Below are 46,818 nucleotides of genomic sequence, written 5' to 3' on the forward strand. Positions count from 1 at the left end.
GGACCACCGCAGGGACCTACCCCTACACCTACGAGATCTGCGAGATCCTGAACCCCGCCAACTGCGACACCGCCACCGCGACGGTCGTCGTGGGTGCCGCGGTGATCGACGCCGTCGATGACGCACCGGCAACGATCAGCGGGATCACCGGAGGCTCCACGGACACGGTGCTGGCCAACGACACGCTGAACGGCGTGGCGGTCGACCCCGCCGCGATCACCCTGACGCCGGGCCCTGCCCCGACCCCCGCCGCCGGGTCCATCACCATGAACCCCGATGGCACGATCACCGTCGCCGCCGGGACCACCGCAGGGACCTACCCCTACACCTACGAGATCTGCGAGATCCTGAACCCTGCCAACTGCGACACCGCCACTGCCACGGTCGTCGTGGGTGCCGCCGTGATCGACGCCGTCGATGACGCGACGGCAGCGGTCTCGGCCGCCCTGGGCGGGTCGACGGCCAGCGTGCTTGGCAACGACACGCTGAACGGGGCCCCGGTCGACGCGGCCGCGATCACCCTGACGCCCGGCTCTGCTCCGACACCTGCCACCGGGTCCATCACCATGAACCCGGACGGCACGATCACCGTGGCGGCCGGGACCACGCCGGGGACTTACAGCTACTCCTACACGATCTGCGAGGCCCTGAACCCCGCCAACTGCGACAGCGCCACCGCGACCGTCGTGGTGGAAAGCGTCGGGGTCACGGAACTGGTCGACGACATCTCGCGCGGCAACATCCCCGGCACGGCGGTGACCATCCGGGTGCTTGGCAACGACCGCGACCCGAACGGCGTCTTCGACCCGTCCACGCTGCAGATCCTGGGCACCTCCGCCCCCGGCGAGCCGCTTGTGGTCCCGGGCGAAGGGGTCTGGACCGTCGATCTGGTCAACGGGACGATCACCTTCACGCCCGAACCCGGGTTCCAGGGCGATCCGACCCCGATCCGCTACCAGATCGCCGACCTGTCGGGGGTCCTGCTCGAACCGGCCTTCGTGATCATTACCTACGACCTGACCCCGGCCTTCGTCTGCTCGGACGTGATCGGCAAGGTCTTCGACGACGCCGACCACGACGGCTACCAGGACGCCGGAGAAATGGGCATCCCGTCCGCGCGTCTGGCGACGGTCGACGGGCGGATCATCACGACCGACGAACACGGCCGCTTCAGCGTGCCCTGTGCGGCGATCCCGCAGGACATCGGCTCGACCTTCCTTCTGAAGCTCGACCCGCGCAGCCTGCCCACGGGCTACCGCGTGACGACCGAGAACCCGCGCACCGTCCGGCTGACGCAGGGGATGATGTCGAAAATGAACTTCGGCGTCTCCCTGACCAACCTGGTGCGCGTCGACCTGACGGCCGAGGCCTTCGACCCGCAGACCGGCGAGATCGGCAAGGATCTCGACAAGGGTCTGAAGGCGCTGGTGAAATCCGTCGCCCGCAAACCCTCGTTCGTCCGGCTGTCCTACTTCGTCGACGGCGAGACGACCGACCTGGCCGAGGACCGGCTGAAGCTGGTGGAAGACCGCCTGCGCGACCTGTGGCGTGACCGGGGCCGGGGCAAGCTTGGCCTCGAGACCACCGTGATCGAGAAGAACTGAGAGGAGTGGCTGAGATGAACCGTCAGATGAAGGTCTCTGGCCCGACCCGCACCCGTCTTGGGGGGCTGGTTTCGGTTCTGGCGCTTGCGGCGGCCTTTCCGGCCTTTGGGCAGGACGCCTGCGCCCCGGTCGACGGCCAGCTGCCGCCCGACTGCCGCGCCGATGGCGAGGTCGTGTCGAAGCCCGTCGCGGCCAACCTCGAACAGGGCGACGAGGGAGCCGCGCCGAAGGGCTTCTCGATCAGCCTCGACGGCGAGACCATCGCCGGAGAGGAGCGCGAGGTCATCGCCGGCGCGACCAGCCCCGCCGGCGACCAGCGCGGGACCGACCTCGCCCTGCAGGCCGCCGACGTCCAGGTCCGCTATGACGCCATCCGCGAAGAGCGCCGCCTGAACGTCCTGACCGACAACCTCGCCTCTGAATTCCGCGCGGGCGACACCGTGACCTTCCGCGCCTCGAACAACTACGACCGCTGGATCGATCGCGCCGAACTGCGGATCACCACGCGCGACCGCACCTCTGGCGCGGACCGGACCGTGGTTCTCCCGATGGATCCGGACGGCACGCTCGACTGGGTGATGCCCGACGGCGACGAGGCCGACTTCGCCTATGTGCTCCGGGTCTACGACAGCGCGGGCCGCTTCGACGAAACCGTCCCGGCCCGGATCAGCCGCCGCTCCAGCCCCGTCGCGCCCGACCTGAACGGCCCCGTCACTGCCGCGGGCGAGGCCGAGGACCGCACGGCGCTGCGCAACATCCCGCTGACCGGCGGCATGGTCACCGTCAGCGGCGAAAGCCTGCCCGCGGGCGCAAAGGTCATGGTCATGGGCCGCGCGATCCCCGTCGATCCGCAGGGGCGCTTCGTCACCGACCTGGTCCTGCCGCCCGGCGCGCAGAACGTCAGCGTCTCGCTGGCCGCGCCGGGACAGCAGGGCGTCACCCTCACCCGCCAGATCGACATCCCGCGCAGCGACTGGTTCGCCACCGGCCTCGCCGATGTGACCATCGGCAAGCGCGGCAGCTCGCTTTCGGACGCGCAGACCTATCGCTGGGGCCACCTCGCCTTCTACGCCAAGGGCGTGGTCGCCAGCGGCGCCCGCGTGACCGCCTCGTTCGACAGCGGCGAAGAGGACCTGGACGACATCTTCGACGATGTCCTGAACAAGAACCCGCGTTCCGTGCTGGACCGGATCGACCGCGACGATCTTTACCCGACCTACGGCGACGACTCGCGCATCGTCGAGGACGCGCCGACCTCGGGCAAGCTGTACCTGAAGGTCGAAAAGGACGGCAACCACCTGATGTGGGGCGACTTCAAGGCCGGGATCGACCATTCCGCCTTCCTCTCCGCCACGCGCAACCTCTACGGCGCGCAAGGTGTCTACCGGTCCCCAGACACCACCCTCGACGGCGAGCGCCGCGTCTCCGCCACGCTTTACGCCGCCCAGCCCGAAAGCCTGCCGCAGCGCGACGAGCTGCGCGGGACCGGCGGGTCGGTCTACGTGCTGAAACGCCGCGACCTGGTCTCGGGCAGCGAAACCCTGCGGGTCGAGATCGTCGATCCCGTCACCGGCCGCGTCGTCTCGACCCGGACGCTGGCCGCGGCCGAGGACTACCGGATCGACTACTTCCAGGGCACCGTCATCCTGACCGAGCCTTTGACCGCCAGCGCGGCCGCGGGCGGGCCGGTCACCGGGGGGCCGTCGGGCGACTACGTGGTCAACCTCGTGGCGCAATACGAATACATCCCCACGATCGCCGACCCCGACGGCGCGGCCTTTGGCGGGCGGGTGGAAACCTGGCTTCCCGGCGACCGCGTGCGCCTTGGGGTCACCGCGATGGACGAGACGACCGACACCGCCGACCTGCAGGCCCAGGCGATCGACCTCCGCTTCCAGATCAGCCCGGACAGCCACATCGACGCCGAGGTGGCGGAAAGCACCGGCACCGGCTTTGGCCGGTCGCTCTCGACCGACGGCGGCTTCACCTGGGTGGACGAACCCGCGACCACCGGCAGCGACCGCGCCCGCGCCCTGCGCTTCGGGGCCGAGATCAGCCATGCCGACCTTGCCCCCGGCGCCGACGGCACCCTGCGAGCTTGGTACGAGGACAAGGAAGCCGGCTTCCAGACCCTGTCCGAAGACGTCTCCGCCGACCAGACCGTCTGGGGCTTCGGCCTGCAGACCCGGGTCAGCGACCGCGTCGGCCTGTCGCTCGGCTACGAGGATTTCAAGTCCGACGACGGCACCCGCCGCACTCTGGGGGAGGCCAGCGTCACCGTCCAGACCTCGGGCGTGACCGAAGTCCAGGTCGGAGTGACCCACCGCGACGAGGTCCAGGTCGGCGATCCGGAAGACACCGGCAAGCGCACGGACCTGGGGCTGAAGATCACCCGCGACCTTGGCGCGGACCAAAGCCTCTACCTCTTCGGCCAGGCCACCGTCGCCCGCTCGGGCGGCATCCGCCGCAACGACCGCATCGGCTTCGGGTTGGACGTCAACCTGACCGACACCGTCGGCATCGAGACCGAGATCTCGGACGGCACCAACGGCATCGGCGCCCGCGCGCTGCTGGATTTCCGTCCGACGGCGGCCGACCGGTTCTACTTGGGCTACGAGCTGGACCCGAACCGCGACATCGCCGGCACCAGCCTCAACGGCGACCACAAGGGCCGCTTCCTTCTGGGGGCCGAGCGGGAAGTCGACCAGGGCCTCAGCTACTTTGTCGAGGACAGCTACGACCTCTTCGGCAACCGCCGGGCCCTGACCCAGGCCTATGGCGTGACCTACACGCCCTCGCAACTGTGGAGCTGGTCCGCCAACCTCGAGCGCGGGCGCATCGTCGACACCAACGACGCGGACAGCGACTATACCGCCATCGGTGTCGGCAGCCGCTACGACAACGGCGACGGCGTCCAGGGCAAGGCCCGGCTGGAATACCGTATCGAGGATCACGAGGACCCGGCCACCGCCGACCGCACGACCTGGGCTCTCCTCGCCAGCTACAGCAACCAGGTCAGCGAGGACTGGCGCTTCCTGGCCGACATCGACGCCCTGGTCTCGGACAGCGACCAGGAGGCGTTCCTGGACGGCCGCTATGTCGAGGCCAGCCTCGGCTATGCCTGGCGCCCGACAGACAACGACCGCTGGAACGTCTTGGCGCGCTATACCTACCTTTACGACCTGCCGGGGGCCGACCAGATCAGCGCCGACGGCAGCAATGCCGGCGACAAGCAGCGCAGCCACATCTTCAGCGTCGATGCGATCTTCGATCCCGACGCCGCTTGGGAGTTCGGCGGCAAGCTGGCCTACCGCATCGGCGAAACCGCGCCGCGCACCACCGATGTCTTCACCGACAACGACGCCGGTCTCCTTGCCCTGCGGGCCACCTATGCCTTTGAAAGCAACTGGGAGCTCAGCGGCGAGACCCGGCTTCTCTGGCTGCCGGACGCCGAGCAGACCAAGACCGGCACGCTTCTGACGGTCTACCGCAGCTTCGGGGACCACGCCAAGGTCGGGCTGGGCTACAACTTCGGCGAGTTCAGCGACGACCTGCGCGACACCACCCTGGACGACCGCGGGCTGTTCCTGAACCTGCAGGCGAAGTTCTGACGCCATATCGGCCCGCGCTTCGTCGCGGGCCGATGTCGTCCTTCGTGGCCCCCCTGCCCCGCTCTGGCGGCCCTCAGCCGATGATCCGCACGTCGCGCAGGCTGGGCTCCAGCCGCCACAACGCCGCGAGAAGGCGGTCCTTGAGGTTCGTCGCCACATAGGTCGCGTGAAACCGAGTGGGTGCCGCCAGGGTCAGGCAGTTGGCCTCGATCCCTGCCTCGGTTAGCGCGTGGAACCAGGCGCCATAGATCGCCGCGTCATCCTGGTGCAGCCAGGCCTGCGCCATCGCCCAGACCGAGCCATCCGGCACCGGCGCGGGCCCCGACAGACCCCGCAACGGCACCACGTTCGACGCCCCCTGCCCCTCCACCGCCGTGGCTTTGGGGTCAAGCCGGGCGATGAAGTCCTCGCCGATCAGCGGCCAGGCCGGGCGCGTGTCCTCCAGCATCCGGTTCAGGTCCATCCCATAGACGCTGACCCGCCCCCGCGCCCCCTGACGTTTCAGCACCAGCCAGCCCTGCGCCCGCAACCGCGCCATCTCGCGCTTGACCGTGCGGTCGTCCACCGACCACAGCCGCGCGATCTCGCCCTGCCCCATCGTCAGCTCGTCGCGCTGCCAGTTGTACCGCGTGGTGATCAGCGCCATGACCCGCAGCACCTGCCGCTGCACATGCTTGTCCTTCGCCAGGGCAAACGCCATCAGGGCGGACAGGATATCGTATTTCCGCGATGCGGCCTCGCGCCCGACGGGCCGGGGAAGCTGCATGTCTCTCTCCTGTCCTGACCCTGGGTCCGCCCGGACCTTGGCCTGCCTCTGTGGTGGGCCTTGTGCGGCCTCTTGGTGAAGGAAGCGTGATGTCAACGCTCTTTCCCATCTGTCGGCTATTTGCGTCCACCTTTCCGATTCTGTCAAGCGCCGTGGCGGCAGAGCGCTCTTCGACCCCAAATCCATTTCGAAGAAATCGGGTATCTCTGGTATTGGGGGACACCCTGACTGTCCCTAAATCGCGAGAAAATGTCCCCCAATATGCTGTGGCGGACGTCCTGATGTCCCCCTATATCTTAGCCGGCCCCATCCTCCGGCGCCCTGCCCTGCCTGCCTCCCCGATTCGGCCCCCCAGCCCTGTTCCGAAGGAGAATCTTCCCCGCGGGGAAGGTTTCTTCCGATGATAACTTCGGTTTTGCATTCCTGGCAAATCCGGCGTATTTCGGAAACCAGCAAGAATTTACGTTCCAACGAGGCGCGCATGTATACGCACGAAGATCTCGCCCGGTTGCAGGCCCAGTCGCTGAAGATGCAAAGCTGGATCCGCCAGCAGACCTTCAGCCCCGAAAGCCAGAAGACCCTCCGCCGCTTCTCGTCCTGGGAGGTGGCCGAGCTGATCTTCCGGATCAACCAGTCCACCTTCCGCGGCCGCCTCGCCGCCGAGCCCGACCTTCCCGGCGGGGAAGTCGAACCCGATGGCCGCCAGCGCTGGTTCTCCCTGGACGAGATCAACGCGCTCCGCCGGAAGATGAAGATCAACCGCAAGACCCTGATGCCCCCCCGGCCCCAGGGCAAGCGCGCCTTCCGGGCCGCGGTCGCCAACTTCAAGGGCGGGGCCGGCAAGTCGACCGTGGCACTCCACTTCGCCCATGCGGCTGCGCTGGACGGCTACCGCGTCCTCCTCGTCGACTTCGACCCGCAGGCCACCCTGTCGCACTCGATGGGCCTCAACGACGTGGCCGAGGATTACACCGTCTGGGGCATCATGGCCCGCGACCTGATCCGCGAGACCGATCGGCTCAACGCCGCCGCCACCGGCGCGGCCTCGGGCACCGCCCTGCCCCGCCGGACCATCCCGGCCTCCATCCGCGACCTTGGCCTGGGCGAGCTCCGCCACAACGACTTCATCAAGCCGACCGCCTGGTCCACAATCGACATCGTTCCCTCCTGCGCCAACGCCGCCTTTGTCGAGTTCGCCTCCGCCCAGTACCGCCACCTCAACCCCGAATGGTCCTTCTTCGCCGCCGTCTCGCGCTACCTCGACAGCTTGGGCGACGATGATTACGACCTCATCCTCTTCGACTGCCCGCCCGCCATCGGCTACCAGTCCATGAACGCGGTCTTCGCGGCCGACATGCTCTATATCCCTTCCGGCCCCGGCTACTGGGAGTATGACAGCACCACCAGCTTCATTGGGCAGCTGTCCGAGGCGCTCGCCGACCTCTCCGGTTTCGGCCCGACCTTCCCCGCGGGGAAGGTTTCGCTGCCCAAGGCCTTCGCCGACGTCCGCTTCCTGATGACGCGGTACGAGCCCGGCAATGACCTCCACCGCGCGATGTTCGAAGCCTTCCGCAAGGTTTTCGGGCCACATGTCGCCGAACATCCGATCGAGATGACCCGCGCCGTCGAACAGTCCGGCCGGTTTCTCTCCTCGGTATACGAAATCGACTATCGCGAGATGACGCGGGAAACCTGGCGCCGCGCCCGCGCCAGTTTCGACCGCGCCTACGAGGAATTCCGCGGCAGCGTGCTCGCCGCCTGGGACAAGATCTGAAGGGGGGAAGCCCATGACCAAGAAGCGTCGCATGTTCGATATCGAACTGCCCTCGGATGACGCGGCCGAAACCTTCCCCGCGGGGAAGATTTCCGGTCCGCCCGCGCGCCGCGGCCCGATGGCGGCGGCTATCAGCGAAACGGCCGATGCCACCCGCGAGCGGCAAGAGATCGAGGCGCAGATCCGCGCCGAGAACGATGCCCTCGCGCATGAGCATGTCCGGCTGAAGCGTTTGGGCCTGGTGGTCGACCTGGTCCCGCTTGAGCTTGTGGAGATGACCAAGCTGGTGCGGGACCGGAAGAAGGGTCCGGACTTCGAACTGGCCGAGCTCAAGGCATCGATCTCGGAGCTGGGCCTGTCGAACCCGATCCGGCTTGAGGCGCGTCCCGACGGCCGGTACGAGCTGATCCAGGGTTACCGCCGTCTCTCGGCCTACCGCGAGCTTCTGGACGAGACCGGCGATGCCGCCCGCTACGGCGCGATCCCCGCCGCTGTCACCCAGCCGGGCGAGGATCTCGAGGCGCTTTACCGCAAGATGGTCGATGAAAACCTGGTGCGGAAGGACATCTCCTTTGCCGAAATGGCGATGCTGGCGCTGGATTACGCCGCCGATCCGGGCACCTCGGTCACGGACCCCGACAAGGCGGTGGCCGTCCTCTTCAAGTCGGCCGGCTACCAGAAACGCAGCTACATCCGCACCTTCATGGCCGTTGTCGAGCGACTGGGCGGCGACCTCATGTATCCCCAGGACATCCCGCGCGCGCTGGGTCTGGCCTTGGCCCGCCGGCTGGACGAGGTCGACGGCCTGGCCCGGCTGATCCGGGCCGAACTGCAGGGCTGGGAGAACCGCTCGGTCGCGGACGAGCTTTCGGTCCTCCGCCGCTTTGCAGGCGATGAGGGTGAGGGCGAGGCCAGCGCACCCGCCCCGGACACGCCCCGGCCCGAAAAGCCCGCTAAGGCCAAGACCAGTTTCCAGTTCGATCGCAGCGAGGGGCGCGCCCGCTGTGTGGCGGCGGTGGGCAAGCTGGAAATCCAGCTCGACCGGGACTTCACCACCATCGACCGCCGCAGGCTGGAACAAGCCGTGCGGCAGATGCTGGACCAGCTTGACTGACGGAAGACTCTTCCCCGCGGGGAAGGTCCGGGGGTGGGGCAGGGGCGTCCTGCCCGTTTCCGGGGACAGGACGGGTCAGCCTCGCTCGCCCCGCAGCAGGCGGACCAGCATGTGGCGTTGGTGGTCCTGCCCGCCGAAGAAGATGGCCAGAACGCGGATCTGGCGGGTCCTTGGGTCGGGAAGGAACCAGTAGATCGCCGCGTCCAGCGCAAGGTGCCGCAGCCCCGGCAACAGGTCGTCCCGCGCCGCGCCACGGAAGGGGGCGGTGGCAAGCCGCTCGGCGGTTGCGATGATCGCTTCGATCCGCGCCTCGGCGTGCTGGCGGGCCTCGGCGGGGCTTTCGCCGAAGGTGAGGTAGGCTTGGCTCAGGTGGGCTTCGATCAGAGCCAGGTCCGAAACCGCGTCGGCGGCAAACAGGACCGTCCAGTCGGATGCCGTCATTCCGCCTTCGCGCCGCGCCGGGCCGCAAGGCGCTGGCGCAGATCATCGCCGGTCACGAAGGGGCCTGCGGACCGTTCCGCCAGCAGGCTGCGCAGGGCGGTGCGGTCAGCCTCGGCATCCGCGTCCTGCTGGCGCAGAAGGTCCAGGCCCTGCTGCACCACGGCGCTGACCGAGGGGAAGCGACCGCCATCGACCAGGGCCTTGGCGAAGGCGTGCTGGTCATCGCGCAGAGAGATGGAACTCTTGACCGTCATCGCGGACTCCTTTCGGAGAGTATGACCTGGTAGCACCGTCCTGGCAAGTCGGCTGTCTAGAGACCGGCGGCCTTGGTCAGGTTGACCCGGAAACGGTCGCGCCGCCTCTGGTAGCGCCGAGTCATTTCCGCGCTGGCGTGGCCAAGCTGCTTCTGGACGAAGCGCTCGTCGACCTCGGCGCTGCTGGCCAGTCCCGCGCGCAGCGAGTGGCCCGAGAACAGGCGGACGCGATCCGCCTCGGGCAGGTCGGGGCGCAGTCCGGCCTCGCGGACGCAGGTCTTGACCAGCCGGGCGACGTGCTTGTCCGACAGCCGGTCGGGGGTCGCCTGCAGCCCGTTCCGGCTGACCGCCACGAACAGCGGACCGAAGTCGATCCGGGCGTAATGCAGCCAGCGGGTCAGGGCGGTGACCGGGCAGGTCTGTTCGTTGGCGCCGCGCGCCACCTCCACCTCGCGCCAGCCGGTCTTGCCGCGAAGCCGGATCAGCACGCCCTCGTCCAGGATCTCGACCCAGCCGCCGCTGTCCGGCGTGTCGTCGCGGCCGAGGTCGAGGCTGACGATCTCGGACCGGCGGAGGCCCCCGGCGAAGCCGACCAGCAGGATCGCCCGGTCGCGCAGGCCGCGGAGGTCGTGGGGCAGGGTGGCCAGCATGTCGCGCAGGTCCTCGGGCAGGATGGCCTCTTTCTGCGCGGGAGGGCGGGCGTGCCTGCGGCGGATGCCGGCCAGCACGCTGGCGATGTGGCGGTCGCCGCGGTCCAGCCGCGCGCCGCGTTGCGCATAGCCCCAGGCGAGGCCGGAGAGGTGCCTCTCGATCGAGGAGACGGAAAGGGCGGGAAACCTTCCCCGCGGGGAAGCCAGGTCGGCGATGTAGAGGCCCACGAGTTCGGCAGAAGGGGGCAGGGGGTCCGCCCCGCGCAGGCGGCACCAGCGGGCAAAGCGGGCCCAGTCCCCGGCGTAGGCCCGAAGCGTGTTCTCCGAGACCGCCGCACGCGCATAGTCCCGCGCGGTCTCGGCCAGGCGGTCCAGCGTGCCTGAGCTGGCGATGTGGGGCGGCAGGGCAGGGGGAGCGAGCGCTGTGGGAACGTCTTCTTCACCGGTTTCGAGGACCGGTTTCCAGGGCGCCTTGCGGAGTGTTTCCGGCGGGATTTGAGCCATGGCTGAACCTATCCCCATCATGTCCGATAATGCAAGATTATTGGACGTCAAGGTATTGCACCAAGCGCGGCGCAAATCGCGCTTGTCGCTGGCCAAAAGCGCCGTCGCCAAATACACTGCCCGCATGAGGAAACCCCGTTCGCACAGCCCAGACGGTGTGCCGGACCTGCCCGCGATGCCGGGTTGGGTCGGCGGCGGCGCGGTGGAAGCCATTGAAACTGCGGCATTCCGGTCGGGTGCGGCGCTGGCGCATCTGCAGGTGCTGGCGGCCGATCCCGCCCTTCCCTTGGCCTTGTTGCGCGACCGGCTGGCGCTGGCGGCGGCCGAGGTCTGCGTCGGGGCTGCGGGACGCCGGGAAGGGCAGGCGGCCTTGCGCGATGCGCTGCACCTGACAAAGCCAGGCGACGATTCGGGTCCTGCGGGCCGGATCCTGCGGCTTTGGTCGCAGGCGGTGACGCGGCCGGTCTCGGTGGGCGGGCTTGCCAAGGTGCTGGAGGGCGTGCCGGCTGACCGGATCGCATCCAGCCTCGATGCCGGGGGGGCGACGCCCGTGGGGCGGGCGGCAGTGGCGCTGGAGTCGGTGCTGACCGATTCCCCCCGCGGCGAGACGGCAGCCTTGGTCCTGGCCGACGCTGTCCTGTCGCACTCGCTGGGCTGGGATCATCTCGTGCCGCTGATTTCGGTGGCGCTTCGGCCGCGCGCGCTGCGGCTGCGGGGTGACGAGCTGCGGCTCGCCTGTCACCGGGCCGTCGCCGAGGGGGCAGGGCAGGCGGTCGCGCTTGCCGCCGATCTGGCGCGGCGGGCGGTGCGGATGCGCGCGGCGGCCCCAAAGCTGCGGGCCAAGGGCGCGGCGCGGGCGGTCGAGCTGTTCCTGGCGCGCGATGCGGTGGCGCCTGCCGCGCTGGCCCGGGAAGTGCAGGGAAGCATGTCGGACCGGGCGGCACGGCGGTTGTGCGACCGTCTGGTGGACCTGGGCGCGCTGCGCGAACTGACGGGACGCGACACCTTCCGGCTTTACGGGCTTTGACCATGGCAGGGACCCGGCGAGGCACATCCGACCTGGACCGCGAACTGGCCGATCTGCCGCCCTCCTTACGCTGGCGGGAATGGATGCGGCGGATCGAGGCCGTGTTGTTCGCGAGCGCCGCGCCCGTCCCCCGTGAGGATCTGGCGCGGGTGGTGGGGCAGGCGGCCTCGGTCGACCTGCTGATCGAGGATCTGGCGGTGGACCTCGAAGGCCGGCCCTACGAGGTGGCGCGGGTCGGGACGGGCTGGATGCTGCGCACGCGGCCCGCCTATGGGCCCGTGATCCGGGCGGCGGCGGATGTCGGAGGCCAGGGCCTGGACCTGTCCGAATTCGACTTGGCCGTGCTGGCGGCGATCGCGTTCCATCAGCCGGTCAGCCGGGACGGGTTGAAAGACATCTTCGGCAAGGAGATCAGCCGCGACCTGATCGGACGCCTGGCCGAGCGAAACCTGATCGCGACCGGCCCGCGCGAACCGCGACGCGGCGCACCCTATACCTTCGTCACGACCGATACCTTTCTGGCCGCCTTCGGGATGCAATCCCTGCGCGACCTGCCCGACCCGGAGCAACTGGATGACGCCGGTGTCGCCGCGCCTTGAGGCATCCGCCAGCCGCTGAGCGCGGTTGGTTTTCCGGTTTCGCTCGATTACGCTGCACCTTGGCACTGTCACTTTGGGGACCCCTTTGCAGAAACCGAAGCCCGAGGCTTTGCGCCAGGAGCCCGTCTCGGGCCTGCTTTCCGAGCCGCGCCGGCGGCGGATCCTGGACTGGATCCAGGAGGAAGGCAGCGCCCGCGTGCGCGACCTTGCGGTGGCCTTCCAGGTTTCCGAGGCCACGATCCGGCAGGACCTGGAACGGCTGGAGCAGGATGGCCAGATCACCCGCGAACATGGCGGGGCCTTCCTGAACACGGTGCCCGCGCAGGTGGGCACGATGACGCTGCACCACCAGGAGAACATGGAGGAAAAGCGCCGGATCGGGGCGCTCGCAGCAGAGCTCGTCAAGGACGGCGAGACGATCATCCTGGACGCGGGCACTACCACGACGGAAATCGCGCAGCGGTTGGTCAGCCGAAAGAACCTGACGGTGATCACCAACGCACTGAACATCGCGATCATCCTGGGCGCGGTGCCGGGGAACGCGGTGCACATGCCGGGGGGCCAGTTCAAGGCGCCGACGCTCAGCCTCTCGGGCGACAAGTCGGTGGAATACTTCCGCAACATCTTTGCGGGAAAGCTGTTCCTGGCGACGGCCGGGGTCGCGCTGGACGCGGGGCTGACCTACCCGTCCTTCGCGGACCTGCAGCTGAAAGAGGCGATGATCCGCGCGGCCAGCCGGGTCTACCTGGTGGCGGATTCCTCGAAGATCAACAAGTCGAGCTTCACGCGGCTCGGCTCGCTTGAGATGATCCATTCCTTCATCACCGACGACGGCATCTCGGAGCCCGACGCCAACGCCTTCCGCGCCCGCGGGATCGAAGTGCTGATCGCCTGAACACGGCTGGCGACTATCCGGACGGGCATCCCCTACCTTATGGATCTGCGCAGACTGTCGATGGATAGCGCCGGAGACTGAAGATACGTAGCAGTGTCATGTTCCTGCCTGTTACCAAGAAAAGGCGCAGAAGCCCGGGCCCTGGTGCAGATTTCCAACCTTGACCCGCATTTGATCCAACACTTGGCGCATCGGTCTAGGAACAAGAGATGCCTGAACTTTACTCGACAACAACTGCCCCCAAGCCGGGTGTCATGGCCTCGACGATGGTGGCCGAACTGAGCCTTCTTGAGCGGATCCTGCCGCTTTGGACCAGCCGGGCACCCGAGGGTGGGATGCGGCCGTCCCTGGTCTTCGGCGAGGGGCAATCGGTCCTGCGGTCGACCACGGCCAACCTGTGCGACGGGGTGTGGCAGCTACACCTGTTCTCGTTTTCCTACGAGGCCCGGCAAGCGCAAGAGACGATGCGGCTCATGTACCCCGACCGGCATTGCGAGGTTGCGACGCGGCCCAATGGCGAGGGGATGTTCCTGGTCCGGGTCGGTGACGGCGCGTTCCAGTGCCGCATCCTGGACCGCCGCGCGGCAAAGTCGGCAGAACCGCTGATGGGGTCCTGGGAATGTTCGCAGGCGGTGGCGCGACAGGCCGCGCTGCATATTCCGGCCGCCGCGCCGGGGCGGGCGAGGCAGGCCGCCCGGCACATCGTCTCGGAGCTGCTGGACATGTCCGAAAAGGCCGAGCTTTGCGCGGTGATGGGCTGCAAGTTCCGGCTGAACGACCGCCCCTATGGGCAGGTGCGGCTGGACGAGGTGATGGGGGCAGCCAACGACCTTCTGGAGCAGGCCGGGCTGGAGGTCACCTGCTCGGACCGGCAGGTGCTGTCCTTCATCGACAGCTTTATCGCCAAGGCCCCGCCGGAGATGGGCGGCCTGGTCGACCGCATGGCGCACGAGCTGGTGGCCGAGCTGTCGGCGGCGGGGGGCGTTGGCTGATGCAGCCGGCCGCGACCTCAGGCGTCGAGCGTGATGTCGGGGTTGGCGCGCCACTGCCGGTAGGCGTCCCAGGCGTGCAGGTGCATGGTCAGGACGTCCCGCCGCGATCCGCGCTGTTCGCCTTCCAGATTGCGCAGGCGGCGGATCTTTTCCCGCAAGTGCAGGACCGGGTTGTCCCGGGTCAGGTTCTCGCCGGTGAAGAGGTCGCGGAAGTAGTCCTCGGCCACGGAACGGTCGATCTGGCGCAGGTGGTAAAGCAGGAAGGTCATCACGCCGGAGGACCCGAACTCGGCCACCTGACGCTTGCGCGATTCGGGGAACCATTCGGCGAGGCCGGGATGCTTTTCCAGGGTCTCCTTCAGCTCGGAAGCCGAGGGGATGGCGCGGTCGTTGGGGCGCAGGCCCTGGCTGACGCGCCACTGGAAGCGGGCGGCACCGGCAAGGACGCGAAGGTCGGCCTGGGGTGCGCCGGTCGAGAAGACGGCCCGGCGGGCGTGGGTGTCGTAGGTTGCGAAGGCGGTCTCGGCGATGCCGGTCGCAATGGGAACCTCGATCGGGGTGTCGGCCTCGACCACGCCGTGCAGGCGGTGCTGGCCGTTCAGGAGCCGGGTTGCACCGCGGCTGGCCGAGGGGGCGAAGGGGTCGCTGGTAAAGCAGATGGGCTGGGCGTTGACCATCCAGCGGCCGGCCTTGATGTCGCGGGCGATGGCGCTGACCTGGGTGGGCTGGACCTTGCGGTTGCCCTGGTTGAAGTCGCGCAGCCAGCGGCGCGCCAGGTCGGGAGTGACCTCGACCATCCGCACCGAGACGCCCTCGGCGCCCTGCCGGGCGGTTTCGCGAAGCTCTTCGACCAGCCGGGCTTCGACGGGGTCGCCGTGCATGGAGTCGGCGATGATGCCTTCGCGCAGGCCGGGATAGCCGGTCATCATCGGAAGCCCGAGGTTCGGCGCGGGTTTCTGGCGGGTGCGCGTCCCGGAAAGGAGCGGGAGGTCATCGGTCGCATCCGTGGCGCTGCGCCGCTCGGGCACCCATTTGTAGACCTTGCGGCGGCGGACATCCTCGAGCCAGTCGTTGAAGGCGAGGATGCCGAGGGCGATCATCTGGTCGACGCCGACTTCGCCCACGGCGCGCATCGCTTCCAGGGTGGACAGAAGGTTCGTCGCGCCGTTGAACCCGGTCTGGTCATCCTCGGTGTCCAGCGCGACCAGGAAATTGCGGAAAGCGGTCTGGTGACCCGCGCGGAGCGCCATGAAGGCAAGGACCGCGATGGGTTGGGAGTGGACCTTGAGCCCGCGGTAGCGGTCGGCCATGGCGGCGGCTTCCACAAGCTCGGGGTTGGCGTCGAGGACGCGGTCGTAGCGCGACCAGCTGATCGGCTGGACGGAAAGGCCAAGCGTGCCGTTTTCGATGCGGATGAGTTTTCCCATCAGCCGGACCAGAGAGGCCGGGCGCTGGTAGGTGCCCCGCGCTTCCAGCACGGCGACGTAGGACCGGGCGCGGTGCTGGTCGATGGTGTGAAGCGTGTCGGCATGGACGCCTCGGGCAACCAGGGTCTTGAACGGAACGTCCGCCTCGACGCAGGCCGAAAGGCGCTGCAGGCCGTCGACCAGCTTGCCATCGGTGTCGAAGATGATCGGCTGGCCGTTCACCACCCAGGCCCCGGCCTTCATGGCGGCGGCATAGGTGCCGACGACGCGCGCGTCCGGTTTTCGCGCAGTCTCGGCCGAGGCGAGATAGCTGCGCGCCTGGGCGGGCGTCACGGTTTCGACGGAATAAGACAGCGACCCCGCAGCTGTGCCGGGGGCCTTTTGATCCAGCGACAAGTCAGATCTGGCGAGGCTAGGCATGAAAATATCCCGTCTTGGTTTCGCCACGCTAACCGAAACTTACCTATGGTTGTGGCACCTGCGTAATGACTGATTTCTAGGATCGTGCATTTTTCGGCACTTTGCAAGCAATCCAAAGCAGCACGATCAAAATTTAGGAAAAAGAAACTGGAAATCTTTTGGCAGAAGTCTACCTTCAAGAGTGCGAATGTAAGCGCGGCTGTTTGCGTGGGTGATCAGGGTGTGGCGACTGGTTCTGTGGTGTGACTTTGCATGCAATCTTCTGCGTGCGGCGGACAGGGGTATCGAGCCGCGCGCCGGAACGGCTGGCGCCTTCGTGTCAAGGCGGGCCTCCTGATGTCCCGTAACCGGCTTTTCTGCGGCCCGTTCACGTCTGGCACGCAAGCCACCCTTATGCAGGAACTGGAGCGTATCGGGTTGCGGCCGTCCGATGGCGACGCCGCGATCCAGTGCCGGGCGGACCCGTCGGGCGGCCTTCGGCTGGAAGCGCAGGGCGCGGGCGTGCGTGGCTATCTTCTGGCAGAAGATGGTGAAGAGGCCGAACTGCAGGATATCAAGCGCCTGATCCTGACCTGCTGCCCGGCGCAGCGCGAGATCACCTTTGTCGGTAGCGCGCTGATCGCGGAAGAGACGCTGCTGGTCACCTCCAGCCGCGCAACCCATGATGGACGGACCGTGACATGGTCGTCGTTGCGCAGCGTGATGCGCCCGTCCGACGTGCGGACTCTGCGCGACGAGGTCGGGCTGGAGATTACTGGAAGAGCCCGGCCCTGAGGGCATGCAGGGGGGCCGCGTCCTGCTCGGCCGTGCGGGTCGTGCCGGACGGCAAGAGGGCGAGCGCGACAGCCGCGGCAAGGATGCAGGCCACGGCCGCAAAGCTGCGCTGCAGGGCCAACCTGCCGAAAGACCTGGTTTCTTCGCCGGTTGGCGCCGGAGGCGTGGCCGGATCGGGCAGGTCCTGCACGGGGGCTTCGTAGACTGGTGTCACGAGGTAATGCCTGTCCTGCGGCATGATGAGTGCCGGCAGGCCGGTGGCCGGCGGGCGGATGCCGAGGCAGTCCGGGGGCAGAAGGAGCGATCCCGGCAGGTCTTGCCCGTCGAATGCCGAACGGCGCAAGGCCAGGGCCAGGCCGTCGTCGCGGACCAGAACATCGGAAGGGGCGACGGCGACGGGCGCTGCTTCCGGGTCGATCAGGATCGCCAACTCACCCGTGGGCGAGGAGACGAGGAGGGCAGGAATGGCTATCCGGCCGGGGGAGGCCAGGGGCTGGAAGGGCGCATAGCCCGGCAGTTCCGCCGTGACCCGCGGGGCGTCGCTTTCGGTCTGCGGATCGGGGACCCGGACCAGGGCGGCGAGGTCCAGACCTTCGTCCACCGCGAAGCCGAAGTTGACCGAGAAGTCCGCCGCCTCTTCCACGGCGTCCGGTGACCTGGCGAGGAAACTTTCGATCCCCAGCCGCAACCGCGCGACGGCGGTGAAGGGCAGGTCGCAGACGGGATGGCCCTCGACCGGCGGGAAGACGGCGGCCTCGGCCAGCCGGTGCGTGGTCAGCGTCTCGATGCGGGAGAGGATCGCCTCCGGGCTTTCCCGCCGATGGAAGGGAAAGATCTCGGGTGCGTCGCCCACTTGCAGGGCGACGATCCCGACATCCTCGGGCCAGCCCTGGGGCGCCGCGAAGTCGTCGGGGAAAAACAGGCGCAGGCGCGTGGTGACGGACTCTGTCACGGTGACTCCCCAGTTTGCGAAAAATGTAGTCGAAAGCGGGTAGGCGGGGCAATGCCGTTCTTGCCACAGGGCCAAATTTATGATTTTCGCAAATGGTGCGCCTGAGGTGATGTCGTCATGATGATCCTGATCGGACTGGTCCTGGTCTTCGGCCTTGTGTTCGGCGGCTATGGCTTGTCGGGCGGCAGCTTCGGGGTGCTTCTGCACGCCTTGCCCTTCGAGGGGATGATGATCGTCGGCGCCTCGGTGGGCGCGATGGTGGTCGCAAGCTCGGGTCACGGTCTGAAGATGGTGGTCGCGTCGCTGGGGCGGGCGGCGAAGGGGCCGCGCTGGTCCGGGAAGGATTATGCCGACCTGCTGGCCCTGATGTTCGAGCTGGCCCGGCTTCAACGCAGCAAGGGCGCGGTGGCGCTTGAGGCGCATATCGAGAACCCGGCCGGGTCGAGCATCTTCGAACGCTACCCGCGCATCCTGCGCGAGCAGGAGACGACGGCCCTGATCGCGGATGCCTTCCGCCTGCTGAGCATGAACTTCGACGATCCCCACCAGATGGAGGACGTGCTTTCCAAGAAGATCGAATCCATCCACCACGAGAACCTGGGGCCGGTCCATGCGCTGCATTCGGTCACCGACGGGTTGCCCGCCATCGGGATCGTCGCGGCGGTGCTGGGGGTGATCAAGACGATGGCCTCGGTCGACCAGCCGCCGGCGGTTCTGGGGATGATGCTGGGCGGGGCGCTGGTCGGGACGTTTCTGGGCGTGTTTCTGGCCTATTGCATCATGGCCCCGATCGTGGCGCGACTGCAGCACATCGAGGACCAGGACCTGGCCTTTGCCCATGTGATCCGCGATGTCGTGGTCGCGATGCTGAACAACCATCCGGCCAACATCTGCGTCGAGATCGGTCGCGGCAACATCCCGCCGCACTATCGTCCCAGCTTTGCCGACACCGAGACCGCGCAGCGGCAGCTGGCGGCAGCATGAGGCGGCGGCTGGCGACCCTCGCAACTCTGGCGCGGCTGGACGACCAGCGGATGCGGGCGGCGGCGGCCGAGCTTTTGCCGCTGCAGGACCGGATGGCGCGGCTGGCCGCGGAAACCGAGGTGCTGGAGCGACGGCGGCAGGAGGAAAGCCAGGTGACCGAGGTCGCGGCGCTGCCCTACCTGGGCCGCTTCCTGGCGACGCTTCGGCGTGAGACGGACCGGATCGCGGCAGAGATCGCTGCGACCGCGCAGGTGGCCGAGCAGAAACGGGAGGCGGTTCTGGAGGCCTGGCGGGACCTTCGGCCGAAGGAAGGGCTGCAGGCCCGCCTGATCGACCGCGCGCGGCAGGACCTTCTGCGCGCCGAGCAGGCCGCGGCGGACGAACGCGGCGCGCAGGACCATGCGCGCGAGGCGCTTACCCGTCGGCGAGCGCTTCGGGGCTGAGCGGAAGTCCGCTTTCCGACAGAAGGCCATAGAGCGTGGCGAAGCTGATCTCGGATCCCTGCCGGTCGGTCGTTCCCTGGCGCAGGAAGCCGTCGGCCAGTTCGGCGAAGCGGATCGCGGCATCCGTGGCGGTGTCCGACCCCTTCCGGTAAGCGCCGATGCGGACCAGATCCTCGACATCCGCGGCGGCGGCCAGGGCACGGCGGGCGGCGGTCATGATCGCCCTCTCGGCCGGGGTATGGCAGTGGGGCAGGGCGCGGGAGACGGACCGCGCCACGTCGATGGCCGGGTACCGGCCGGTCTCGGCGATCTTGCGGTCCAGGATCACATGGCCGTCGAGAATTCCGCGGACCGTGTCGGCGATCGGTTCGTTGTGGTCGTCGCCATCGACGAGGACCGTGTAGATCGCGGTGATGTCGCCCTGGCCCTCGGTGGGCGAGCCTGGGCCCGACCGCTCCATCAGGCGCGGGAGTTCGGCGAAGACGGTGGGCGTATAGCCGCGCGTGGCCGGAGGTTCGCCCGCGGCAAGGCCGATCTCGCGCTGTGCCATGGCGAAGCGGGTCACGCTGTCGATCATCAGAAGCACCTGCTTGCCCTGGTCGCGCAGCGATTCGGCGATGGCCGTGGCGGTCCAGGCGGCCTGGCGGCGGGTCAGTGGCGGCTGGTCCGAGGTGGCGACGACGAGGACGGTGCGGGCCATGCCCTCGGGGCCGAGGTCGCGGGTGATGAAGTCCTGCACTTCGCGCCCGCGTTCGCCGACGAGGCCGATGACGATCACGTCGGCGTCGATCTGGCGGGCGAACATGGCCATGAGGGTGGACTTGCCGACGCCCGAGCCGGCAAAGACCCCCAGCCTTTGGCCACGGCAGAGGGGAATGAAGACGTCGACCGCCTTGATCCCGGTTTCCAGCTTCCGCCCGGTCTGCCGCCGGCGGAAGGCATCGGGGGGCGTGGCGCGGATCGGATAGGCCCGGGGCCCCTGCGGCAGGATCGTGCCGTCGAGCGGAGTCCCGAAGGCATCCAGTGCGTGGCCCAGCCAGGAGGGATCGGGATAGATGGCGTTGCCGGCCTCCAGAAGCCGCACTTCGTCCGAGACGGCGACGCCGTCCCAGGTGCCGAAGGGAAGGATCGCGGCCGCCCCCTTGTCCAGCGCGACGATCTCGCCCCGGATCCGGCCGGCGACCTCGACATGCGCGCCAAGCCGCGCCTCGGCCCCGAGGCCCGCGGCCAGAAGCTCCAGCCCCCCAAGGGACCGGACCTGGCCGCGCAGGTCGGTGTCGGGCAGGCGTCTGAGGTCGGTCCGCAGGGCGGAAAAGACGGTGGGGTCGATCACGGCTCTTCCTTTTTCGCAAATCTGTGGTGTATAAGGACTCATACGATATTTTTCGCAAGGTGGAACATGGACAGTCCCGCGCAGACCTGGTTCCAGGTGGCAAGCCGGAGGATGGAGTGGCTTTCCAGCCGCCAGACCGTGATTGCCGAGAACATCGCGAACGCGAACACGCCGGGCTATGTCGGCCGGGACGTGCAGTCGTTCGAGGATTTTCTCAAGGCCGAGATGGTCGCAGGTGGCGGGGCCGAGGTGCAGGAGGCGCCGGCAAGCTGGGGCGCCAGCAAGGACGGCAATACCGTCGTTCTGGAAGAGCAGGGGATCCTTGCCGCGCAGTCGGCCGGGGAGTTCCGGCTGGCCAGCAAGCTTTACGCCAAGGGCCACCAGCTGATCGCGCTTGCTGCCGGGCGGAGGTGACCATGGACGTTCTGGGTGCCATCGGCCGGACGGCCTCGTCGGGGATGCAGGCGCAGTCCGAGCGGCTTCAGATCATCGCCGAGAACATGGCCAACGCCGAATCGACCGGGTCCACCAGCGGGGCGGATCCCTATCGCCGCAGGCTTGTGACCTTCGGCGCGCTGGTGGACGAGTCGACCGGCGCGACCCTGGTCGAGGTGCATGACGTGACCGACGATCCCGCGCCGTTCCGGCTGCGGCTTGATCCGTCGCATCCGGCGGCGGACGAGAAGGGCTATGTGAAGATGCCGAACGTCGATCCGCTGATCGAACTGGCGAACATGCGCGAGGCGGCCCGGTCCTACGAGGCCAACCTGAACATGCTGGAAACCGGCCGCCAGATGCGCAGCCAGATCATCGACATGCTGGGCTGAGCCGATGAGCGACCCGATCACGGGCGTCGTCGCGGGCGGCGTCCATCGCGCATACCAGGCCGGGAAGGCGGTGCCGGCGGACCCGACTGTGGTCCGGCCGGGGCCGTCCTTTACCGAAATGCTGGCCCGCACGGCGACAGAAACGGTCGAGACGGTGCGCCAGGGCGACCGGACTGCCCTGGCCGGGCTGACCGGGACGCTTCCGGTGCAGCAGGTGGTCGAGGCGACCATGGCGATGGAATCGGCCGTGCAGGTCACGGTCGCGGTCCGGGACCGGGTGGTCGAGGCCTATCAGGAAATCCTGCGGATGTCGGTCTGAGATGGAAGCCGCCGACGTCGGACAGATGGTCGCTGAAATGGTCCGGGTCATCCTGATCGCCTGCGGTCCGGTGCTGGTCGTCGCCACGATCGTCGGCCTTCTGATCGCGCTCGGGCAGGCGCTGACCTCGGTCCAGGAGGCGACGCTGACCTTCGTGCCGAAAGCCGCGGTGATCCTGATCGGAACCGTGCTGTCGCTGCCGCTGATCTATTCCAGCCTGGCGGGATTGACCGAAAGGGTCTTCGCGCTGATCCGCGACGGCGGGCTGTGATGCGCGGGGCGCTGGCTGCCGGGCTGGTGGTGCTGGCCGCCTCTGCCGCGCAGGCGGAGCTCTTCGACGGCCTGTTCGGCTTTGCCGAGACGGAGCCGGAGCCTGGCCTGGACGGGCCGGTGCTTTCGGGGTCGCACCCCGATGCCGGGCTCTGCGTCGCCGCGATCCGGCAGGCCGAGAAGGCGCATGGCATCCCCGCGGACCTGCTTCTGGCGATCGGCTTGCAGGAGGCGGGGCTTGGCCTTCAGGGCAGCACGACGGTCTGGCCCTGGTCGCTGAACGTCGACGGCGAGGGCTTTCGCTTCGACACGCGCGAAGAGGCCGAGGACTTTCTGGCGCGCGAACTGGACGCGGGGGCGCAATCCATCGACGTTGGCTGCCTGCAGGTGAACCTGCGCTGGCACCCGGGGGCCTTTCCTTCTCCGGCGGCAGGTTTCGATCCGGAGCGCAATGCCGATTACGCCGCGCGCTTTCTGCGCGGGCTTCACGACGAGACGGGCGACTGGCTGGAGGCTGCGGGTCGATACCATTCCGCGACGGACGGGTTGAAGGACGCCTACCTCGCCGGGGTGGAGCGGAACCTGTCGCGGCTTGAGGACAGTGCCTGGGAGGTGGATGCGCTGGCCGATGGCGCGGGGCTGGCCCTTGGCACCGCCGTGGCGGAAAAGCGGAAGATGAACCCGCTGCGCGCCCCGGTCAGGACGGGGCAGGGGGGCGCGGGCGGGGGGGTTTACCGGCGGACGCTGATGTCTCTGCCCGCGGAGGACGATGGCCCCGCACCCGACGACGAGACGCTGCCGTGACGCAGGCGAGCCGACAGAAGCCGGCGGGAGCGCTGGACGGGTTGCTGGACGTGGTGGTCCGGCTGACGGGCAACCGCGACGTGACCTTCGCGGTGGGTGTGTCCATCATCCTGGCGGTCCTCTTCGTGCCGCTGCCTCCGGTGCTGCTGGACATCGGCCTGGCGCTGTCGATCACCCTGTCGATCCTCGTGCTGATGGTGGCGCTTTGGGTGAACAAGCCCCTGGAGTTCAGCAGCTTTCCAACGCTTCTGCTGGTCGTCACGATGCTGCGGCTGGCGCTGAACGTGGCGTCGTCACGGCTGATCCTGGCAGAGGGCCAGAACGGGACGGATGCCGCGGGGCATGTGATCGAGGGGATCGCCCATTTCGTCGTGGGTGGCGACTTCGTGATCGGCGCCGTAATCTTCTCGATCCTGATCGTCATCAACTTCATGGTCATCACCAAGGGCTCGACCCGGATTGCCGAGGTCTCGGCGCGCTTCTCGCTGGATGCGATGCCGGGCAAGCAGATGGCCATCGACGCCGACCTTGGGGCGGGCGCCATCGACGAGGACGAGGCGCGGCGGCGGCGGAAGGAGGTCGAGGGCGAAAGCAACTTCTTCGGCGCGATGGACGGGGCGGCCAAGTTCGTCCGGGGCGATGCCGTGGCGGGTATCATCATCACGCTCGTCAACATCGTCGGCGGCGTGCTGATCGGCGCGATCCGGCACGGGATGCCGATCGCCGAGGCGGTGCAGAACTACACGGTCCTGACCATCGGGGATGGTCTTGTGACCCAGATCCCGGCGCTGGTCGTCTCGCTTGCCGCGGGCATGATCGTCACCAAGGGATCGAACGAGGGCACGGCCAGCGAGGCGGTGTCGCTGCAGCTTGGTGCCAGTCCGAAGGCGCTGTACGTCGCGGGCGTGCTGGTCGCAGGATTGGGGCTGCTGCCCGGGTTCCCGCACATGATGTTCCTTGCCCTGGGGACCGGGCTGGCGCTGGTCGGGATGACTGTCGGCCGGGCGGCAGAGCGGCGGCGGGTCGCGGCGGAGGAGGCGGCGCGGCGCGGGCCGGTGGAATCGCCCGAGGACCAGACGGACCCGCTGCGGATCGACGCGATCCGGATGGATCTTGGCACGGGGCTGATGGTGCTGGTGAACGACCTGGACGCGGCGCTTCCGGGAAAGGTCCGCAGCCTGCGGAACCTCTTCATGTCGGACTACGGCTTCGTGCTGCCGCCGGTCCGCATCCGCGACGACGCCGGGCTGAAGCCCAACGCCTACCGCATCAGCATCCACGGGCTGGACGTGGCGACCGGAGAGCTTCGCCCCGGCGGTCGGCTGCTGATCGATCCGATGAACGAGGCGGAGGGCATCCCGGGCGAGCAGGTGCGCGAGCCGACCTTCGGGCTGAAGGCGCTGTGGATCGACGCCTCGCGCGCGGCCGAGGCCGAGGCGGCGGGGTTCACCGTCGTCGATCCGGAAAGCGTGGCGATCACCCACATGACCGAGGTCATCAAGGAGCACCTGCCGGACCTGCTGACCTTTGGCGCGACGCAGGACCTGATCAAGCGGCTGGACCGGGATTACCAGAAGTTGGTCAGCGACATCCCCGCGGCCGCCCCCGCGATCCTGCTGCAGCAGGTCCTGCAGCGGCTGCTGGCCGAGCGCCTGTCGATCCGCAACCTGCCGATGATCGTGGAGGCCATCGTCGAGGCCGCTGCCGTCAGCAAGAACCCGGTCGTCATCTGCGAACATGTCCGCCGCAAGCTTGCCGCGCAGATCTGCCACGGGCTTGAGGATGCAGACGGTTTCGTGCCGGTCATGGTGCTGGGTCCGAAATGGGAGGCCGAGTTCGCCGCCACCGTCCGTACGCAGGGTGAGGAATCGGTCTGCACCATGTCTCCCGCCAAGGTGCAGGAGTTCATCCTGGCCGCCCGGGTGGAAATCCAGAAGTTCGCCGCCCAGGATCAGTGGCCCGCACTTCTGGTCACCCCCGACCTGCGGCCCATCGTGCGGTCGATCCTCGAGCGGGTCAGCGGGCAGACGCAGATCGTGTCGCATTCCGAAATCCACCGGAAGGCGCGCCTGAAGACCGTGGGCAGCATCGGCGCGTGATGGAGGGCATAGCGATCTCGGACACCGTCACCGCCTGGATCCTTCTGGCGGCGCTGGCCTTTGCCCGGGTCGGGACGGCGGTGCTGATGCTGCCGGGGTTCGGCGATGCCCAGATCCCGGCGCGCATCCGCATCGCCTTCGGGCTGGTGATGACGCTGGCCCTGATGCCCGCCCTGCCGTTGCCCGCCCCGCCCGGCCAGATCACGGCGCTGGCCCTGCTCTTCGCGGGCGAGATCCTGGTCGGGGCCTTCATTGGCACCGGCACGCGGGTGCTTCTGGCCGCGATGCATCTGCTTGGCGCGCAGATCGGCATGGTGGCGGGCCTGTCGAACGCCTTTGCGCCCGGCGTCTCGAACACCGAAAGCGCCACGGTGCTGGGGTCGCTGCTGACGGTCGCTGCCGTGGCGCTGATCTTCGTGTCGGACCTGCACCATGTGATGATCTCGGCGATCCTGCGATCCTACGCGATCCTGCCCCCGGCGCATCTGCCGGTGGGAGACATGGCGGACCAGATCGCCCGGCTGGGCGCAAGCGCCTTCCGCATCTCGGCCGCGCTGGCGGCACCGTTCCTGGTCGTCTCGGTCCTGCTGAATCTGGGCCTTGGGCTTGCCAACCGCGTGATGCCGGGAATGCAGGTGTTCTTCGTCGCGGCACCGGGGATGATCCTGGCGGGCTTTGCGCTTCTGGCCCTGGCAGTCCCCGCCACGCTGGATGTCATGGTCGAGACGCTGGCCGACTGGCTGCTTGGCCTGACCCGGTGACGCATGGCCGAGGCCGAGGATCACGCATCGAAATCCGAACAGGCGTCCGAGCAGAAGCTGCGGAAAGCGCGCGAGAAGGGCGACGTGCCCATCAGCCGCGAGGTCGGGCAGATGCTGGGCTTCGGGACGATGCTGGTCCTTGCGGCTTTGGCCGGGGGCGCGGTCCTGTTGGCGCCCATGCACAGTCTTGGGTCCCTGTTCGCGACGGCCGGTCAGATCCAGGTGGGCAGCGAGCTGCCGGGTGTCCGGGATGTCTGGGCCGGGGTCATGGGCGCGCTTGGCCCGGCCCTACTTCTGACGGCGGGCGCCTTGGGTCTGCTGTTCCTGGGCGCGATGCTGACGGGGCTGCTGCAAGGGCCCTTCGTGGTCTCGGCCGAGCGGGTGCGGCCAAAGCTCGACCGGCTGTCCCCGGTCGCCGGGTTGAAGCGCATCCTCTCTGCCGACCATCTGCTCGACTTCGCGAAAAACCTTTTCAAGCTGGCGGTGATCGCCGCTGTCGGCGAGGCGGTGGTCTGGTCGATCGTGGTGGCACTTCTGCCCGGCACCCTGGTCGAGCCGGAATGGCTGCCCGGGCTTTTGCAGGATGGCGCGGTGCGGATGCTGGGGCGGATCGCGCTTCTGATGGTTCCGCTGGCGATCCTGGACCTGGTCTGGAAGCGGATCCGCCACCTGCGCCGGCAGCGGATGTCGCTGCAGGAGGTGCGGGACGAGGTCAAGGATGCCGAGGGCGATCCCCATGTGGCGGCAAAGCGGGCGCAGATCCGGCGGCAACGGTCGCGCCAGCGCCTTCTGCAGGCGGTTCCGACGGCGACCATGGTGGTGACCAACCCGACCCATTTCTCGGTCGCGCTGCGCTATCAGCGGGGTGTCGATGCGGCTCCGGTCTGCGTGGCGAAAGGGACGGACCGGATTGCCGCCCGCATCCGCAAAATCGCGCATGAAAGCGCCATTCCGGTGATCGAAAGCCCCGCCCTGGCCCGGGCGCTTTATGCGACGGCCGAGCTGGAGAAGCCGATTCCCGAGGCGCACTGGCAGGCGGTTGCCCGGTTGGTGACCTATGTCCTTGACCTGCGCCGCCGCATCCGCCGGATGCCGCCCGAAGGTGCGCGGCTTTGTCGGCCCGAGGACGAGGCGGACGCGGTCAGTTGACCGGCACGACCACGGGCACCTGGTCGCCCGGCAGGCGCGAGCGTTCCAGAAGGATGCGCGACACCGCGCTGGCCCGGACCGGCGACATCGCCGCCATGATCGGCCCGGCATTGCGTTCGGCCATCGCGGCAAGGACCAGGACGGTCAGTTCCAGGTCCGAATCCTGCAGGATGGTCGCAGCCTCCGAGGGTTTCATCGCCTCGTAGATCCGGACAAGGCGGCTGATGTCGGCTTCTTCCGTGCTTCTGGCCTGTTCAAGCAGGGCCTCCACGTCGGTGCGCAGTCGGGTCAGTTCCTCGTTCTGCTTCAGCACCGTGGCCCGGGCCAGGGCGATCTCGGCCTCGCGGGCATCCAGCGCGGCGGTGCGGGCATCCAGCGCCTCGCGCTCGGCCGCGATGGCGGCCAGGAGTTCGGGCAGCGCGGCAGGGTCGGGGGTCTCTGCTGGCGTATCCGGTCCTTCGGCCTCTTCCGCCGTGGCGGGGCCCAGGAGCAGCCGGTCGGACAGGGTGTCCAGTCCGACCAGACCGGCCAAGAGCTTCACGGCCAGGAGTCCCCCCAGGGCATAGGCGCCAAGGCGCAGCGGCGAGGCCATCAGGGCCGTCTCCGCCGGATGAAGTCGGTCAGGGTGTTCATCAGCACGGTCCGCTCGTCCGGGGTGGGGAGCCTTGCCCGGCTGCCCGAAGCCTCGATCCGTCCGCTTTCGGCGCGCAGATCCTGGACCGACTTTTCCGACCGTTCGACGGCCTTGCAGAAGGCGTCGAGCGCGGGCCCGAAGGCCACAAGGGCGCTGCGCAGGCGTTCCAGCCGGCGCGAGACGAGGTAGCCGTAGCCGATGCCGCAGGCCAGAAGGCCCAGGATGGCCAAGTCGATCAAAGTGACCGTGTCCATCACATGCTCCCCAGTTCTTCCGGCGCGCTGGGGATGGGGCCGGCGGCCTCGCGCGTCACCCGCAGCGCGATGTTGCCGTTCCGCAGGCGACCGGCGTGGCCGAAGAGGATGGGGATGCCCGAGCACATCACCGTGACCTCCTGGTCGGGGAGGATGCTGAAGTCGATCTGGGTGCCGGGCTTCCAGGCCAGGATGTCGGACAGCGGGATCTGCTTTTCGTGGATCCGCGCGGTGACGACGACGCTGGAGCCGGTGATCCGGCTGGCGATGTGATCGCGCCAGGAACTGTCGCCGCCCAGCTTGTCGCCCAGGAACATGGTGGCCAGGCGTTCCTGCACCGGGTCCAGCGTGCGCAGCGGGATGATGACGCTGAAGCTGCCCAGGCATTCGTCAAGCCGCACTTCCATCCGGGCCACGGCGCAGGGGGTCGAGACGCCGTGGATGGCGCCGATCTCCTTGGGCGATTCGACCGCTTCCAGGCTGAAGGTCGCCTCGGCAATGCGCGAGATGTTGGTGGCCAGGTCCTCGAGGATCAGCTTGAAGAGATGCCGCATCGTCTCGCGCTCTATTCCGGTGGGCGGTCGACTTGGGGCCGTGCCGGGGCTGGGAATGCCGCCCGTCAGCCGCTCCATCGCCGCAAAGACGAAGACGCTGTCCATGGCCAGCGCGATGGCGCCGTTCCATTGCGGGGCTTCGGCCGTGGCGCAGATCGCGTGCGGGTCCATCCCTGTCACGATCTCCCCCCACGGGGCGTAGGTGGTACGGTCGAAGCGGACTTCGGTGATCAGGCTGGCCCTGGCCCGGAACGAGGCGGCCGTCGCCGGCGCCATGCGCGAGAAGATGACGTCCAGCATCGGCAGGGGCTGAAAGCCGGCCGAGGCCTTGGCGATGATCTCTTCCTCGACCAGTCGTGTCTGATTGCCCCGGCTTTCCGGGGCTTCGAGAGTGTCGGTTGCTGCTTCCAAGTCGGGTTCTCCCTTACTGGATGAGGAATTCCTGGATGAGGACGGCCGATGCGTTCAGTTCGGGGGCCACGGTCCTGGCCCGGCGCAGAAGCTCCTGTCGCAGCGTCAGCAGTCCGGCGCTGCCGCGCACATCGCTTTCGTGCAGTTGGGAAAGGTATTCGATGAAGGCGTCCCGCAGCTCGGGCACCGGACCGGGGGCGGCCTCGTCGGCCGGGGCGCCGTGTTCCGCTTCGGCTGCGGGTTCGCCTTCGGCTTGCCCGATGACCAGCGGCGTCACCAGCAGGTGGCGGGTCCCGGTGCGCCCACCGCTTGCCGGGATGACCACGGTGATCCGGCCCACTTCGACCTCCAGCCGGGTGGCGGGGTCGACGGCGACCTCTTCGACGGCGGGTGCCTCTGGGTGCGGCGCGTCCGCCTTGCCGAAGAACCCCCCCGCAACGACCCCGGCAGCAATCCCGATTCCGAAGACGGCCACGACCGCGACCACCAGCAGGAGCCGGCTGCGACCACGGGCAGCTTTCGCCGGAGGAGCGATGTCAGCCATCGAAGAAGCTCCATGCTTTCGATTTTCGCAAATCTATAGATCGCCGCCGCGCAATTTGGAAGCCCCGAGATGTTCCGGCGCCCAGACACCAAAGGGTGACCCTCGCAGGAAAGACCGCTTGTTTGACCAGCAACAATAAAGTATTGGTTTTCGCAAGCCGCCAGACGGGCAGGCTGGCCAGAAGGCGAAGGCGGGACCGACGTGAAGCAATTCCTGGAAAATCTTGCAGGACTGGGCCGACGTCGCCTGATTCTGCTGGGTGTGACCGGAGCGGGCCTGGTCCTGACCTTGCTGATCGGTCTGGGAATCGCATTGACGCCGACCTACCGGCCCTTCGTCACCGACGCCTCGCCTGCCACGGCTTCGCAGATCCTGGATGAGCTGGAACAGGCCGGATTCGCGCCGAAAACCTCGGAAGACGGGTCGATGATCAGTCTGCCCGAGGGCGACATTGCCCGCGCCCGCATGATCCTGGCCGAGGCGGGCCTTCCCGCGGCGGATGCGTCGGGATGGAGCCTGTTCGACAGCTCCAGCACCATCGGGATGAACAGCTTCCTTCAGCAGATCAACCGCCTGCGCGCGCTGGAGGGAGAGCTGGTCCAGTCCATCGAAAGCATGGACGCGGTCGAGGATGCGCGCGTCCACCTCGTGCTGCCCGAACGCGAATCATTTTCGCAAGACCGGCCCGATGCGACGGCCTCGGTCATCGTCCGGGCCGCGCGGGGCCAGACCTTCGAGCGCAGGCAGGCCCTGGCGGTGCGAAGCCTGGTCGCCGCCGCCGTGCCGGGTCTGTCCCCGGACCGGGTCACCGTCCTGACCGCGGCGGGCCAGACCATCCTGTCCGAAGAGGGCACCGCCTCCGGGATGGACGAGGCGCAGATCGAGATCGAGGAACGGCTGCGGCGCAACATCGAGACGATCCTTGGCGCGCATGTCGGGGCCGAGAACGTCCGCGTCCGGGTGACCGCAGAGCTGGAGACGGAACGGCGCACCGTGGTCGAGCAAAGCTTCGATCCGGCGCAATCGGTCCCGCGGCTGGTCACCAGCTCGAAGGAGGGGTCAAGCTCGCAGGAGGCCGCTCCGGGGACGGTCGACGTTGGTAACAACCTGGCGGCAACAGAGGGCAGCCTGGCCGGAGGCGGCACGTCGGAAAGCCGCAGCAAGGAGACCGAGGAGAAGCAGTTCGAGATCGGCTCGGTCCGCAAGGAGCTGATCGCCGAGCCGGGAAGCATCCGCCGCCTGACCGTCGCGGCGGTGGTGAACGGGACCTGGGACGGCACGACCTATACCGAGCGTTCGCCGGAAGAGCTGGAACGCCTTGCCGCGCTGGTGCGGACGGCGGCCGGGATCGACGAAGGGCGCGGGGACGTGGTCAGCATCGACAGCCTGCAGTTCGCCGAAGGTCCCGAGCTTTCGGGCGAGGAGGGGTCGGCCTGGTCGGACCTGCTGTCCCGGCATCTCGACACCGTGATCCGGGCGCTGATGGCGCTGGCGGCGATTGCCTTGGTCGCGCTTCTGGTGGTCCGGCCTGCGCTGCGCCAACTTGCCCGTCCGGCCGAGACGGAAGCGGCGCTGCCGGCCCTTGATGGGTTGGGCGGGATGCAGATGGCGCTGGCCGGGCCGATGGCGATGGGGGATGGCGGCGATCCGATGGGATTGGCCCTGCCAAGTGGGGGCGAGGGCGAGGACTTCCTGTCCTTCTTCTCGGTCCAGGGCAACGTGATGCGGCGCTATGTCGATGACTTCAGCCGCATCGTCGAAACCGAACCTGAAGCCGCCGTGCGCACGATCCGCGCGTGGATCAACCAGAGAGGCTGACCCGATGTCGATGGCGAATCTTCTGTTCGTGCGGGATTTCGAAGCCGAGCTCGATGCCGAGCGGCTGCTTGCCGAACGCCAGGCGGTTGTCCACACGGCCGAAGAGCTGTGCGCGGCCGAAGCCGCAGGTCGGGCCGAAGGTCACGCCGCCGGCCTGGCCGAGGGGCTTGCCTCGGGCTGGCGCGAGGCCCTGGCCTCGATCGAAGCGCAGCGGCTGGACGCGATGGGCAAGCTGGCAACGGCGGTCGACGCGCTTCTGGCCGACCGTGCCGGGCATCGCCAGAGGCTGGAAGCCGAGATGACCGCCTTCGCGGGCGATCTGGTCGACCGTGTCTTTCCCGAACTGGTGCAAGAGCTGGGCCGCGCCCGCGTCGAAAGCGAAATCCGCCGGGTCATGGGCCGGGCCATCGGCAGCCCGGCGCTGGAGATCCGCCTGTCGCCAGAGGTGGCGCAGGTCCTGGCCGGCGACCTGGCGGCGATGGCCGCCCCGTCGGGCCCAAGCGTCCGGGTCGTCCCCGATCCGGGGCTGGAGGCGACCGAGGTCCACGCGGCCTGGCAGCACGGGCGGTCCCGCTATTCCTTCGCCGCGATCTGCCGGTCGATCCAGACGCTGATCCGCCGGGCGGCACAAACTTTCCCCGACGATGCAGGTGCAAGCAATGAGTGATCCCTTGAAGCCCAGTCTGTTGTCCGACCTCGCCGTGGGCGGGCTGGACCGCGAGATGATCGACGGCCACAACATCAACGCGATGCTGAACGTCTCGCTGAATGTCCAGGTGGTCCTTGGACAGGCGCGGATGTCGATCTCGCAGTTGCTGTCGCTGGCCCGGGGTTCGGTCATCGAGATCGACCGCAAGATCGGAGAACCGCTGGACGTGATGATCAACGACCGGCTGGTGGCGCGGGGCGACCTGGTCAAGGTGGGCGAGGAGGGGATCGGCATCACCCTGACCGAGATCGTCAAGGATTACGTCTCGGCCCCGTCCTGATGCGCCGACCGGTTCCTCTGATTGCGCTTCTGCTGCTGGGCGCAGGCCCCGCCCTGGCGCAGGACACGCTGGCGGACGGGTTCGCCCCGGTGCTGCGCGACCTTGCCGGGGCGGCGGGGGGTGGAGAGCTGTCGGGGCGGCTGATCCAGCTGATCGGCCTTCTGACGGTCCTGTCCATCGCGCCGGGCCTGATGATCGTGATGACCTGCTTCACGCGCTTCGTCATCGTGCTGTCGATGCTGCGGTCGGCCATCGGGCTGAACCAGTCGCCGCCGAACCTGGTCATCACCTCGCTGGCGCTGTTCCTGACCTTCTTCGTGATGCAACCGGTGTTCGAGGCCAGCTGGAACGAGGGGCTGTCGCCCCTGATCGCCGGGTCGATCACCGAAGAGCAGGCGCTTCCCCGCATCGCCGAGCCATTCCGCAGGTTCATGGCCGCCAACACGCGCGAGGTCGATATCGCCCTGTTCCAGCGCTTTTCCGACCAGACCACGGCGGCCCCGGACGCCGAGGACGGGCAACAGGTGGCCTGGTCGGTGCTGGTCCCGGCCTTCATGATCTCGGAACTGCGGCGGGCCTTCACCATTGGCTTCCTGATCTACCTGCCCTTCGTGGCCATCGACCTGATCGTCGCCTCGATCCTGATGGGGGCGGGGATGATGATGCTGTCCCCGGTCATGATCTCGCTGCCGTTCAAGGTCATCTTCTTCGTGCTTGTCGACGGCTGGTACATGCTGGCCGGCTCGCTCATCGACTCTTACCGAGCTTTCTAGGAAAGGCCGCCGCCCGTGAAGCTGCCCCCTGATGACATCCGACTGCGCGGGATCGAGAAGGCCGCGATCCTGTTCATCTGCCTGGGCGAGGCGAAGGGGTCGGAACTGATGCGCCAGCTGACCACGCCCGAAATCCAGGCGCTGGTGTCGGCGATGTCGACCCTGGGAACCATTCCCGCCGCGACGGTCGAGAAGGTGCTTGTCGAGTTTTCCGAGAACGTCTCGGGTTCGGCCGGGGTCCAGGGCTCGATCGAAATGGCCGAGCGGCTTCTGCTGAACTTCATGAACGACGACCAGGTCGCCGAGATCATGGGCGAGCTGAAGGGACCGGCCAGTGGGCGGAACGTGTGGGAGGCCTTCTCGACCCTGAACGAGCAGACCATCGCCAGCTGGCTGCGCGGCGAGCATGATCAGACCGTCGCCGCGATCCTGACCCGGGTAAAGCCCGATGTGGCCGCCCGCGTGGTGCCATTGTTCGGGCCCGAGCGGATGGCCGAGATCATCACGCGGATGATCCGTATCGACATGCTGCCGCGCCACGTGACCGAGACGCTTGAGCATGTCGTGCGCAACGAACTTCTGGCGGCGGCCTCGCGGAAGACCACGCATGATTCCAAGCAGCGCATGGCGGACATGTTCAACAAGATGGACGGTGCCGTGTTCGACCGTCTCTCCGAAGAGCTGGAACAGCGCGCGCCGGCAGAGTTCGCGGCGATCAAGCAGAAGATGTTCACCTTCGACGACCTGATCCGCCTGGATGCCAGCGCCTTGCAGCGGATCATCCGGATGGCCGAGGGCAAGACCCTGGCGCTGGCCCTGCGCGGGGCGAAGAAGCATGTGCGCGACGGGATGATGGAGACGCTGACCCAGCGGATGCAGGACATGCTGCGGGCCGAGATGCAGGACATGGGACCCGTGCGCGCCCGCGACACGCGCGAGGCGCAGTCGGCGCTGATCGACATCGCGAACGAACTTGCCCGGCAGGAGATCATCCGGCTGCCCACGCAGGAAGACGAACTGCTGGAGTAGCTACCGCCAGAGCCGGTAGGCAGAGAGGCCCGTCGCAGGCGCGGCCGGGATCTCGACGGCGATGGGTTGCCAGATCGCCGTGTCGCCCAGGGGAAGGCCAAGACCGATCCGCGGGGAGGCTTGATCGCGCGCCGCGTTCGCGCCTGCGATCGCCGCATACTGCCGGACAAGTTTCTTGCGGGTCTGCGGGTCCTGGAGCGCTTCGATCTTCATGCGTTGCTGCAGCATCCTTGCCTGCACATCGATGTTGCCCTGGGCAATGGCGTCGGGCAGGCCAAAGGCGGTGCGGATGAACTCGGCCAGCTTCGGGTCGGCCAGAACCTTGAACCAGCTGGTCAGCGTGCTGGCCTTGCGCTCGAACTCCAGCGCGACGCCGACCACGGGGTTCTGTTCCATCTGACCGTCGATCATGCGCTGCGTGACGTAGCGCTGGATCAGGTCCTCGGCCCAGGCCCCGCTGCCGAAATCGGCACGGCCGACCGTTCCGTCGGCCTTGAAGCCCATCGCCCGGTTGATCTCGCGGTAGCGGCTGTCGGTCAGGCGGTTGACCAGCGAGGCCTTGTCCGTGGCATCCGCCTTGAGGATCTTCTTCATCATCGCCTTGGCGAAGATTTCCTGTTCCAGCCCGAAGGCCTTCATCAGGAAACTGTAGACCACATGGTCCTTCACCAGGGCTTCGACGTTGTCGACCTTGCCGATGCGGTCGCGGAAGGCCGCGATCTCGCGCCTTGCCGTCGGGTCCTCGCGGACCGCATCGGCGAAGCGGTCGCGCTGGCGGTCGATCAGGGACAGGGCGGCAAGGGGGGCAAGACCGCGGGTGGAGATCATGTCGGCCTCGACCGCGGGTCCCCCAGCAGGCGCTTCTCGCGCTCGAGGACCGGCCCCAGCTTGCGCAGCGCCGCGTAGAAGTCACCCGTCCCCAGGCTTTCCCGCACGGCGCACAGCGCGGGGGCGACGACCGGGTCGAGCACGGCTTCGACGCGGTCCAGGCTGACCAGGATGTGCGGGACCAGCTCGTCGCGCGTCTCGCGGCTGGCCAGTGCGTGCTGGATCGCATGGGCGATGGACCGGACCGGAAACCGGGCTTCGGCCTGCGAGATGATCTCTTCGGCCCGCAGGACATCGGAACGGTTCTCGACTTCCAGGTCCATCCGGGCCCGTCCGGCATTGCGCACGATGCAGCCGTTCAGGATCACCCGCTCACCAGGTTTCAGCGTCAGGCGAAGACCCATCAGCCTTCCCCTGTGGCTGTGCCCGTGAGGGCTGCGATGACGGGGCGGTTCACGTCGACAAGTGCCGCGACCTTGCCGTCGCCGCCCAGGACGAGGCCGGTGTGGCGTTCGACGAAGGCGGCCAGGTTCACCAGGCTGCCGCGCAGGTCCCGGGGCAGGGCGTTGCCGGGGCTGATCAGGTCGGCCTTCAGGGCGGACCACAGGCGCAGGTTGTCGGACAAGGCATCGCGCAGACCGGCGGCCAGAAGACCAAGTCGTTCGGCGCGATTGGTGGTGCCGTCGAAGCGGTCGGCATGGGCCGAGAGGTCGGCCGTGATCCGAAGCATGATGCGCCGTTCGATCTGGCGCGGAGTTTCGGTCTGGCCGAGCGTGCGGCGATAGGCGGAGAGACTCATGCAGCATCAACCTTCTGGCTGGGACGGTGGTGCTTCTCACCACCCGAAGTCGCCTGGCCCCCGAGGGGAATTGGGTGGCCAGGCGCAGGTCGTCCGTTATCAGCGGAAGAGCGACATGATGCTGGACGGGGCCTGGTTCGCGATGGACAGCGCCTGGGTTGCCAGCTGCTGCTGCGTCTGCAGGGCCTGCAGGCGGGCTGCTTCCTCTTCCATGTTGGCATCGATCATCGAGCCGACGCCCGTGTCGATGTTGTCCGTCAGCTTGTTGAGGAAGGTCTGCTGGTCCTCGATGGTCTTTTCGGACAGGCCAAGCTGGGTGGCCGCCGCCGTCGACCTGATCAGCACGCTCTGCGCGGATTCGAGATTGCCCTTCAGGTAGGCTTCGCCGTTGGTGGTGTCGCTGGCATTGGCCGAGAAGTCGGCCACCAGTCCCTTGAAGTCCGCCAGCATCGCCGACAGGTCCACGGTGCTGACCGTCGTGGTGGTCGCCGCGAAGGTGCCGCCGGCGCGGCTGACGCCGGTCACGACGCTGCGGTCTGCCGTCGTCGCGGTGGCCGCGGTCAGCTCGCCTGTGGTCGCGCTCACCGTCGAGGCGGTGACGCTGGAGGCATCGGCCGCGTTGACCATGTCGTCGCCGTTGAAGGTGGACTGCTTGATGGTGATTTCCATCTGCTTCACAAGTTCGCCCAGGTCCTGCTCGACCTCGGCAAAGCCGCCTTTGGCGCCCTGGGCGAAGGCAACGCGCTTGACGAACTGCTCGGCGAGGTCCTGGAAGGATTCCGCGCCAAGGCGTGCCGTGGCGATCGAGTTCTTGGTCAGCGTCAGGCCTTCGTTGATCGACGAAAGCGAACCCGAGTCGCCCTTCATCGTTTCCGAGATCTGGAAGTAGGCGGCGTTGTCCTTGGCCGAGGTGATGCGCAGGCCCGTGGCGATGCGACCCTGGGTGGTGCCGAGTTCGTTGTTCACGTTGCGCAGCGCCTGGAGCGCGTTCATCGCCGACGTGTTGGTGATAAGGGAAGTCATGATCGTAACCTTTCGTTCTGCGGTTCATCCCGGCTTCTCCGGGTAGCGGGCCGACGGCCTGCTGCGGGGAAGAAGGGCGAAGCGGGTTTCAACGAGGTTTCAGAAAATAGCCTCTATAATGTTTTTCGCGAAATTCTTGTCGACCCCTCCGTCGGGCGCAGTTGGCCGGTCTTGTCGTAAAGCCCATGCAGGCTTTGCCGGCTGCGCACGCGGTCGACCTCGTCCAGGATCGCGCGCGAGGCTTCGGCCATGCCCTTCAGCAGGCGGCCGTTCTTCTCCAGCAGATCGGACAGGTCCCGGATCAGGTCGCGCAGACGGGCTGTATGGTCGCCGGCTTCGCGCAGGAAGGGCTCGACGCAGGGCTGGTGCAGCTCCAGGCTTTTCAGAAGTTGCGCCTTTTCCTCATACAGGCCGGCCACTGCGGCAATGTCGCCCAGGTCGAGCGCTGCGTTCTCGGCGCCAAGAAGGTCGAGGGTCCGGGACAGAAGCGCCTCGAACCGGTGCAGGTTGTCGTGATCTTCCTCGGTCAAGCTGGCTGTCTCTCCCCCCGCGTGGCGCCGGGCGCGCAGGCGCAGGCCCAGTCGCGAGGTCACCGGTTCCGTCTTCAGCGTCATCAGCGTCGGTAGGCGTCAAGCTGTGCCGCGATGCTTTGGCCAAGGCCGAGGCCTCCGCTTCGGGCGATCTCCCTGGCGATCTCGTTGGACAGGAGGCTGCTGAACATCTGCTCGCCCGCCCCGCCGCCGGCGATCCGGGGGCGGACCTGGTCCATCATTTCGGTCAGGAAACTGGCGATGAAGGTGGCTTCGAAGGCTTCGGCCGCCTCTGCCGTCCGGCGGTCCGCAGGCGAGGAGGTTACAGGCGGAAGGTTGGGGGGCAGGGCGTCCATCAGATCACCTCGAGATCGGCATGAAGGGCACCGGCCGCCTTTATGGCCTGCAGGATCGAGATGATCTCGCGCGCGCCGACGCCGATGGCGTTCAGCCCGTCCACAAGCTCGCGCAGGCTGACCTGGCCGCCCATGACCGCAAAGCCCGAGTCCTTGGTCTCGACCCCGATCTCCGTCCGCGGGACCACGACGGTTTCCCCGATCGAGAACGGCTCGGGCTGGCTGACGGCGGCCCCTTCGCTGACGCTGACGGTCAGTCCGCCCTGGCTGATCGCCACCTCGTCGATCCGGACATCGGCGCCGATCACGATGGTGCCCGTCTTCGAATCGACCACCACCCGGGCGGGCGAATCCGGTTCGACGGTCAAGTTCTCCAGCTTGGCGATGGTCTCGGCGATCCCGGCCTTTGCGTCGAACGAAAGCTCCACCGTCGTGGGGTCCAGCATCCGCGCGTGGGCCGCCACGGGGGCGGTGTTGATCGCCTCGGCGATGCGCGAGGCCGTGGTGAAATCCGGGTTGCGCAGGGCCAGGCGGATGGTCGTGAGAGAGCCGAGCTCGAACTCGATCTCGCGCTCGATCGTGGCGCCGTTCTCGATCCGGGCGACGGTCGGGACGCCCGAGGTCACGCTGGCCTTCGCCCCCTCGGCCGCGAAGCCGCCGACGGCAAGCGGGCCCTGGCTGACGGCGTAGATCTTGTTGTCCGCCCCGACGAGAGGCGTCACCAGAAGCGTGCCGCCATGCAGCGAGGAGGCGTCGCCCAGCGAGGAGACCACGACGTCGATGGTCATGCCCGGACGCCCGAAGGCGGGCAGTTCCGCCGTGACCATGACGGCGGCTGCGTTGGCCGTGCTGATGTCTTCGTCCGACAGGTTGCCCACCCCCAGCCGTTCCAGCATCCCCTCGACCGAGCTGCGCGTGAAGGGCGAGTTGCGCATGCTGTCGCCGGTTCCGTTCAAGCCGACGACCAGACCATAGCCGATCAGCTGGTTGGGGCGGACGCCTTCGAACTGGACGATGTCCTTGATGCGCACCTCGGCAAGTCCCGGGCCTGCGCCCAGGATCAGGATTGCCGAAAGAAGAAGTCGTCCGAGCATCACGGGGCCTGCTGCGCTGCGCACTGACAATCGCACGAGGTAGCGCTTTTCGCAAGATGCTTCGGCGCATCAATCGGCCCACTTCCTGCCCTTTCCCGCATCTGCAGGCTTGAAGTTTCCGGCCGACCGCCATTCACTACATTGGTTTTCGCAAATCAGGCAACTTCATGCGGATATTCCTGCACGATCAGGACCCCGGACGCAGGCAGGCCGTGATGGCGGTCGCCGCAAAGCTGGGGTTCACCCTGCAAAGCCTGGAATCACCCGAGGCGCTGCTGGGGCTGTCCGGCCTTTCTGGCATGGCCGCGGGGATGTTGCCGCTGGTGCTGGGGCAGGGCGCGACGACGCAGGAGCTTGTCGCTGCTCTGCGCCAAGGGGGCGCCGGGAATGCGATCCTGGTCGTCGCGGACCGCAGGCAACCGGACCTGCACGCACGGCTTCTGGACGCGGGGGCCTGCGACGTGCTGCCCCTGCCGCTGCACGCGGGGGAATTCGCGGCCCGCCTGCGCGTGGCGACGCGCCACCGCAACGGATTGGTGCAGCCCGAGGTGAAGATCGGGGATCTCGTGGTGCGCCTCGACGGAAGCGACCCGACGATCCAGTCCCGCCCGGTCAGGCTGTCGGGAAAGGAACACGCCGTGCTGTGCCTGCTTGCCGCCCAGAACGGGCGGGTGCTGCCGCGGGCGGCGATCTTCGATCTTCTCTACGGCCTGACCGACTATCAGCCTTTCGAGAAGGCAGTCGACATCCATATCTGCCGCATCCGCACCAAGCTGGCGCAAGTCGCCCCGCATGTCCGCAGCTATATCCAGACCATCCCGGGCCGCGGCTACGCCCTGCGGGCCGGCGGATCCTCCGCCCATGCGGCCGAAGCGGTCAGAGATAGTCGAGAAGGCTCATCCGGCCCATCCGGGCCGTGACCTCGTAGGTCGCGCGCAGCTGGACCTCCAGCGATTGCAGGCGCACCAGGGTCTCTTCCATGTTCGCCCCTTCGATGTCCAGGATCTCTTGGGCGTAAAGGTTCTCCAGCCCGGTCTGGCTGTCGATCCGTTCGGCAAGCACCCGCTGATGGTTGCCAAGCCGCGCCCGGGTTGCGGTCAGCTGTTGCAGGCCGGCGTCAAGCTGGGTCGCGACACTCATCCGCAGAGCGTTGAACTGGTCGTCGGTCATGGTCGAGACATCGGCATTCAGCGCCGTGCCGATGGCGGAAAGCATGGTGCGGAACGAGGTGTCCGACGCGTTCACGCCGTAGGTCAGGGTCGTCGTGTCGTCGATGCGGGCGGAGAGCCGGGTCGGGCTGCCCAGGAAATCCACCGTCACGGGGTCCGGCGGCACATCCACGACGCGGACGGCGGCCGCATCGGTCGTCTGGCCCGAAAACAGATACTCCCCGGCATAGGTCGCGTTCAGCCGGTCGGTGATCTGTTCCAGCGCGTGCCGGGCCTGCTCGGTGTAGACCTGGCGGCCATCGGTCATGATCGCCCCGGTCAGCGACAGGTTCAGGAAACCCTGACCAAGCTCGGCAATGCCCGTCAGGGCCGAGGCCGTGGAATCGAGCCGCCCCTGCAGCGTCCGGTTGGCATCGAGGAAGGCCGAATTTGCCGAACGGTGGGATCGGATTTCGAGCGACCGGATGGCCCCCGGGGCATTCTCGGCGAAGACATCCCGCTTCATGCCGGTTGCGGCCTCTTGCGACAGGCGTTCGGATTCGGCCGTCAGGCGAGAGCTGATCTGGCGCAGCCCCAGCGACTGCTGCAGCGTCGAGATGGTGGAGATCCGGTTCATGAAAACGCCTTTCATCAGACGGCAGAGAGCAGGGCGTCCAGCATGGTGGTCACCGCAGACAGGACCTTGGCATTCGCGGCATAGCTTCGCTGGACCAGAAGAAGCTTCTGCATCTCGTCGTCGATGTTGACGCCCTCGAAGTTCGAGCGGGCAGAGGCGACCGTCTCGGATGCCGCGCGCGAGGTTTCGGACGCGGCCTCGGCATCGGCACGGACGGCCTGCTGCCCTCCGACGACGGCGGGGGCCAGGGCGCCGAGGGTAAGCCCGGTGCCAAGCCCGCCGGTGGCGACCGTCACGGGCTGCAGGAAGGCGCTGAGCATCGCGTCGATCCGGCTGCTGTCGCCGGTCGGCACACCCGCAGTACCGCCCGATTGCAGCCCGCCCGGGTCGCCGCCCAGGTCGGGATCGAGGGTTTCGTTCACCGCGATGCGCGCGGCAAGCCCCTTTTGCTGCAGGGGCGAATAGGCCGCGCCGGCGTCGGTGAAGAGGCCCCGCCCGTCGGGCATCGGATTGGCGGTCTGGAAGCCGTCGATGAGCGCTGCCGCCAGACCGTCCAGCTGGTCGCCGAACTGCGGCAGGACAGTGCTGCGCAGGTCGATCAGCCCCGCCAGCGACCCGCCCGACAGGCCGCGACGCGTTGCCCCGGGCGTCAGGTCGACGTCGCCCGCGCTTAAGCGGCCAGTCGCCGCGTCGAAGGCCAGGTCGAAGGTCTGGTCGTCCACCACCAGCTCGGTGCCGGCCGACGTGTAGACGCTGATGATCCCCGCCGTGGTGGTGACGGTCTGGATGTCCATGTATTCCGACAGCCGGTCCACCAGGCCGGACACCCGGTCGGCCAGCTGGCTTTTGGCTACCGCTTCCATCGGGCTGGTCGCCGTGCGGTTCAGCGCGGCCAGTTGCTGCATGACCTCGTTGGCCGAGGCGACGTCGTAGCGCAGGTTCATGTCCACTTCCCGCGTGACGGTCTTCAGCGAGGCGTCCAGGCTGGAAAGGTTGCGGGTCACGTCCTTGGCCGACGAAATCACGCGCAACTGCGCGGCGTCCTGCGAGGGAAAGGCGGACAGCGTCACCAGCGCGGTCCTCAGCTTCTCGACCGTGGCGGCAGGGGAATAGCCGTCCTCGGGCTGGCCCAGGTGGGCGGCATAGGCCGCGATCCCGTCGGCCCGCGTCGTGGCGGCGGCCAGCCGGGACCGGCCCGACCGTTCCAGCCGCACCAGAAGCGCATCGACGCTCCGCTCGACCGATCCCACGCGGACCTCGCCGGTGGCGGCGGTGACCGTCTCGGCGTTCTTGCGGGTGAAGCCGGGCGTGTTGGCGCTTGCGATGTTGCGCGAGGCGACCTCGGTCTGCAGGCTGGCGACCGTCAGGCCCGAGGAGGCGATGTGCAGCGCAGACGAGAGTGACATGACAGGCTCCTCAACGCTTCAGGTTGTTCGCTTCCTGCAGAAGTTCGTCCGCCGTCGTGACGATCTTGGCGTTGGACGAATAGGCGCGCTGGACCATGATCAGGTCCGTCATCTCTTGTGCGAGGTCGACGTTGGAGCTTTCCAGCGTCCCCGACAGGATGTTGCCCGCGCTAAGGTTGCCCGCGACGTCCAGCATCAGGTCCCCTGACTGCAGCGTCAGCCGGTAGGCATTGCCCGTCACCGCCTCCAGCCCTTCGGAATTCAGCACCGTGGCGACCGGAAGTTCGTAAAGCGGGCGGCGCACGCCGTTCTCGAAAAGCGCCCAGACCGTGCCTGCCTCGTCGATCTCGGTCGAGGACAGGCTGGAGACTTCCGAGCCGTCCACGGTGACCTTCTGCGGTTCGTAATCCCCGGCGAACTGGGTCACGCCGTCATAGCTTCCCACCGCGCCCAGCGAGATCGTCAGCGTCTGGGGGTCCGCGGCGTCGTCGATCGTCAGGGCGATGTTGCCGTCCGCGTCGATCGCGAAGGCCGCAGGGGGGACAAGGCCGGGGTCGGCCGTCCCGGAGTAGCTGCTGGGCGCGGCCGGGGTGGCGCCCGAGCTGAAGAAGTCCACCACGGCCTCGCCATAGACCACCCCCGAGCGGTCGGCGACCTGCAGCGTCCACTGGTTGTCGACCAGCGCCGAGGGCGTCCAGGTCAGCGCCAGCTGCTTCTCCGCCCCAAGCGCGGTGTAGTAGCTGAGGGTCGAGACGAAGGGTCCCTGCGCCGTTCCGGTGCCCGTGGCCACGGCGGGAAGGTTGCCGCTGATGCTGGCGGTGGAGGACGCGGCTGCGGTCAGCTCGACGCCGCTGAGGTTGATCGTGCGCAGAGAGCCGTAGCTGCGCCGGTCGACCGGACCCACCGTTCCGTCCAGCCCATAGGCGTAGCCGGCCAGGTAGTACCCCGCGCTGTTGACGAGGTTGCCGTCGGCGTCGACCGTGAAGGACCCGGCGCGGGTCAGCAGATAGTTGGCAGGGCTGGGATCGTTCGGGCGGCGCGAGACCACGAAGAAGCCCGCGCCTTCGATGGCAAGGTCGGTGGCACGCTGGGTCATCTGGGTCGCGCCGGCCTGTTCCACCGTGGTTCCGTCCTTGGCGCGCACCCCTGCCGCGTCGCCGGAACTGACCGTCACCATCTGCGCGAAGGTGCGCTTGTAGCCGATGGTCGAGGTGTTGGCGATGTTCTCGCCAATCATGGCGACCGCGGTCGCATTCGCCTTCAGACCGCTGACACCGGCCTGCATCGCATTCAGGATGGACATTTGAAGTTCCTTTCGGAGGTCTCGATGGAAATCGGCAGGGGCATCATGGGCCTGCCTCGGCCAGGAGGGCGTCGACGGTCTGTCCGGCTTCGGCAGCCGCCGTGATCAGGTCCGTCGCACCCAGGATCGAAAGGCTTTTCCCGGCCAGACGGGGCGCGGCAAGCGAGGTCACTGCCGCCCGCAGAAGGTCGGCGCGGTCGCCGGTCAGCCCGGCCGCGTATCGGGCAGCGCGGTCGCCGTCGCCGGCCATGGCGGCGGTCATGCTGGAGACCAGCCGCTCGGTCTGGTCGGCACTGCTCAGGCCCCGGTCATAGGCGGCCAGCGCGGCATCGGTCTGCCCGGTCTTCGTGGCGACCTTGGCCAGTTCCAGCTGCACCTTGGCGTCGGGGATGTCGGACGCGTCATCGACCTTCAGCGCGGCCAGGAGGGGCGGGGGAAGCATCGCGGTGCCCTCTGCCTGCAGCCGGAGCGCCGCCAGCGCCGTGACCTGGGCCGGGTCGCGCGGATAGCCGCGAAGGTCGAGCACCCTCCGGGCCGCGTCCCGGTCGCCGATCTTCAGAAGCAGCCCGGCCCGGGCCACGGTCAGGGCGTCCAGCATGGCGGGATCGGCCCCGGTGGGATCCCGCGCGATCGCCGCGTATTCCGCCTTCGCCGCCTGCAGGAGCCCCGCGTCCGCCAGGCGCTGCGCCAGGGCGAGGCGCGTCGCGATCCAGCCGCTGCGACCGGCGAGCGCGCGGTCCAGCCTGCGCACCAGCTGCACCGCCGCAGGCAGCGGAAGGTCCGGGTCGGCGACCGACTGGCGCAGACGATCGCTCATCCCGTCCAGCCCGGTGCCAGCCTGCGCGGCCTCGGGCGTGTCGGGATGGTCGCGGAGGATCATGGCCAAGGCTTCGGCTGCCGTGGGGATGTCGCCCATCTCCTCGGCCACCTGCGCCAGGCGCAGGCGCAGCCCGAGCGCAGCGGCGTCCCCCTTCCAGCGGTCGAGCCCGTCGCCCAGAAGCGTTTCCACCTCTGGTAGAAGGGCCGAGTCTTGCCGCGCCAGGGCCATGTCGGCCAGCGCGATCCGCGCTTGCGCCGCAGGGCGGTCCCGCCCTTCCGCGACGCGCGCAAAAGTGTCGAATGCCAGGTCCTCGGCACCCTGCGCCAGGGCAAGCCGCCCGCGCATCAGATCCAGGACGCTGGTGCCGTCGAGATCGGTCTCGGCCGGGGCGGCGGCCAGGAGTTCGGCGGCGACCGTGGGGAAGTCCGAGTCGATGGCCGCGTCGAAAACCAGGGGCAGCGCGACAGTGGCGACGGCGCGGCTCTGGTCGTCCAGCCCGGCGACGGCGGCGCGCAATTCGCGCTCGTCACGGGCGCTGGCGGTGACAAGAACGGACCAGAGCGGAGCCTCGGCCCAGGTCTCGGGCAATGTGCCCGGCGGGCCGCCCGCCAACCGCGAGAGGATCGCCAGATACCCTTCGGCTCGGTTCCGGTCCGTCGCGGTCATGCCGTCCGGCAGGGCGTCTATCACCCCCCGCGCCTCGGGCAACAGCATGTGCGCCAGAAGGAACTGCGCGTAATCGAGCTGCCGTGCCGGACGGTCGGCGGCGGGGGCGCGCCGGATCGATTCGGCAAGTTCGGCCCGACGGTCGGCGAAATCGCCGGCAAACTGCGCGGTGGTCGTCTGTTCAGGTGGCAGGGGCGCAAGCGCCACCGGGCCAGCCGGGGCGCGGTCTGCCGAGGGGGCAAGGCGATAGGGGCGACCGCTGGCCAATGGCGCGCCGATTTGCGAAAAATGAGCGTATGCTGCGCGACTTCCGACTCCGGCTGTGGTCATGTCCAGCCGGAACGATTCGCGGGTCAAAGGCAGGGGGAAGCGGTCGGGGACGGGGGCCGCATCGCTGGTTGCGGCATTCACCGCCGATGCGGGCAGGCACAGGAAAACAAGGGCGAAGACGGTGGACCAGGCCGCGCGGGCGTCGGGTGCGGCGATCGGGAAGGACCCCGCCCCGCCCGATCCTGCACCGGCCCTTCCAGGTCCTGGCCGTCCCACCCGCATCGCATTCTCTGCCTTGATTTGCGAAAAAACTCACGATAGGTATATCCGGATTGCGAAAAATATCAACGCCACCTTTTCGCTTGGAGTTCGGATGGAGAACACCGGTTACGTGGCCCTGTCCCACGCCGCGATGATGGAGCGGGCGACGGACATCACGGCCAACAACATCGCCAATTCGAACACGGTGGGCTTCCGGTCCACGCAACCACTGTTCGAAAGCCTGGTCGTCGACAGCGGAGGGCCAGAGGACCTTGGCCCGCTGATCTATGCCACGGAAACCGGCACGGTGTCCGACCTTGCGCCCGGGGCACTGATGGCCACGGGCAACCCGCTGGACGTGGCGCTTCCCGGCGGGGGCTGGATGGCCTATCGCACGCCCGAGGGGCAGATCGCGCTGGGTCGCGACGGCCAGCTTGCCCTGACCGCCGAGGGCGATCTGGTCACCGGCGCAGGGGATTTCGTGCTGGATGTCGGAGGGGCTCCGATCAGCCTGCCGCCCGACAGCGGCGCGCTGACGATTGCGGACGACGGCACCATCACAGCGCCGGATGGCGGCGTCCTGGGCCAGATCGGCATTTTCGACGAACCGGGCATCGCCGGCTGGCAGCATCTGCGCGGCGCGCTTCTGGTCCCGCGCGAGGGGTCGGTGAGCCTGACGCCCGCGCTGGACCCGGTCCTGAAGCAGGGGGTCCTGGAACAGTCCAACGTCGCGCCCATCGCCGAGATGACACGGCTGATCAGCCAGCAGCGCGCCTACGAACGGGCGATGAGCCTCGCCTCGGTCAGCGACGACCTGCGGAAGGAAACGCTCAGCCGCGTCCGGCCGTCATGACCCTCATGGAAAGAGCACGACAGGAAGCCATCGCATGAAAGCCCTTGGAACCGCCGCGACCGGGATGCTTGCGCAACAGACGCAGGTGGACGTGATCGCCCACAACATCGCCAACGCCAACACCACCGGCTTCAAGGCGGGTCGCGCCGCCTTCCAGGACCTGATCTACCAGACCGCCCGGCGCGAGGGCGCGCTGACGGGCGAGGACGGGGCCGCGCGTCCCGTGGCGCTTGACATCGGGCTTGGAGTCCAGGCCACCGGCGTCGTCCGCAGCGCCACGCAGGGCGGGCTGACGGCAACGGACAACCAGCTGGACCTCGCCATCGACGGGCGCGGGTATTTCACCGTAACGCGGCCCGACGGATCGACCGGCTATACCCGGGACGGGGCCTTCAACCTGTCGGCCACGGGTGAGATCGTCTCGCTGAACGGCGACCTGTTGCAGCCGACGATGGTGGTGCCCGACAACGCGACGCGGGTGGAGGTTTCGCCCGACGGGCAGGTCATGGCCTATGTCGGGACCGAGGTTCAGCCTCAGGTTCTGGGCCGGATCGAGCTGGCCACCTTCGTCAACGAGGCCGGGCTGAAGGCGGTCGGCGACAACCTGTTTTTGGAAAGCGCGGCCTCGGGAAGCGCCGTTCCGGTCGAGCCCGGCGTCAACGGGGCCGGTGTCCTGCGCCAGGGGTATCTTGAACGGTCGAACGTCGATGTCATCAAGCAGATCACCGATCTGATCACCGCCCAGCGGGCCTATGAGATGAACTCGAAGGTCATGACCACGGCCGACCAGATGCTGCAATCCGCCAACCAGATCCGCTGATGTCCCCGCTTCCGGCCGTTCTGGCTGCACTTCTGGTCTGGCTGGCCCCCGCCGCGCGGGCAGAGGACGCCTACGCGGTCGACACCGAGGTCCTGCTGCAAGAGGCGGTCCTGGCCGACCCCATGCTCAGTATGCCCCCGGATGGCGCGGTGCGGATCGTCCTGCCCGACGGGGCGCCACAGGTGGCCGTCGCGCTGGACGGGTT

General features: G+C 68.0%; 50 protein-coding genes. 28 read left to right on the forward strand and 22 right to left on the reverse strand.

From position 1 onward, the window contains the following. Positions 1–1,604 (forward strand): Ig-like domain-containing protein (locus ACE3Q6_RS15220; RefSeq protein ID WP_374434108.1); only part of this gene is annotated, 1,604 nt, incomplete at its 5' end. A gap of 14 nt (positions 1,605–1,618) precedes the next feature. Then, the gene (locus ACE3Q6_RS15225) at positions 1,619–5,215 is read left to right on the forward strand and encodes a hypothetical protein (protein ID WP_374434110.1); all 3,597 of its coding nucleotides are present in this window, start codon (positions 1,619–1,621) and stop codon (positions 5,213–5,215) included. Between the two features lie 73 nt (positions 5,216–5,288). Here ACE3Q6_RS15225 and ACE3Q6_RS15230 read toward each other — a convergent pair whose 3' ends face one another. After that, a complete protein-coding gene (locus tag ACE3Q6_RS15230) occupies positions 5,289–5,981 on the reverse strand; it encodes a hypothetical protein (protein ID WP_374434112.1) in 693 nt (230 codons plus the stop codon). Positions 5,982–6,462: 481 nt separating this feature from the next. Between ACE3Q6_RS15230 and ACE3Q6_RS15235 the strand changes: the two genes are divergently transcribed. Together ACE3Q6_RS15235 and ACE3Q6_RS15240 are read left to right on the forward strand one after the other, a co-directional pair. Continuing rightward, a complete protein-coding gene (locus tag ACE3Q6_RS15235) occupies positions 6,463–7,755 on the forward strand; it encodes an AAA family ATPase (RefSeq protein ID WP_374434115.1) in 1,293 nt (430 codons plus the stop codon). Between the two features lie 13 nt (positions 7,756–7,768). Further along, the gene (locus ACE3Q6_RS15240; protein WP_374434117.1) at positions 7,769–8,869 is read left to right on the forward strand and encodes a ParB/RepB/Spo0J family partition protein; all 1,101 of its coding nucleotides are present in this window, start codon (positions 7,769–7,771) and stop codon (positions 8,867–8,869) included. Positions 8,870–8,944: 75 nt separating this feature from the next. Here ACE3Q6_RS15240 and ACE3Q6_RS15245 read toward each other — a convergent pair whose 3' ends face one another. Genes ACE3Q6_RS15245 through ACE3Q6_RS15255 form a run of 3 tightly spaced genes read right to left on the reverse strand, consistent with a single transcriptional unit; the run spans position 8,945 to position 10,718 of the window. Next, a complete protein-coding gene (locus ACE3Q6_RS15245; RefSeq protein WP_374434120.1) occupies positions 8,945–9,310 on the reverse strand; it encodes a type II toxin-antitoxin system RelE/ParE family toxin in 366 nt (121 codons plus the stop codon). Continuing rightward, positions 9,307–9,564, reverse strand: coding sequence for a type II toxin-antitoxin system ParD family antitoxin (locus tag ACE3Q6_RS15250; protein WP_374434123.1), 258 nt, complete (start codon positions 9,562–9,564; stop codon positions 9,307–9,309). Before ACE3Q6_RS15250 ends, ACE3Q6_RS15245 begins: the two co-directional genes overlap by 4 nt. A 56-nt stretch (positions 9,565–9,620) precedes the next feature. Beyond that, a complete protein-coding gene (locus tag ACE3Q6_RS15255; RefSeq protein ID WP_374434125.1) occupies positions 9,621–10,718 on the reverse strand; it encodes a tyrosine-type recombinase/integrase in 1,098 nt (365 codons plus the stop codon). Positions 10,719–10,842: 124 nt separating this feature from the next. On the opposite strand from ACE3Q6_RS15255, the gene ACE3Q6_RS15260 reads away from it, so the two are divergent. The 4 genes from ACE3Q6_RS15260 (at position 10,843) to ACE3Q6_RS15275 (ending at position 14,231) form a co-directional block, all read left to right on the forward strand. Further along, positions 10,843–11,745 (forward strand): DUF1403 family protein, encoded by a 903-nt coding sequence (locus ACE3Q6_RS15260; protein ID WP_374434127.1) that lies wholly within the window; start codon positions 10,843–10,845, stop codon positions 11,743–11,745. Between the two features lie 2 nt (positions 11,746–11,747). Continuing rightward, on the forward strand, positions 11,748–12,344 hold the full coding sequence (locus ACE3Q6_RS15265; protein WP_374434129.1) for an SMC-Scp complex subunit ScpB: 597 nt from the start codon (positions 11,748–11,750) through the stop codon (positions 12,342–12,344). Between the two features lie 85 nt (positions 12,345–12,429). Beyond that, positions 12,430–13,239, forward strand: a complete 810-nt coding sequence (locus ACE3Q6_RS15270; RefSeq protein ID WP_374433292.1) for a DeoR/GlpR family DNA-binding transcription regulator — start codon at positions 12,430–12,432, stop codon at positions 13,237–13,239. A 209-nt stretch (positions 13,240–13,448) separates the two neighbouring features. Then, on the forward strand, positions 13,449–14,231 hold the full coding sequence (locus ACE3Q6_RS15275) for a hypothetical protein (RefSeq protein WP_374434131.1): 783 nt from the start codon (positions 13,449–13,451) through the stop codon (positions 14,229–14,231). Between the two features lie 17 nt (positions 14,232–14,248). Here ACE3Q6_RS15275 and ACE3Q6_RS15280 read toward each other — a convergent pair whose 3' ends face one another. Beyond that, the gene (locus ACE3Q6_RS15280) at positions 14,249–16,054 is read right to left on the reverse strand and encodes a hypothetical protein (protein WP_374434135.1); all 1,806 of its coding nucleotides are present in this window, start codon (positions 16,052–16,054) and stop codon (positions 14,249–14,251) included. A gap of 360 nt (positions 16,055–16,414) precedes the next feature. On the opposite strand from ACE3Q6_RS15280, the gene ACE3Q6_RS15285 reads away from it, so the two are divergent. After that, positions 16,415–16,852 carry a hypothetical protein gene (locus ACE3Q6_RS15285; RefSeq protein ID WP_374434137.1) on the forward strand — a complete coding sequence of 146 codons (438 nt, stop codon included), beginning with the start codon at positions 16,415–16,417 and terminating at the stop codon, positions 16,850–16,852. On the opposite strand, the gene ACE3Q6_RS15290 is transcribed toward ACE3Q6_RS15285, so the two are convergent. Continuing rightward, positions 16,830–17,804 carry a hypothetical protein gene (locus tag ACE3Q6_RS15290; protein ID WP_374434139.1) on the reverse strand — a complete coding sequence of 325 codons (975 nt, stop codon included), beginning with the start codon at positions 17,802–17,804 and terminating at the stop codon, positions 16,830–16,832. The two genes, ACE3Q6_RS15285 and ACE3Q6_RS15290, sit on opposite strands and share 23 nt — an antisense overlap. A gap of 117 nt (positions 17,805–17,921) precedes the next feature. Here ACE3Q6_RS15290 and motA point away from each other — a divergent pair, with 117 nt between their 5' ends. Both motA and ACE3Q6_RS15300 read left to right on the forward strand, forming a co-directional pair. Next, a complete protein-coding gene (gene motA, locus ACE3Q6_RS15295) occupies positions 17,922–18,788 on the forward strand; it encodes a flagellar motor stator protein MotA (RefSeq protein ID WP_374434142.1) in 867 nt (288 codons plus the stop codon). Then, entirely contained in the window at positions 18,785–19,231 is a 447-nt protein-coding gene (locus tag ACE3Q6_RS15300; RefSeq protein WP_374434144.1) for a flagellar FliJ family protein, read from the forward strand. The genes motA and ACE3Q6_RS15300 overlap by 4 nt, the downstream gene beginning before the upstream one ends. On the opposite strand, the gene ACE3Q6_RS15305 is transcribed toward ACE3Q6_RS15300, so the two are convergent. Further along, entirely contained in the window at positions 19,203–20,564 is a 1,362-nt protein-coding gene (locus ACE3Q6_RS15305; protein WP_374434146.1) for a FliI/YscN family ATPase, read from the reverse strand. The genes ACE3Q6_RS15300 and ACE3Q6_RS15305 overlap by 29 nt on opposite strands. A gap of 66 nt (positions 20,565–20,630) precedes the next feature. Between ACE3Q6_RS15305 and ACE3Q6_RS15310 the strand changes: the two genes are divergently transcribed. The 8 genes from ACE3Q6_RS15310 to ACE3Q6_RS15345 are packed head-to-tail and all read left to right on the forward strand — an operon-like array spanning position 20,631 to position 26,793. Then, positions 20,631–20,978, forward strand: a complete 348-nt coding sequence (locus tag ACE3Q6_RS15310; protein WP_374434149.1) for a flagellar basal body protein — start codon at positions 20,631–20,633, stop codon at positions 20,976–20,978. A gap of 2 nt (positions 20,979–20,980) precedes the next feature. Further along, on the forward strand, positions 20,981–21,391 hold the full coding sequence (gene flgC / locus ACE3Q6_RS15315) for a flagellar basal body rod protein FlgC (RefSeq protein ID WP_374434152.1): 411 nt from the start codon (positions 20,981–20,983) through the stop codon (positions 21,389–21,391). A 4-nt stretch (positions 21,392–21,395) separates the two neighbouring features. After that, complete coding sequence (locus ACE3Q6_RS15320; RefSeq protein ID WP_374434154.1) at positions 21,396–21,710, forward strand: flagellar hook-basal body complex protein FliE; 315 nt, start codon at positions 21,396–21,398, stop codon at positions 21,708–21,710. A 1-nt stretch (position 21,711) separates the two neighbouring features. Further along, on the forward strand, positions 21,712–21,981 hold the full coding sequence (locus ACE3Q6_RS15325) for a flagellar biosynthetic protein FliQ (RefSeq protein WP_374434156.1): 270 nt from the start codon (positions 21,712–21,714) through the stop codon (positions 21,979–21,981). Further along, on the forward strand, positions 21,981–22,784 hold the full coding sequence (locus tag ACE3Q6_RS15330) for a lytic transglycosylase domain-containing protein (RefSeq protein ID WP_374434158.1): 804 nt from the start codon (positions 21,981–21,983) through the stop codon (positions 22,782–22,784). Before ACE3Q6_RS15325 ends, ACE3Q6_RS15330 begins: the two co-directional genes overlap by 1 nt. After that, complete coding sequence (flhA, locus tag ACE3Q6_RS15335; protein ID WP_374434160.1) at positions 22,781–24,883, forward strand: flagellar biosynthesis protein FlhA; 2,103 nt, start codon at positions 22,781–22,783, stop codon at positions 24,881–24,883. Before ACE3Q6_RS15330 ends, flhA begins: the two co-directional genes overlap by 4 nt. Then, the gene (locus ACE3Q6_RS15340) at positions 24,883–25,644 is read left to right on the forward strand and encodes a flagellar biosynthetic protein FliR (RefSeq protein ID WP_374434162.1); all 762 of its coding nucleotides are present in this window, start codon (positions 24,883–24,885) and stop codon (positions 25,642–25,644) included. The genes flhA and ACE3Q6_RS15340 overlap by 1 nt, the downstream gene beginning before the upstream one ends. A 3-nt stretch (positions 25,645–25,647) precedes the next feature. Next, positions 25,648–26,793: a flagellar biosynthesis protein FlhB gene (locus ACE3Q6_RS15345; RefSeq protein WP_374434164.1), complete on the forward strand. Its 1,146-nt coding sequence runs from the start codon at positions 25,648–25,650 to the stop codon at positions 26,791–26,793. Here the strand turns inward: ACE3Q6_RS15345 and ACE3Q6_RS15350 are convergent. The 4 genes from ACE3Q6_RS15350 to fliL are packed head-to-tail and all read right to left on the reverse strand — an operon-like array spanning position 26,786 to position 29,190. After that, positions 26,786–27,385, reverse strand: a complete 600-nt coding sequence (locus ACE3Q6_RS15350) for a MotE family protein (protein WP_374434166.1) — start codon at positions 27,383–27,385, stop codon at positions 26,786–26,788. The two genes, ACE3Q6_RS15345 and ACE3Q6_RS15350, sit on opposite strands and share 8 nt — an antisense overlap. Next, entirely contained in the window at positions 27,385–27,681 is a 297-nt protein-coding gene (locus ACE3Q6_RS15355) for a hypothetical protein (RefSeq protein WP_374434168.1), read from the reverse strand. The genes ACE3Q6_RS15350 and ACE3Q6_RS15355 overlap by 1 nt, the downstream gene beginning before the upstream one ends. Then, positions 27,681–28,646 (reverse strand): flagellar motor switch protein FliM, encoded by a 966-nt coding sequence (locus ACE3Q6_RS15360; protein WP_374434170.1) that lies wholly within the window; start codon positions 28,644–28,646, stop codon positions 27,681–27,683. The genes ACE3Q6_RS15355 and ACE3Q6_RS15360 overlap by 1 nt, the downstream gene beginning before the upstream one ends. A gap of 13 nt (positions 28,647–28,659) precedes the next feature. Further along, positions 28,660–29,190 carry a flagellar basal body-associated protein FliL gene (gene fliL, locus ACE3Q6_RS15365; RefSeq protein ID WP_374434172.1) on the reverse strand — a complete coding sequence of 177 codons (531 nt, stop codon included), beginning with the start codon at positions 29,188–29,190 and terminating at the stop codon, positions 28,660–28,662. 201 nt (positions 29,191–29,391) lie between these two features. Between fliL and fliF the strand changes: the two genes are divergently transcribed. From fliF to ACE3Q6_RS15390, 5 genes are read left to right on the forward strand one after another with little or no spacing between them, the layout of a single operon-like run. Beyond that, positions 29,392–31,008 (forward strand): flagellar basal-body MS-ring/collar protein FliF, encoded by a 1,617-nt coding sequence (gene fliF / locus ACE3Q6_RS15370; protein WP_374434174.1) that lies wholly within the window; start codon positions 29,392–29,394, stop codon positions 31,006–31,008. Positions 31,009–31,012: 4 nt separating this feature from the next. Next, positions 31,013–31,675 (forward strand): hypothetical protein, encoded by a 663-nt coding sequence (locus tag ACE3Q6_RS15375; protein WP_374434177.1) that lies wholly within the window; start codon positions 31,013–31,015, stop codon positions 31,673–31,675. Next, complete coding sequence (gene fliN, locus ACE3Q6_RS15380) at positions 31,668–31,997, forward strand: flagellar motor switch protein FliN (RefSeq protein ID WP_374434179.1); 330 nt, start codon at positions 31,668–31,670, stop codon at positions 31,995–31,997. The genes ACE3Q6_RS15375 and fliN overlap by 8 nt, the downstream gene beginning before the upstream one ends. Continuing rightward, positions 31,997–32,770: a flagellar type III secretion system pore protein FliP gene (fliP, locus tag ACE3Q6_RS15385; RefSeq protein ID WP_374434181.1), complete on the forward strand. Its 774-nt coding sequence runs from the start codon at positions 31,997–31,999 to the stop codon at positions 32,768–32,770. Before fliN ends, fliP begins: the two co-directional genes overlap by 1 nt. A gap of 15 nt (positions 32,771–32,785) precedes the next feature. Next, entirely contained in the window at positions 32,786–33,799 is a 1,014-nt protein-coding gene (locus ACE3Q6_RS15390; RefSeq protein WP_374434184.1) for a flagellar motor switch protein FliG, read from the forward strand. Here the strand turns inward: ACE3Q6_RS15390 and ACE3Q6_RS15395 are convergent, their stop codons facing one another. The 7 genes from ACE3Q6_RS15395 to ACE3Q6_RS15425 form a co-directional block, all read right to left on the reverse strand. Beyond that, the gene (locus ACE3Q6_RS15395; RefSeq protein WP_374434186.1) at positions 33,800–34,627 is read right to left on the reverse strand and encodes a DUF1217 domain-containing protein; all 828 of its coding nucleotides are present in this window, start codon (positions 34,625–34,627) and stop codon (positions 33,800–33,802) included. Continuing rightward, positions 34,624–35,031: a flagellar biosynthesis repressor FlbT gene (locus ACE3Q6_RS15400; RefSeq protein WP_374434188.1), complete on the reverse strand. Its 408-nt coding sequence runs from the start codon at positions 35,029–35,031 to the stop codon at positions 34,624–34,626. Before ACE3Q6_RS15400 ends, ACE3Q6_RS15395 begins: the two co-directional genes overlap by 4 nt. Then, the gene (locus ACE3Q6_RS15405; RefSeq protein WP_374434190.1) at positions 35,031–35,426 is read right to left on the reverse strand and encodes a flagellar biosynthesis regulator FlaF; all 396 of its coding nucleotides are present in this window, start codon (positions 35,424–35,426) and stop codon (positions 35,031–35,033) included. The genes ACE3Q6_RS15400 and ACE3Q6_RS15405 overlap by 1 nt, the downstream gene beginning before the upstream one ends. Before the next feature lie 99 nt (positions 35,427–35,525). Further along, the gene (locus tag ACE3Q6_RS15410; protein ID WP_374434192.1) at positions 35,526–36,449 is read right to left on the reverse strand and encodes a flagellin; all 924 of its coding nucleotides are present in this window, start codon (positions 36,447–36,449) and stop codon (positions 35,526–35,528) included. A 113-nt stretch (positions 36,450–36,562) separates the two neighbouring features. After that, complete coding sequence (locus ACE3Q6_RS15415; RefSeq protein WP_374434194.1) at positions 36,563–37,063, reverse strand: hypothetical protein; 501 nt, start codon at positions 37,061–37,063, stop codon at positions 36,563–36,565. After that, positions 37,063–37,335 carry a rod-binding protein gene (locus ACE3Q6_RS15420; RefSeq protein WP_374434197.1) on the reverse strand — a complete coding sequence of 91 codons (273 nt, stop codon included), beginning with the start codon at positions 37,333–37,335 and terminating at the stop codon, positions 37,063–37,065. The genes ACE3Q6_RS15415 and ACE3Q6_RS15420 overlap by 1 nt, the downstream gene beginning before the upstream one ends. Continuing rightward, positions 37,335–38,429, reverse strand: coding sequence for a flagellar basal body P-ring protein FlgI (locus ACE3Q6_RS15425; RefSeq protein ID WP_374434199.1), 1,095 nt, complete (start codon positions 38,427–38,429; stop codon positions 37,335–37,337). The genes ACE3Q6_RS15420 and ACE3Q6_RS15425 overlap by 1 nt, the downstream gene beginning before the upstream one ends. 167 nt (positions 38,430–38,596) lie before the next feature. Between ACE3Q6_RS15425 and ACE3Q6_RS15430 the strand changes: the two genes are divergently transcribed. Continuing rightward, complete coding sequence (locus tag ACE3Q6_RS15430) at positions 38,597–39,349, forward strand: response regulator transcription factor (RefSeq protein ID WP_374434202.1); 753 nt, start codon at positions 38,597–38,599, stop codon at positions 39,347–39,349. Here the strand turns inward: ACE3Q6_RS15430 and ACE3Q6_RS15435 are convergent. Genes ACE3Q6_RS15435 through ACE3Q6_RS15450 form a run of 4 tightly spaced genes read right to left on the reverse strand, consistent with a single transcriptional unit; the run spans position 39,306 to position 44,616 of the window. Next, entirely contained in the window at positions 39,306–40,229 is a 924-nt protein-coding gene (locus ACE3Q6_RS15435; protein WP_374434204.1) for a flagellin, read from the reverse strand. The genes ACE3Q6_RS15430 and ACE3Q6_RS15435 overlap by 44 nt on opposite strands. Beyond that, the gene (gene flgK, locus ACE3Q6_RS15440) at positions 40,229–41,620 is read right to left on the reverse strand and encodes a flagellar hook-associated protein FlgK (protein ID WP_374434206.1); all 1,392 of its coding nucleotides are present in this window, start codon (positions 41,618–41,620) and stop codon (positions 40,229–40,231) included. The genes ACE3Q6_RS15435 and flgK overlap by 1 nt, the downstream gene beginning before the upstream one ends. A gap of 10 nt (positions 41,621–41,630) precedes the next feature. After that, positions 41,631–42,923: a flagellar hook protein FlgE gene (locus tag ACE3Q6_RS15445; protein ID WP_374434208.1), complete on the reverse strand. Its 1,293-nt coding sequence runs from the start codon at positions 42,921–42,923 to the stop codon at positions 41,631–41,633. Between the two features lie 43 nt (positions 42,924–42,966). After that, a complete protein-coding gene (locus ACE3Q6_RS15450) occupies positions 42,967–44,616 on the reverse strand; it encodes a hypothetical protein (RefSeq protein ID WP_374434210.1) in 1,650 nt (549 codons plus the stop codon). A 436-nt stretch (positions 44,617–45,052) separates the two neighbouring features. Between ACE3Q6_RS15450 and ACE3Q6_RS15455 the strand changes: the two genes are divergently transcribed. The 3 genes from ACE3Q6_RS15455 to ACE3Q6_RS15465 form a co-directional block, all read left to right on the forward strand. Further along, on the forward strand, positions 45,053–45,793 hold the full coding sequence (locus ACE3Q6_RS15455; RefSeq protein WP_374434212.1) for a flagellar hook basal-body protein: 741 nt from the start codon (positions 45,053–45,055) through the stop codon (positions 45,791–45,793). A 34-nt stretch (positions 45,794–45,827) separates the two neighbouring features. Continuing rightward, a complete protein-coding gene (gene flgG, locus ACE3Q6_RS15460) occupies positions 45,828–46,613 on the forward strand; it encodes a flagellar basal-body rod protein FlgG (protein ID WP_374434215.1) in 786 nt (261 codons plus the stop codon). Further along, positions 46,613–46,818: hypothetical protein (locus ACE3Q6_RS15465; protein ID WP_374434217.1), on the forward strand; the 206-nt coding region annotated here is incomplete at its 3' end. The genes flgG and ACE3Q6_RS15465, both read left to right, overlap by 1 nt.

This window comes from Tabrizicola sp., assembly GCF_041913445.1.
In the GTDB taxonomy this organism is placed as follows: domain Bacteria; phylum Pseudomonadota; class Alphaproteobacteria; order Rhodobacterales; family Rhodobacteraceae; genus Tabrizicola.

Coding starts and splice junctions, on each gene's coding strand:
- ACE3Q6_RS15225 (WP_374434110.1), top strand. CDS start 1,619: ATGAACCGTCAGATGAAGGTCTCTGGCCCGACCCGCACCCGTCTTGGG.
- ACE3Q6_RS15230 (WP_374434112.1), bottom strand. CDS start 5,981: ATGCAGCTTCCCCGGCCCGTCGGGCGCGAGGCCGCATCGCGGAAATAC.
- ACE3Q6_RS15235 (WP_374434115.1), top strand. CDS start 6,463: ATGTATACGCACGAAGATCTCGCCCGGTTGCAGGCCCAGTCGCTGAAG.
- ACE3Q6_RS15240 (WP_374434117.1), top strand. CDS start 7,769: ATGACCAAGAAGCGTCGCATGTTCGATATCGAACTGCCCTCGGATGAC.
- ACE3Q6_RS15245 (WP_374434120.1), bottom strand. CDS start 9,310: ATGACGGCATCCGACTGGACGGTCCTGTTTGCCGCCGACGCGGTTTCG.
- ACE3Q6_RS15250 (WP_374434123.1), bottom strand. CDS start 9,564: ATGACGGTCAAGAGTTCCATCTCTCTGCGCGATGACCAGCACGCCTTC.
- ACE3Q6_RS15255 (WP_374434125.1), bottom strand. CDS start 10,718: ATGGCTCAAATCCCGCCGGAAACACTCCGCAAGGCGCCCTGGAAACCG.
- ACE3Q6_RS15260 (WP_374434127.1), top strand. CDS start 10,843: ATGAGGAAACCCCGTTCGCACAGCCCAGACGGTGTGCCGGACCTGCCC.
- ACE3Q6_RS15265 (WP_374434129.1), top strand. CDS start 11,748: ATGGCAGGGACCCGGCGAGGCACATCCGACCTGGACCGCGAACTGGCC.
- ACE3Q6_RS15275 (WP_374434131.1), top strand. CDS start 13,449: ATGCCTGAACTTTACTCGACAACAACTGCCCCCAAGCCGGGTGTCATG.
- ACE3Q6_RS15285 (WP_374434137.1), top strand. CDS start 16,415: ATGTCCCGTAACCGGCTTTTCTGCGGCCCGTTCACGTCTGGCACGCAA.
- motA (WP_374434142.1), top strand. CDS start 17,922: ATGATGATCCTGATCGGACTGGTCCTGGTCTTCGGCCTTGTGTTCGGC.
- ACE3Q6_RS15300 (WP_374434144.1), top strand. CDS start 18,785: ATGAGGCGGCGGCTGGCGACCCTCGCAACTCTGGCGCGGCTGGACGAC.
- ACE3Q6_RS15310 (WP_374434149.1), top strand. CDS start 20,631: ATGGACAGTCCCGCGCAGACCTGGTTCCAGGTGGCAAGCCGGAGGATG.
- flgC (WP_374434152.1), top strand. CDS start 20,981: ATGGACGTTCTGGGTGCCATCGGCCGGACGGCCTCGTCGGGGATGCAG.
- ACE3Q6_RS15320 (WP_374434154.1), top strand. CDS start 21,396: ATGAGCGACCCGATCACGGGCGTCGTCGCGGGCGGCGTCCATCGCGCA.
- ACE3Q6_RS15325 (WP_374434156.1), top strand. CDS start 21,712: ATGGAAGCCGCCGACGTCGGACAGATGGTCGCTGAAATGGTCCGGGTC.
- ACE3Q6_RS15330 (WP_374434158.1), top strand. CDS start 21,981: ATGCGCGGGGCGCTGGCTGCCGGGCTGGTGGTGCTGGCCGCCTCTGCC.
- ACE3Q6_RS15340 (WP_374434162.1), top strand. CDS start 24,883: ATGGAGGGCATAGCGATCTCGGACACCGTCACCGCCTGGATCCTTCTG.
- ACE3Q6_RS15345 (WP_374434164.1), top strand. CDS start 25,648: ATGGCCGAGGCCGAGGATCACGCATCGAAATCCGAACAGGCGTCCGAG.
- ACE3Q6_RS15350 (WP_374434166.1), bottom strand. CDS start 27,385: ATGGCCTCGCCGCTGCGCCTTGGCGCCTATGCCCTGGGGGGACTCCTG.
- ACE3Q6_RS15355 (WP_374434168.1), bottom strand. CDS start 27,681: ATGGACACGGTCACTTTGATCGACTTGGCCATCCTGGGCCTTCTGGCC.
- fliL (WP_374434172.1), bottom strand. CDS start 29,190: ATGGCTGACATCGCTCCTCCGGCGAAAGCTGCCCGTGGTCGCAGCCGG.
- ACE3Q6_RS15375 (WP_374434177.1), top strand. CDS start 31,013: ATGTCGATGGCGAATCTTCTGTTCGTGCGGGATTTCGAAGCCGAGCTC.
- fliN (WP_374434179.1), top strand. CDS start 31,668: ATGAGTGATCCCTTGAAGCCCAGTCTGTTGTCCGACCTCGCCGTGGGC.
- fliP (WP_374434181.1), top strand. CDS start 31,997: ATGCGCCGACCGGTTCCTCTGATTGCGCTTCTGCTGCTGGGCGCAGGC.
- ACE3Q6_RS15395 (WP_374434186.1), bottom strand. CDS start 34,627: ATGATCTCCACCCGCGGTCTTGCCCCCCTTGCCGCCCTGTCCCTGATC.
- ACE3Q6_RS15400 (WP_374434188.1), bottom strand. CDS start 35,031: ATGGGTCTTCGCCTGACGCTGAAACCTGGTGAGCGGGTGATCCTGAAC.
- ACE3Q6_RS15405 (WP_374434190.1), bottom strand. CDS start 35,426: ATGAGTCTCTCCGCCTATCGCCGCACGCTCGGCCAGACCGAAACTCCG.
- ACE3Q6_RS15410 (WP_374434192.1), bottom strand. CDS start 36,449: ATGACTTCCCTTATCACCAACACGTCGGCGATGAACGCGCTCCAGGCG.
- ACE3Q6_RS15415 (WP_374434194.1), bottom strand. CDS start 37,063: ATGACGCTGAAGACGGAACCGGTGACCTCGCGACTGGGCCTGCGCCTG.
- ACE3Q6_RS15420 (WP_374434197.1), bottom strand. CDS start 37,335: ATGGACGCCCTGCCCCCCAACCTTCCGCCTGTAACCTCCTCGCCTGCG.
- ACE3Q6_RS15425 (WP_374434199.1), bottom strand. CDS start 38,429: ATGCTCGGACGACTTCTTCTTTCGGCAATCCTGATCCTGGGCGCAGGC.
- ACE3Q6_RS15430 (WP_374434202.1), top strand. CDS start 38,597: ATGCGGATATTCCTGCACGATCAGGACCCCGGACGCAGGCAGGCCGTG.
- ACE3Q6_RS15435 (WP_374434204.1), bottom strand. CDS start 40,229: ATGAAAGGCGTTTTCATGAACCGGATCTCCACCATCTCGACGCTGCAG.
- flgK (WP_374434206.1), bottom strand. CDS start 41,620: ATGTCACTCTCGTCTGCGCTGCACATCGCCTCCTCGGGCCTGACGGTC.
- ACE3Q6_RS15445 (WP_374434208.1), bottom strand. CDS start 42,923: ATGTCCATCCTGAATGCGATGCAGGCCGGTGTCAGCGGTCTGAAGGCG.
- ACE3Q6_RS15455 (WP_374434212.1), top strand. CDS start 45,053: ATGGAGAACACCGGTTACGTGGCCCTGTCCCACGCCGCGATGATGGAG.
- flgG (WP_374434215.1), top strand. CDS start 45,828: ATGAAAGCCCTTGGAACCGCCGCGACCGGGATGCTTGCGCAACAGACG.